Raw genomic sequence first — 57,671 nt, forward strand, 5'->3', positions numbered from 1 at the left:
GCAGGGGTTGCCCGTGGTTATCAGAACAGGCCAGATTTAACCGACGAGAAATTTGTCGCCGATCCGTTCAGCGAACAGCCGGATGCCCGCATGTATAAAACGGGCGATCTGGGGCGCTGGCTGCCAGATGGCGCCATTGAATATCTGGGACGCAACGATTTTCAGGTCAAAATACGCGGCTTCCGCATTGAGTTAGGAGAAATTGAGGCCAGATTGGTGCAATGCCACGGTGTGCATGAAGCGATTATCGTTGCCCGTGAAGTGCTTTCACATCATGAAGAAATAGCGAGTGAAAAACATCTTGTTGCTTATGTGATCCCCCAATTCGGTACTAAACTGATTCCGGCGACACTGCGCCAGCAGCTCACACAGCATCTTGCCGACTATATGATACCCAGCGCCTTTGTCACGCTCGACGCCTTCCCGCTGACACCCGGTGGTAAGATCGACCGTCAGGCACTGCCGGCACCAGATCAGGCAGCTGCCGTGACGCGCGGCTATGAAGCGCCAGCCAATGACATAGAAATAGCACTGGCTGAAATTTGGCAAGGGTTATTGAGGCTGGAACAGGTAGGGCGCTATGACCACTTCTTTGAACTCGGCGGACATTCCCTGCTCGCTGTCCAACTTGCCGCGAGTATACGTCAGAAGCTGGCGCTGGAACTGCCCTTACAGCAACTCTTTACTCACCCTGTTCTGGCCGATCTGGCTACCGAGCTCACCGGCGCGTCAGGGGTCGCTCAAACGGTCATTCCTGCCGCCAATCGCCATCAGCCTCTGCCGCTCTCTTTCGCCCAGCAGCGCCTGTGGTTCCTTTCCCAGCTCGATTCCGCTGCCAGTCTGGCCTACCATATTCCGGCGATTCTGCGTCTCAGTGGACAACTCAACCACTCCGCATTCACTGCCGCACTCGATCGGGTCGTCGCCCGACAAGAAAGCCTGCGCACCCATTTTGTCCTAGTGGATGAACAGCCTTGCCAGCAAATCGACGCTGCGGATATCGGTTTTCCCTTGACCAACCAAGATCTACGCTCAAAGGATGGCTCCGCTCAACAGTGCCAGATTGCCGAACTGGCTGAACGCGACATGCAAACCCCCTTTGATTTAGTGCACGGCCCATTGATCCGCGGTCAATTGCTGCAACTGGCTGACGAAGAGCATGTGTTGATCCTCACCCAGCATCACATTATTTCCGATGGTTGGTCGGTAGGGATATTGATCCGCGAATTTGGCGCACTCTACCGTGCAGCGCTTGAAGGGCAGGATGATCCTTTACCGTCCCTGCCCATTCAGTACGCTGACTATGCCGTATGGCAACGGGATTGGTTACTGGGAGACGTCTTGGATGCACAGCGTGATTTCTGGCGGGAGCAACTTCAAGGTGCGCCGGCGCTGCTGACACTGCCGACAGACCGACCACGTCCCTCGGTACAGCGTTACGCCGGCAGTGAAGTTCCCGTTCACTTTGATGCTGACTTATTGACTGCCCTCAAGGCGCTCGGACAGCACCAAGGCACAACTTTATTCATGACCCTGCTGGCCGCTTGGGGGATTGTGCTTGCCCGCCTGAGTGGACAGGACGATATCGTTATCGGCACCCCTGTCGCTAACCGTCCAAGAAATGAATTTGAGGGACTGATTGGCTTTTTCGTTAATACCCTGCCTTTACGTGTTGAACTGGGGCATGGCAATGCCATGACGGAAATTACCGTGGCAGACGTGCTCACCCAAGTCCGTGAACGGGCGCTGGCAGCCTATGTTCATCAAGATCTGCCTTTTGAACAGTTGGTGGAAACCCTGCAACCTGAGCGCAGCCTGAGCTACAGTCCAATCTTTCAGGTTATGCTGGCTTTGGATAATACGCCAACCCAGAACCTTGAATTACCCGATTTGTCCGTCTCTTTAGTGGAGCAGGAACACCGCAGCGCGCACTTTGACCTGACGCTGGCACTCTCCGAAACCGAGGATGGACTCAGTGGCTCTCTGGAATATGCCTCAGATCTGTTCGACCATGCGACGGTTGAACGCATGGTGGGTTATTTACGGAATGTGCTGGTGGCCATGGTCAGCGATGCCACCCAATCCATTGAGAATCTGCCGATGCTGCCAGCTTCGGAGCGCCAGCAACTGCTGATTGATTTCAACGCCACTCGAGCCGATTTTCCGCAGGATGCGTTGATTCATCAACTATTCGAAGCACAGGTACAACGCAATCCCGATGCCATCGCCTTGGTCTTCGAGGAACAATCGCTGAGTTATAACGAACTGAACCGCCGTGCCAATCGCTTGGCGCATCATCTGATTGCGCTGGGCGTGCGTCCGGATGATCGCGTGGCGATTTGTGCCGAACGCAGTCCGGACATGGTGGTGGGGTTACTCGCTATCCTCAAGGCCGGGGGTGCCTATGTGCCGCTTGACCCGACCTATCCGGGCGAACGTCTGACCTATATGCTCAATGACGCGGCACCGGTAGTTTTACTCACCCAAACCGCCCGGATCGATACGCTGGTCAGTGCCATACCCACCCTGCCTATTTTGGTACTGGATGCCTGCGAGCCAGAGACAGAGATCCAACCCACCCACAATCCAGACCCACAGACGCGGGGGCTGACGTCACGCCATCTGGCTTATGTGATCTACACCTCAGGGTCTACCGGGCAGCCCAAAGGCGTCATGGTTGAGCACCGGAATGTCCTTCGTCTTATCATCAATAATGGTTTCGCCGATATTGGCCCCGATGACTGTGTTGCCCATTGCTCCAATGTTTCATTCGACGCCGCCACGTGGGAAGTCTGGTCAGCGTTGGTTCATGGGGCCCGAATCCTGTTGTTGCCGGAAAAAGCCTTACTGGAAGCCACGGCGTTCGGTCAGCGTTTATTATCGGAAGGCGTCAGTGCGCTATTCCTCACCACCGCGCTGTTCAATCAATACGCGAGTCTGCTCGCCTCGTCATTATCGGGTTTACGCTATGTTCTCTTCGGCGGTGAACAAGCCGATACCCGCCCCGTGATTAAATTGAGGACAGAGAATCCGCCCAAACACTTGTTGCAGGTGTATGGCCCAACGGAAACAACGACATTTGCCACCGTCTATGAAGTTCCGTTAACTGATGGCCACAGTGGGAAAATTCCTATCGGTCATCCGATTGCCAACACCCAGATTTATATTCTGGATACTCAAGGCCAGCCCGTTCCCCTCGGCGTGACCGGTGAAATTTATATTGCCGGCGACGGCGTCGCCCGCGGCTACCTGAACCGCCCGGAACTCACCGCTGAACGTTTCCTCGCCGATCCTTTCGTCACCGATCCAGAAGCCCGCATGTACAAAACGGGTGACCTCGGTCGCTGGCTGCCGGACGGCAATATTGAATACCTCGGCCGCAACGATTTTCAGGTCAAGCTGCGCGGCTTCCGAATTGAACTCGGAGAAATCGAAACCCGCCTCAGCCAATGCCACGGTGTACGTGAGGCGCTGGTTCTGGCCCGCGAAGACGAACCCGGCCACAAGCGCTTGGTGGCTTACCTGCTGCCTCAGGAGGGGATTGAGCTGGTGCCGGCAGCCCTGCGTCAAGAGCTCGCTCAACACCTCACCGAATATATGCTGCCCAGCGCCTTTGTCACGCTCGACGCCTTCCCGCTCACCCCCAACGGCAAACTTAACCGTCAGGCATTGCCAGCGCCAGATCAAGCGTCGGTGGTCATGCGCGGCTATGAAGCGCCGTCCAATGAAAGGGAAATGGCGGTGGCCGAGATCTGGCAAGCGTTATTAGGGTTGGAAAAAGTAGGCCGTTATGACCATTTCTTTGAGCTAGGCGGACATTCACTGATGGTGGTCAGCCTGCTCGAACGGCTGCGCGGTCAAGGTTGGGTTCTTGATATCCGTACCGTATTCGCCGCCTCCGTGCTGGCCGATATGGCGAAAGCGATGCTGACAACTCAAGACAACACAAACGAGTTCATCGTGCCGCCCAATCGCATTCCTGACGACTGTACCGCCATTACGCCTGACATGCTGCCTCTGGTATCCCTGTCGCAAAGTGAGATTGATGCCATCACCACCGTCGTCTCCGGTGGCGCCGCCAATATTCAGGATATCTACCCGCTGGCACCGCTACAGGAAGGTATTCTGTTCCATTACCTGCTGCAAACACAGGGCGATACTTATCTGTTATGCAGCCTGTTCGCGTTCGACACCCGTGGGCATCTCAATGCCTTCTTGGCTGCCTTGCAACAGGTCATTGACCGCCACGATATTCTGCGCACCGCAGCCTACTGGCAGGGACTGGCCCAGCCAGTGCAAGTCGTCTATCGTCATGCACCGCTGCCGGTTATCGAACACACGCTGTCAGAAGACGAAAACGCCGAAGCACAATTACGCCATCTCACCGACCCTCACACGGTAAGAATGGATATTACCCAAGGGCCATTGCTGGCAGCGCATATTGCTCAGGATCCTGAATCAGGACAATGGGTGCTTTCCTTGCTGCACCACCATTTAGTTTGCGACCATATGTCTCTGGAGATGATATCCAATGAAGTGAAGGCGCTGCTCTTGGGAGAAGGTGACAGTCTGCCTGCTCCACTGCCTTACCGTAATTTCATCGCCCAAGCCCTCAGTGTACCGATAGAAGCTCACCAGGCCTATTTCCAGAAACTGTTAGGGGACGTGGAAGAACCAACCCTGCCGTTTGGATTACACGATGTACAGAGCCGCAGTCATGATGAAGATCAGCATAATGAAATAGCGGAAGATGTTCTCACCCTTGATAGCGATTTAGCCCGCAATCTGCGTGATTGTGCCCGTCAACAAGGCATGAGTGCGGCGGTATTGTTCCATGTCGCATGGGCACAAGTTCTGGCCCGATGCAGTGGACGGGACGATGTCGTGTTCGGTACGGTTCTGCTCGGACGTTTACAAGGTGGCGTCGGTGCTTCCGAAGTGCTCGGTATGTTTATCAATACCCTGCCTATCCGCGTTCAGCTGAAGGAACGTACCGTTCAGCAGGCAGTACAGGAAACCTATCAGCAACTTAGTGAATTATTGGATCACGAACAGGCCCCCCTCGCCGTTGCCCAGCGTTGCAGTGGCATTCAGGCACCGCTGCCGCTGTTTAGCAGCCTGCTCAACTTCCGCCATAGCTCAAGTAACGAAACGCAGTCTTCATTGCAGGCTTGGGAAGGCATGCGGATACTTAGTGGTGAAGAACGCAGTAACTATCCTCTGTCGCTGGATGTGGACGATCTTGAAGTCGGATTTTCCCTCACTGCCCAATGCAATCAGCAGATCGATCCGGCGCGTCTGAACGCCTATATGGAAATAGCGTTGAAAGAGATTGTGTCAGCGCTGCAACATGCGCCACAACAGCCGATTGCAGCGATCGATATCCTGCCACTGGCAGAGCGTAACCAACTATTGAGGGAATTTAACGATACTGAGCTGGACTATCCGCAGGATCAGCTGATTCATCAACTGTTCGAGCAGCAAGTGGCACGGACACCGGATGCCATCGCACTGGTGTTTGGCGAGAACCAATTGAGTTACGCAGAGCTGAACCGCCGCGCCAACCAACTGGCACACAGCCTGATTGCCTTTGGCGTGCGTCCCGATGATCACGTGGCCCTGTGTGTCGAACGCAGTCTGGATATGATCATTGCCATGTTGGGTATTCTCAAGGCAGGGACAAACTATGTTCCGCTTGATCCAGAATATCCCATTGATCGGCTGAACTATCAGTTATCGGACAGCAAGCCCGTGTTATTGCTGACCCAGCAGCATCTACAGGTGCGCTTGCCGCTACAGAACGTGTCCGTCTGGTTATTGGACGATGGCACTTATCTGGATAGCATGGCACAACAACCTGCGCATAATCCTGACCCCGAACAGTTAGGGCTTCTGCCTCACCACTTGGCCTATATCATTTACACCTCCGGTTCAACGGGACAGCCTAAAGGCGTCATGATTGAGCACCGCAATGTGGTGAGCTTTATCCATGCCCAACATCAGATCAGCCAGCCTCAGCCTGAGGATCGCGTTCTGCAATTTGCGACTATGGCATTTGATACCTCAGTGTCCGATATTTTCCCAACGCTGGCCGCGGGAGCAACGTTAGTCTTGCGCCCTGCCCATATTCGCGTACCGGATTCTGAATTTATCGATTTCCTGCATCAGCAGAAGATCACCATCATAGATGTGCCGACGGCCTTCTGGCATCACTGGGTACAGGAAATGAAAGCGGCTCGCACTGGTTTCAGCCCCAACCTGCATACGGTCATTGTCGGTGGAGAGAAAGCGGAATCCCATCATCTGGTGGATTGGCAATCTCTGCCAGAGACCCAATCCTGCCGCTGGATAAATTCCTATGGCCCAACTGAAACCACGGTTACAGCCACGAACTTGATTCTGGATGACCGTTCATACCCTATCACCGGCGCTATTCCGATTGGTTATCCGAACGCCAATGCCCAAATCTATATTCTGGACTCCCTGGGTCATCCGGCCCCTCTCGGTGTGAGTGGGGAAATCTACATTGCTGGCTCAGGTGTTGCACGAGGTTATCTGAATCAACCAGAACTGACGACAGAGCGCTTCATTCGCGATCCTTTCAGTGAAAATCCCAACACCCGCATGTACAAAACCGGTGATTTGGGACTCTGGCGGACAGACGGCACGATTGAATATCTGGGACGCAATGATTTTCAGGTCAAGATCCGCGGCTTCCGGATTGAACCGGGAGAAATCGAAACGCAATTGCTCGCCTGTTCTGATGTCAGGGAAGCGCTGGTCGTGGCTCGTGAAGAAGATAACGGTGACAAACGGCTGGTGGCATATGTCATACCACAGCCCGACACGACACCGGATACCGAGAATCTGCGTGAACAGCTCAATGCCCATCTGGCCAGCTACATGATACCCAACGCATTTGTCATGCTGGAATCTTTCCCACTAACCGCCAGCGGAAAAGTGGATCGCAAAGCGTTGCCAGCACCCGATCGTGCAGCCATCTCCAGCCGTCAATACGAGGCGCCCGAAGGAGAAATCGAACAGCAGATTGCTGTCATCCTACAGACTCTACTGAAACTAGAGCAGGTAGGCCGCCATGACAGCTTCTTTGATTTAGGTGGAAATTCTCTGTCAATCATCCAGTTAATGACCAGACTGCGTGATGAATTCCATCTTGAAGTCTCAATCACAGACATATTTGCTCATTCAACGCTTTCTGGACTCGCTGAACTTATCGGGTCAAGACAAATTGAAACCTTTTTCGCACAAGAAGATATCGAGTCGCTGCAAAAAGAATTGGAGAATTTGTCTGAAGATGAACTGCTTGCACTGCTAAACGGAGACAATTAATTAAATGAGTAACAACGAACAGACCCTGCTTAAATTAAGACAAGCAGTGCTCCAGAAAAAAATTAAAGAACGCATCCAGCATAGTCAGATTGGGGAAAAGATCCAGATTGTGCCGAGAAACGCTGATCAGCAAATGCTGCCCCTATCTTGGGCACAACAGCGCCTGTGGTTTTTGGCGCAGTTAGATGCAGCAGCACAGACGGCATACCATATTCCTGGCGGCCTGCGTCTGCAAGGCCATCTGAATCTGGACGCCCTGCAATCTGCGCTGGACAAAATTGTCGTTCGTCATGAAATTCTGCGTACCACCATCAAGATGGTCGGAGGCCAGGCCCAGCAATTCATTGGCGAACCAAATTCTGGTTTCTCTTTGGCTATGGAAGATATTAGCCACCTGCCTACGGCAGAGCAGCAAACGACTGTCGAAGAAATATCTCAACGTGAAACCAGCCAGCCTTTCGATTTTGCACAAGGCCCCCTGATCAGGGGCCGACTACTTCGGCTAGCGGAAAATGAGCATATTCTACTATTAACTCAGCATCACATTATTTCCGATGGCTGGTCGCTCAATATCCTGATGCATGAGCTTGCCACTCTTTATCACGCATTCAGCGAAGGACAGAATGATCCCCTGCCTGCCCTGACTCTCCAGTATGCCGACTACGCCCTTTGGCAGCGGCAGTGGTTACAGGGCGAAGTGCTGGAAAAACAAGTGAATTTCTGGCGTGATGCCTTGCAGGGCGCGCCAGCACTGTTGGAACTGCCCACTGATAGACCCCGTCCAGAAAAACAAAGTTACACTGGGGGACGTCTCGATATCGTCCTGTCACCAGAATTAAGTGCCGGATTAAAAGCCCTCAGCCAACGTCACGGGACAACGTTATTTATGACTCTGATGGCAGGATGGGCAACGTTGCTTTCCCGCCTCAGTGGACAGACAGATTTAGTGATAGGCACACCCGTAGCCAATCGGCAACACCGTGAATTGGAGCCGCTGATCGGTTTCTTTGTCAATACATTGGCTCTGCGGGTTCAGTTGGATGACAATCCCAGTGTCAGCAATTTGCTGGCACGGGTCAGAAGCCATGCCCTGAAAGCCTATACACACCAAGATCTGCCATTCGAACAACTGGTCGAAACACTGAAACCTCCGCGCAGTCTCAGCCATAGCCCTATTTTCCAAGTAATGATGTCAGTGGATAATACGCCGGGACAGCAGAATATCGAATTGCCGGATGCCACGATCAGTGAAATCAATCCCGCCGAAAACAGCTCGCATTTCGATCTGTCACTCTCCATGAATGATACCGAAGACGGCTTAGTGGGTGATTTGGAATATTCCAGCGACCTATTCGATCGTGCCAGCGTTGAGCGCATCGCCAGTTACCTACAAACCCTGCTGACTGCAATGGTTGAGGATGACTCGCAGCAAGTAGAAGATTTGCCGCTATTGCAACCGCAGCAACGCACTCAAGTCTTGATGGATTTCAATGATACCGCCTTCCCACATCCACAAACGTTGCTGATCCACCAGCTATTTGAGCAACAAGTGGAGCGGACACCGGATGCTACCGCGCTGGTATTTGGCGAGAGCCAACTAAGTTATGCCGGGCTGAACCACCATGCCAACCAACTGGCTCACCAACTGATAGCGTCCGGTGTGCGTCCTGATGATCGCATCGCGATCTGCGCCGACCGCAGTCTGGATATGATCATTGGCATGTACGCTATCCTCAAGGCGGGGGCGGGTTATATCCCGCTCGACCCAGAATACCCGACCGAACGGCTGGCCTATCAATTGTCGGACAGCAACCCCGTGTTATTGCTGACTCAACAGCATTTACAGGCCCGTTTGCCCATACAAGATGTGAACGTCTGGCTGCTGGATGATGAAAATAATCGGGAGAGCGTGGCGCAACAGCCGTCCCATAACCCTGACACCCACCAGTTAGGACTTGAGCCGCACCATCTGGCCTATATCATCTATACCTCCGGCTCGACCGGAATGCCCAAAGGCGTGATGCTGGAACACCGCAACGTAGTGAACTTTATTCATGCCCAACAGCAAACCAGCGAACCAAAGCCGGGTGATCGCATCCTGCAATTTGCCACCGTGGCGTTTGATACTTCGGTATCTGATATTTTCCCCACCCTTGCATCGGGCGCTACGCTGGTTCTGCGACCGCCCCATATCAGAATACCGGATATCACTTTTGTCGCTTTCTTGCGCGAACAGAAGATCACCATCATGGATATGCCGACCGCTTTCTGGCATCACTGGGTACAGGAGATGATGGCAGGTCGCAGCGGTTTCAGTCCTTACCTGCGCACCATTATCGTTGGCGGTGAGAAAGCGGAATATCGCCATTTAATCAATTGGCTGTCCAGCCCCGAAACACAATCCTGCCGTTGGATCAATTCCTATGGCCCGACCGAAACAACAGTTATTGCCACCACATTGACCTTGAATGGATTAAACGTGAATGGTCAGGAATCACCTGAGCTGGCGGGTTCGGTTCCGATTGGCTATCCACTGCCCAATACCCGTATTTATATTTTGGATACGCACGGTCAGCCAGTGCCTGTCGGCGTCAGTGGCGAAATCCACATTGCCGGTGCCGGGGTTGCCCGTGGTTATCTGAACCGACCCGATCTGACGGCAGAGAAATTTGTTTCTGATCCGTTCAGCGAACAGACTGATGCCCGTATGTATAAGACCGGCGACCTGGGACACTGGCTGCCAAACGGCATGATTGAGTATATGGGACGCAACGATTTTCAGGTCAAGATACGCGGATTCCGTATTGAACTGGGGGAAATTGAGACGCAATTGGTGGCCTGTGAGGGCGTCAGCGATGCCGTGGTTATCGCCCGCGAAGAAGGAACCGGTGACAAGCGCCTGATCGCCTACGTGATCCCACAAACCGGCATCACGCTCACACCGGCAAGTCTACACGAACAACTGAGCACCCGCCTGATGGAGTATATGCTCCCCAGCGCGTTTGTCATGCTGGACGCCTTCCCGCTCTCCGCCAACGGGAAGTTAGACCGCAAGGCATTGCCAGCCCCAGATCATACTGCCACCGTCAGCCGCGGGTACGAAGCCCCGCAAGGCGAAATCGAGCAAACATTGGCGGCAGTCTGGCAGTCCCTGTTGGACTTGGAGCAGGTCGGACGCCATGACAATTTCTTTGAACTGGGCGGGCATTCACTGCTGGTAGTCAGCCTGATAGAACAACTGCGTCAGCAAGGTCTGTCCATTGATGTCAGCGCGGTATTCTCTGCACCAACGCTGGTGGCGATGAGTGCCCTCATCCGTCAGAATACCGATCAAGCAGCCACCGCACAGGACATTTTGCCTAATTTGATCCATGAAGACAGCCTCGTTATTACGCCAGATATGCTGCCACTGGTGGAATTGACACAAGGCCAGATTGACCAAATTGTTGCACACGTTACGGACGGTATCTCCAATATTCAGGATATCTACCCATTGGGGCCATTGCAGGAAGGCATTCTGTTCCACCATTTGCTGGAAACGAAAGGTGATCTCTATCTGGATAACCATTTAATGGTTTTTGACAGCCGGACACGATTGGCGGGTTTCCTACAGGCACTCCAGCAAGTGATCGACCGACACGATATCTTACGCAGCGCCATGCACTGGAACGAACTCCTTAAACCTGTTCAGGTCGTCTATCGCCGTGCGCCGCTGCCGATTATTGAACTCACGCTGTCAGCGGAAGAAAGTGCTGAAACACAATTACGCCGTCTCACCGATACGCGTGCTGTACGGATGGATATCACCAAAGCACCACTGTTGGCGGCCCATATCGCCAAAGATCCCGCTTCTGACCAATGGCTACTCTCTTTGCTGTATCACCACTTAGTTTGCGACCACATTTCACTGGATATGATATTAGGTGAAATACAATCGCTGCTTTTGGGAGAAAGTGACAACCTGCCAACGCCGCTGCCTTACCGTAATTTCATCGCCCAGATCCGCAATGTGCCGCTGGAAGCTCACCAAACCTACTTCCGCGAACTATTGGGTGATGTGGAAGAACCGACCCTGCCCTTTGGCTTACTTGACGTACAGGGCGGCAACCTCAATGAGATAGTGGAAAATATCTTCACGCTGGATAACGAACTGTCCCACAATCTACGCGACTGTGCCCGCCAACGGGGAATGAGCGCAGCCGTACTGTTCCACGTGGCTTGGGCGCAAGTATTGGCCCGGTGCAGCGGGCGGGACGATGTGGTGTTCGGCACGGTTCTGCTGGGACGACTACAGGGCGGAGTCGGCGCTTCCGAAGTGCTCGGCATGTTTATCAATACCCTGCCTGTCCGCGTTCGGTTACAAGCACGTAGCGTTAAGCAGGCGGTACAGGAAACTTATCAACAGCTAAGCGCCCTGCTGGAACATGAACAGGCACCGCTGGCCGTAGCCCAACGTTGCAGTGGTATTCAGGCACCACTGCCGCTGTTTAATAGCTTGTTCAACTTCCGCCATAGTCCGCGTGAAGATGAACAATTAGCGTCACTGGCTTGGGAAGGTATTCAAGAGCTAGAAGGTGAAGAACGCAGTAACTATCCCCTGTCACTGGACATAGATGATTTCGACGACGGATTTTCGCTTACTGCACAATGCAGTCAGCAAATTAATCCGGCTCGTATCAATGCCTATATGAACGCCGCCCTGACAGGGATTGTGGCAGCACTGCAACACGCGCCTGAGCAAACAATTGAAGGGATCGATATTCTGTCACTGGCAGAGCGCAGCCAATTGCTGGAAACCTTCAACGATACTGCCATAGCCTATCCACAAGATGTCTTGATCCACCAACTGTTCGAACAACAGGCAGAGCAGACGCCTGAAGCCATTGCGCTGGTATTTGGCGAGAGCCAACTGAGTTATGCTGAACTGAATCGGCACGCCAACCAACTGGCACATCAACTGATTGAATCCGGCATACGTCCCGATGATCGAGTCGCCATTTGTGTCGATCGCAGTCTGGATATGATCATTGGCATGTACGGTATTCTTAAGGCCGGTGCGGGCTATGTTCCGCTCGATCCAGAATATCCTGCTGAACGTCTGGCCTATCAGTTGTCAGACAGCAAGCCCTTGTTATTGCTGACTCAACAGCATTTGCAGGCCCGTTTACCCATACAAGATGTGAACGTCTGGCTGCTGGATGATGAAAATAATCGGGTGAGCGTGGCACAACAGCCGACCCATAACCCTGACGCCCATCAGTTAGGGCTTGAACCGCACCATCTGGCCTATATCATCTATACCTCCGGCTCGACCGGAATGCCCAAAGGTGTGATGCTGGAACATCGCAATGTCATGAACTTTATCCATGTCCAGCGCCAGACCAGTGAACCCCAATTGGGTGATCGCATCCTGCAATTTGCGACTGTCGCGTTTGATACTTCGGTATCTGATATTTTCCCCACCCTTGCATCAGGTGCCACACTGGTTCTGCGTCCGCCCCATGTCCTGATACCGGATACGACATTTGTCGCTTTCTTGCGGGAACAGAAGATCACCATCATGGATATGCCGACCGCTTTCTGGCATCACTGGGTACAGGAGATGATGGCAGGTCGCAGTGGTTTCAGCCCCTATCTGCACACGATTATTGTTGGCGGCGAGAAAGCGGAACACCGCCATTTAATGGGCTGGCTGGCCAGCCCAGAGACACAATCCTGCCGCTGGATAAACTCCTATGGCCCCACTGAAACGACTGTCATTGCCACGACATTAACGATCAATGACAAACATTCTCCGCATATCACCGACAATATTCCGATTGGCCGCCCGCTGCCCAATACCCGTATCTATATTTTGGATACCTTTGATCAGCCTGTTCCTGTCGGCGTGAGTGGCGAAATTCATATCGGTGGTGCCGGTGTCGCCCGTGGTTACCTGAACCGACCCGATCTGACAGCAGAAAAATTTGTCACCGATCCGTTCAGCCCATTCAACGAAAAATCCGGCGCCCGTATGTATAAAACCGGTGATTTGGGACGCTGGTTGCCGGATGGCACCATTGAATATCTGGGACGCAATGACTTCCAGGTCAAGCTGCGTGGCTTCCGCATTGAACTGGGAGAAATTGAGGCACAACTGGCAGCTTGTGAAGGTGTCAGCGATGCGGTGGTTATCGCCCGCGAAGAAGGAACCGGTGACAAGCGCCTGATCGCCTACGTGATCCCACAAACCGGCATCACGCTCACACCGGCAAGTCTACGCGAACAACTGAGCACCCGCCTGATGGAATATATGCTCCCCAGCGCGTTTGTCATGCTGGACGCCTTTCCGCTCTCCGCCAACGGAAAGTTAGACCGCAAGGCTTTGCCAGCCCCAGATCATACTGCCACCGTCAGCCGCGGGTACGAAGCCCCGCAAGGCGAAATCGAGCAAACATTGGCGGCAGTCTGGCAGTCCCTGTTGGACTTGGAGCAGGTCGGACGCCATGACAATTTCTTTGAACTGGGTGGGCATTCACTGCTGGTAGTCAGCCTGATCGAACAACTGCGTCAGCAAGGTCTGTCCATTGATGTCAGCGCCGTATTCTCCGCACCGACTCTGGCCGCCATGGGCGCTCGTTTAAACCAGAATAGTGATCAGGATACCGAAGCGATGACCATTCCGCCTAATATGATCCGCGAAGATAGCCAGATCATTACCCCGGATATGCTGCCACTGGTGGAGTTGACACAGGTACAGATTGACCAAGTTATTGCCCGCGTACCGGGCGGCATCGCCAACGTTCAGGATATCTACCCGCTGGGGCCGTTGCAGGAAGGCATTCTGTTCCATCATTTACTGGAAGAAGAAGGCGACACCTACCTCGAAAACATTCTGATGAACTTTAACAGTCGGACACGACTGGACAGTTTCTTGCTGGCTCTCCAGCAAGTTATTGACAGGCACGATATTCAGCGCAGCGCCTTCCATTGGCAGGAACTGCCTACACCGGTGCAGGTCGTTTACCGCCATGCACCGTTGCCGATTACTGAGCTTACGCTGTCAGCGGGAGAAAGTACCGAATCCCAATTACAACGTCTTATTGACCCTGACACGATCCGGTTAAATATCTCCCAAGCCCCATTATTGGCAGCCCACATAGCCAAAGATCCCGATTCTGATCTGTGGTGGCTGAGTTTGCTGCATCATCATCTGGTCTGTGACCATCTGTCACTGGAAATCATTTTCAGTGAAATACAGGCTCTGCTCACAGGCGAGGCAGACAGTCTGTCCGCCCCCGTTCCTTACCGCAATTTTATTGCCCAGACTCGCAAAGTGCCGATTGAAGTACACAAGGCCTATTTCCAGCAGTTATTGGGCGATGTGGAAGAGCCGACCCTGCCCTTTGAGCTATTGGATGTACAGGGAAGCAACCGCGGTGAACACAATGAAATAGTGGAAGATATCTTCACACTGGATAGCGGGTTGGCACAGCAGATCCGTGATTGCGCCCGTCAACAGGGCATCAGTTCAGCGGTTCTGTTCCATGTTGCTTGGGCACAGGTTTTGGCGCAATGCTGCGGCCGTGATGATGTGGTATTCGGTACGGTTCTGATGGGGCGTTTACAGGGCGGAGCCGGTGCTTCCCAAGTGCTCGGCATGTTTATCAATACCCTGCCTGTCCGTATTCAATTACAGGGACGCACCGTTAAACAAGCAATACAGGAAACCTATCAGCACTTGAGCGAATTGTTGGATCATGAACAGACACCACTGGCGATCGCTCAACGTTGCAGTGGCATTCAGACATCATTGCCACTGTTTAACAGCCTGCTCAACTTCCGCCATAGCCCGCGTGATAATGAGCAATCCAGTTCACCCGCCTGGGAAGGCATTCAAGAACTGGAAAGTGAAGAACGCAGTAACTATCCCCTGTCACTGGACGTAGACGATTTTGATGATGGATTTGCACTCACGGCACAATGCAGCCAGCAAGTTAACCCTGTGCGCATCAATGCTTATGTCAACGCGGCACTGAAAGGCATTGTGGCGGCACTGCAAAATGCTCCTGAGCAATCAATCCAATCAATCGATATCCTGCCACTGACAGAACGTACTCAATTATTGGAAGTGTTTAACGACACCGCGCTGGACTATCCGCAGGATATGTTGATCCATCAACTGTTCGAACAACAGGCAGAACGTACACCGGATGCCACTGCACTGGTATTTGGTAATACACAATTGAGTTATGCGGAACTGAATCGCCACGCCAACCAACTGGCACACCAACTGATTGCGGCGGGCATACGCCCGGATGATCGTATCGCTGTCTGTGCTGATCGCAGTCTGGATATGATCATTGGCATGTACGGTATTCTCAAGGCCGGAGCGGGCTATGTTCCGCTTGACCCAGAATACCCCGTCGATCGATTGGCCTATCAGTTATCGGACAGCAAGCCTGTGTTACTGCTGACTCAACAGCATTTACAGGCCCGCTTGCCCATACAGGATATAAATGTCTGGCTGCTGGATGATGCAACTCATCGGGATAATGTGGCGAAGCAGCCTGAGCATAATCCTGACGCCCACCAAATGGGGCTTCTGCCACATCATCTGGCCTATATCATCTATACTTCTGGCTCAACGGGGCAGCCAAAAGGCGTCATGCTGGAACATCGCAATGTGGTGAACTTTATCCATGTGCAACACAAGACCAGTGAACCGCAGCCCGGGGATCGCATCCTGCAATTTGCCACCGTAGCGTTTGACACCTCGGTGTCTGATATTTTCCCAACCCTCGCCTCAGGCGCTACCTTAGTTCTGCGTCCTACTCATCTTCGCGTACCGGATTCAGAGTTTGTCGCCCTGTTGAATGATCAGCAAATCACCATCATGGATATGCCGACCGCCTTCTGGCATCAATGGGTGCAGGAGATGATGGCGGGACGCAGTGGTTTTGGCCAGCATCTGCGCACCGTGATTGTCGGCGGTGAGAAAGCAGAGCTACGCCATTTACTGAGTTGGCAGTCGATGCCGGAAACTCAATCTTGCCGTTGGATCAACTCCTATGGCCCGACCGAGACAACGGTTATTGCGACAACATTAAAACTGGATGGTAAACCATCGTCTGATATCACCGATAACATTCCGATTGGATATCCACTGCCCAATACCCGCATTTATATTCTGGATGCACTTGGTAAGCCTGTTCCTCTGGGTGTGGGCGGGGAAATCCATATTGGTGGCGCGGGTGTTGCCCGTGGTTATCTGAACCGACCCGATTTGACAGCAGAGAAATTTGTTTCTGATCCGTTCAGCGAACAGCCAGACGCAGGCATGTACAAAACCGGTGATCTGGGGCGCTGGCTGCCCAATGGCATGATTGAATATCTGGGACGCAATGACTTTCAGGTCAAACTGCGCGGTTTCCGCATTGAACTGGGTGAGATAGAGACGCGTCTGGTGCAATGTCAGGGAGTGCTTGAAGCTATCGTTCTGGTTCGCGAAACAACGCCAGATGATAAACGCCTGGTCGCCTATGTTCAGCCTCAGCCCGGCATCAAACTCGTCCCCAGCGAACTGCGCCAACAGCTTGCACAGCACCTCGCGGACTATATGCTGCCTAGCGCATTCGTGATACTTGATGCTTTTCCGCTCACTTCGAATGGCAAGATCGACCGTCAGGCATTCCCTGCTCCCGACCAGTCCGCCATCGTGGCACGTGGTTATGAAGCACCACAAGGCGAGGTAGAAACAACACTGGCACAGATTTGGCAAGATCTCTTGGGATTGGAGCGTGTCAGCCGTCATGACCATTTCTTCGAATTGGGGGGGCATTCGCTGCTCATTCTAAAAGCCTGCTCTTTGGCAGTAGAAAAGTTTGGGCTTGATCAAAAAATGATGTCAGGTTTGATGACGTTTACGACTATTAAAGAACAGGCCCGCATCATTGAAGGCCGTGATAATACCTATGTTGGCGCTATGGTCGGTTTGTCACAGAACACCAAGACAACGCCGCTGTTCTTTGCACCGGGAGCCGGAGGACATGTGCTCTATTTGCGAGAACTGGCGACAGAACTGGAGGGAATTTATTCAGTTTGGGGAATGCAGTCTCCAGAATTAAATGGGCATAACGCTCCCCTACAGAGCCTTGAAGCGATGGCCAGTGTGATGATCGATGATCTTAAAAAGGTTCAGCCAAACGGCCCTTACCGCTTGGGCGGGCACTCTTTCGGTGGTTGGCTCGCGTTTGAAATGACCCGCCAGCTTGTCCAGCAAGGAGAAGACATTGCTTTATTGGCTTTAGTCGATAGCGAATCTCCTCTTGAGAGCCTAACTGAAAAGGTCGAATCAGAATGGTCTGACAACCGCTGGCTCGCAGAGTTCGGCAATGTGCTTGCCGCGCTAGAGGGAGCAGAAGAGAACTTCACTGAAGAAGAGTTTCAATCCATGACAGAAGAAGAGCAAATCGATAACTTGCGCCTCCGCCTGATTGAAGAGGAACTCTTGCCACCTCAGCTTGAAGCTCAGGAAATCGCGACCTACGTCAGTGTCTTCAAGGCTCACTCTTTGGCGACTTATCAGCCGCAAGGGCACTATTCAGGCGCTATCCACTTGTTCTTGGCGAGCGATAACCAAGCGCAAGAGGAACAAGGTATTTCTGTCGAGAATGTTACCGATGGATGGGAAACCTTAGTGACCGGAGAAGTGGTACAAAAAAGTTTATCCGGTGACCATATCTCCATCATGCGTCCTCCTTTCGTTCAGGAGTTGGCATCTGCCATTGCCAGTGTGGATAAGTTGGCATAGATAAATATAGATATGAGTTAATTTCGCGGTAAATTGTAAACAAGGGAGCAGCCAATATGGCTGCCCTATCCGCTGACAAACCTCATTTTAAAGAGGCTGGGATTGATAATTCAACCGATACATAGACTATTCCCCCAGAGCACTCTTCAAACACGAACCATCGCCCATCATACAATTCTGATCTGTCCTTGATTTAGCGCCACCTTTTCAAATCTAGCTGCTTTATCAATATTACCTCTGATAGAAGTATATATCTGATTCGGTTTAGTCAGTTTTGACAATGTTTGAGTATCCAGCGTTTTCACACTTACCGCCAAATGCGTTGCTTCATCATAATAATCAAAAGTCCCAAAGTTCTTCGGCAACCGTGCATTAGCAGGAAGCGGTGGTTTTACGGTATTACTCAACTCTCCACTGCGTCTTTGATACTACCCAGTGATCTTAAACATTACGGTAAATAGACAAAACTTTTGCAACGTAAAAATGCCTCTCTTACCGCGTTACCCACTTCCTCATCAGTTGCACTGTCTGGGAGAACAATATCACAGTCATCTGGCATTCCTTTCTTTCCCCACGTTTCCAGCTTTTCATGCGCCCAGGGTGAAATAGTGAGCTTGCCATTCAATAACTTCACACCACATTTATGCATTTTTTTAAATAAAGCCCGTTTGGTTTTATAACCCCCTTTTTCCATCGCTTCCGCAATCCAGTTTTTGTAGCGTACATCAGCCCTATCACGGTGAAAAAAATCATTATCATCAGGGTCTACAAGACGACTTTGAGATAACGCTTGCCGAATAGAATGGCCTAGCTCTTTATCAGAGATACTTTTAGGCAGATAGATGGTCTCTGCTTCATCATCTGCTGTCAATAAACGATAACCGGACATTGTTTCTACATAATAACAATCTTCATTAAGGCTAACGAATGCATTTAATCCTTGACCGATATCATCAATCATGGTGTTTCTCCTCTAACGACTGTCACTTTTACGTCTATCTTTTTTTCAGCGGCATAACTGATGGATTGATTAATTTCGGCCCATACCACCAGGGCCTACGGACACACATAGCAGTCCTGCTGCTTGCCATAGGTAAATCGTCAAACACATTACGGTAAATAAACAAAACTTTTGCAACGGGTAAAGGCTTCTTTTATTGCTTGGCCCACTTCCTCATCAGTGGCATTGTCGGAGAGAACAACTTCAACATCACAATTATCGGGCATGCCTTTCCCTCCCCACGTCTCTAGTTTTTCATGAGCTAATGGTAAAACAGTAATTTTGCCATTTAATAAATTAACAAAACATCTATTCATTTTTTTAAATAAAGCCCGCTTGGTTTTATAGCCCCCTTTTTCCATCGCTTCCGCAATCCAGTTTTTGTAGCGTGCACCAATCATATCACGGTGAAAAAAATCATTATCATCAGGGTCTACAAGACGACTTTGAGATAACGCTTGCCGGACGCAATGACCTAATTCTTTATCAGAAACATCCTTAGGCAAATAAATGGTTTCTGTTTCACTGTCTGCTACCAACAAATGATAACCCGACATTGTTCTCACATAATAAAAATCTTCGTTAAGGCTAATGGAGGCATTTAATCCTAGACCGATATCATCAATCATGGCGTTTCTCCTCTAACGACGGTCACTTTTACGTCTATCTTTTTTTCAGCGGCATAACTGATGGATTGATTAATTTCGGCCCATTGAGACGGCGTGGTTTTCTCAGGCACGGCGAGATGCAATGTTTTTTGTTTGATCATATCAGGTGTTAGCACATCTTTCCCCTTCAAAGATCCAGAAAACCCATCTATATCATTGATATAACTGTTTAACTGGCTACTTATCTGCTTAGGATTCTGTATCCTCGCGTTTGTGGCTGTGTCTAACGTTTTGACACTAATTGCCTGACCAGTAGATTTAGTATAATAATCAAATACCTCAGTACCATACGGTAACCGGGAACTTTCTGGCAGCTTTAGCTCTTTCCCCACAAAATCCTCAAACGGATAGCCTTGTTTATAGTTCCCTTCTTTCCATGCCATTGGGGTTTTACTGCCATCTTTTTCAAGGCGATAGACATTTTTGATATTGACCATGCCTTCGGCATTCTTCAAACCAGAAAATTTACTGAGGGATTTGAATGTATTTGTTGTCGCACCCGCGCTCCCTTTTACCACGGCCAAATACCCAATCACCTTCGTGGTTAATTTTCCTGTTTCCAGACCGGCATTATAAGCGCCCCCTATCCCTGCACGGTCATAATCTCGTTGAATGGTATCCAGTCGTTTGACGATATCTGCCTTTTCTGCCTGATAAACTGTATTCAACATACTGTCACTATTAATCAGGTTTCTTAGTGCCTGTAGCGTCTCTTTATAATTGACGGCTGCCCCGACGATGCCTAGCACCGTATCATAAAGTTCAGCGGGCACCCCTGACACAAATCCCGCCAGTGCGACACCATCCTGATGTGTACTGGTCAGCCCCCATTTGATATGGATAAGCCCTCTCTTCAGTGAATTGGATTCAGCCGCCAGTTCTTTATCCCGCAGTTCCTTTTGATGATGGGCTAAATAATTATAGCGGAAAGTCGTCTCCGCTGCCGTGGCACCGCTATATACGCCGCCCGCTTCTCCCGTAAATACAGCACCGGTAAAACCACCTAAAACACGGGAAATTCGTGCCTGTGTCTCTGCCACCCGCCCCCATTCTTCAGCTTTAATCATATTGTCGCCGAGAGAAATCGCCGCCAGTTCTGCCGCCAGAGAACCCACCGCTGCACCTTTGGCATCCCCTCCGGCGATCTCCGCACTGATGCCTGCGACCACAGCATGGCTGAGTATTTTACCGGGGTGACCTAAAATTTTCCCATTTTCACCAATCAGGCTGGCCCCTTTCGCATGAACTTGGTTCCCAATATTGCTCAGTAACACCGCCCGTAGGTTGTCCGTAAAACTGCCGCCATTAATGGCCGTCCCCAGTGTTGAACTCACGACGGACTGCGCGGCAATACGCTGGGTCACCTGACCCCAGTCATTATTCAACAAAGGAAGTTGGGATTGTATGGGATTGACAACGCCTTCCGCTTCCACCAGTTTTCCCCATCCCATTGAGTGATCCAAGCCCGCCAATGCCCCCCCCACCACCATTTGTGTCACGAGGGATTTGACTGAATCGCGCTTCGCCAGGGCATCCAGTGTCTTGGTGAGATTCCCTTTGTTTTCAACCAAGGCAACCGCCGCCTGAGAAGCCAGCCCTATCATCCCCCCATAAGCCGCCCCATAAACCGCACTTCCCACAGCCCCGGTGGCACCGGTTGCTCCGACTGCCCCCTTTCCGGCCATAGCAGCAAGTCCGGAACCTGCGGTGACCGCCGCAACAGCAATCGCAATGACTGCCCCGACAACCGGGTTTAAACTTTGGTTTTTCTTGTCCCAGCTACTGTAAGCGTCCTTCACCACATGCCACTGTACATCATTGCGGTTTTGCAAATCTTTCAGCCATTCCGTACCGGGAGTACTCCCGAGTTTCGCCAATGCGTCTTCGAGTCGCTGTCCCTCTTTCGCTTTCACGTCCGCATGAATGCCTTTCGCGGCATCTACCGTCAACGTCCCCCCAATTTGCACCGACGGTATGACCCAGGTCTTTTCATCGTAGCCTTTATCGCGATGGGTAATATAAAAACCGGTTGACGTCGAAACAGTCTGCTCAAACGCCGTGTTTGGCATCGCTTTGAAGGTCACTTTCCCGGTCTGGCTAGTGATTTTCGCGTTTTGATGGGTTTCGATCCGGCTCGCCTCCAATGTCACGTCGTCTTTTGCCATCAGATTAATATCGCCACCGGCAACAAATTCGGTGACTTTATTTGTTGAGTTCTCTTTTCTTCGGGTTTCAGTCTTAGAACCGAACAAGCAAGATTTAATACCCAAAACTGTTTTGCAGACTTTACTTGTTTCATCCCACTTATAAGTTTCTTCCATCGCCTGTGCATAGAGGAGGCCACCTTTAGCGGCAATATCCATCCCCCCTTTGGCGATTAATGACGTGGCCTGAAACAAAATACTGCCCTGGGCGTGTAGGGTTAATGCACCGCCACTCTTAAGCTGGCTGGCGCGCGGGGTAAAACGTTCTCTATTACCCTCCTCGATATATTCTTGTAACGACTCGAAGCGGACATTCCCACCAGCAGAGAGCGTCATATCACGGCCGGATATCAGGCTTGCGCCGTAGGTTGACAGGTCACCTGCCGCAGACAGGGTGAGATTTTGGGCGGCATTGAGGGCGCTGGTTCCATAAGTATTTGACTTCTTGCTATCTGAATAATCATCAGACAGATATTCCTGAGCAAGGAAAACCACGTTCCGGCCAGCGTTAACGGAGACACTCCCCGCCGTCGATGTTAATCGGGCATATTTACCAACGATATCGCCACCCGCCCTGAGTTGCAGCTGATCCCCCGCCGTAATGCCGGTGCGACTCGCCATCATTTTAGGGTCATACATATCAATATTACGACCCGCGCTCAACGTGATTTGTTGTCCGGCATTGATCTCTGCGCTGAATAACTTGATATCATTTCCCGCGAACAGGTTAATACTGCCCGCAGTTCTCAATGAATTTCGAATACCCGAAGCATCAAGGTCATGACCGGCGCTTAACGTAAGGTTATATGATGAATCAAACTCAGTCTTGTAGAAATACAGATTTTTGCCCGCAGAAATCCGCACATTCCGCACATTTTTATCGGCTGAAATTGAAGGCCAAAACATGTCCGTCCGAATATCCCCTTTGCGCACGACAAGTTCAACATTTTCCCCTTTCAATCCCGCTTTGTCAGCATGGATTTTTTCGCCCGCAATGAATGTCAGGTCTTTATTTGCTTCCCATTTAGCATAGGAACCCAGAAAGACAGAACCCGCATTTAATGTAATGTTGTTTGCCTTAACGAACCGAAGACCGGAAGCATCCAAACTGTCACCTGCAAACATCCGCAAATTGTTGCCGGCCGAAATATCATTGTCTGCGCCAAAAATTTGAATACTTCCTTGACGTGCGAGCAGTTCAACATTTTCCCCTTTCAGCTTCAGGTAATGGCCTCCGTCCCTGTTTCTGCCCCCGATCATTCCATCCGCCACCATCCGCAAATCGTTGGCAGCCAAAACACTCATCCCGCCATGTTCTATCGTGATGTCACCTTTAGGCGCAAGAAACTCAATATTCCCCCCTTTCAGGTGAGTGTCACTGACCCCGATATGCCTGTTCGCCAATACCCGCAAATTGTTGTCAGCCGCAATATCGGGAAACGCTCCCTTCCCGTTGTAACCTTTCATCTTAATGTCACCTGTGCGGGCAATAAGCTCAACATCCTGCCCCTTCAACGTGACGCGGGCAATGCTGGCATTTTCGCCCGCAATGAATGTCAGATTTTTCCCCGCCTCCACCCTGCCGGCGTAGACATCAAGGACACCGTCAGCAATCATTGACAGGTCATTTTTCGCTTTCAGACCAAAGTGATCTTTGGCACCAATTTTACCGGCACGAAGAAGAATATTGTGGGCGGATATGCCCGGACGTCCAGATTGTCCACGTAATAGCTCGAATGTGTTTTTGAAGTCGGCGGTCACATTGAGACCGGATTGGATTACACTTCCTACCCCGTTAAAATCGTGGCCGGCTAAAATAAGATTTTTTCCTGTCCGTAACCAGCCGTTCTTGTCATCAAGTTTTGTAGCATTGATATAAGCGTTCGCACCTGATAAGATATCGGAGGTATTACTTAAGTTTTTTGTGCGAATGACCATATCGCCATGCTTGGTCACCAGCCGGGATGATAAAGTGTTATCAACCCACGTCGTTGGGTTACCCGCCGCATCTTTTTGCAACCACAGGCTGTTATATGACTCAAAAACCCCCTTCTGATTATCTAAACGGTCAACAAACAAACGCATATCGCCGTATGCGATATTATAAGCGGTATTGAACAACCGGTTCGTGGCAAGCGTGATATCTTTCTTGGCCTCCAGAGCGACTTTGCCGCTTCCTTTAGTGTCTATGTCGATATCCCGACTGCTGACGTTAATATCAGTTTCGGCATTCACCTTCCCCAAAGTGACTTTACCGTCAACCGTCAAACGGATATCGCCCTGAGTTGTGGTCAGGTTAGTGAGATTAACACCCACCCCCGCTTCTGTTCCCACTAAACGGATTTTATTGGCGTACATGCCGCCTACAGATCGGGTATCAACGGCCAGGGGGGGTATTTCTCCTTCCCCGGCAATGGGGACAATAGTTCCCTGCTTGAAATCAATCCAGTTAGCCCCTTGTGTCAGCGTCAGGTTTTTGGCATGTACTTTTCCGTTAAGGATCGTAGCACGGCTGATAATATCGATATAATCCGGAGACCCTTTCCCCCCCCACCCCACTCCCTCCACCCCAGACAACCCTTGTTCACCTATGGTTACGGTGCCTTTTTGCACGATTAAGGCGGCCAACGCCCCGTTGTTATCAAGCACCGGTCGCCCCGTCGTTAATGTGACCGCAGGAGCATTAATAAAGCTACAGCCGTTACAGGTAATGCCATTGGGATTGGCAATGATGAGGTTAGCTTTTTGCCCGGCCACTTCCACCGCGCCCGTCAATTCTGAATGATTAGGTCCTTTCACCTCACCAATAATCAGGTCTGCTGCCTTGCCGTTAAAGTTAGGGTTCGCCCAGATTTGCTTCGCCAGGGTGGTTTGCGTCTCACTGAGAGCGTTATTTAACACGAGGTCATTTCCCCCGTACACATTAAAGTCCCCGAAGCGCAGATGGATAACCCCCGCCTCATTTGGGGCTGCCATATTCACGACAGGAATGTATTTGTTAGGCACCTTGCCATCCTTGTAGTGCGGAGAGAATAATTGGTGATTCACAACAGTCGTTTCCCCCGGCTGGGGAGACGGGGGTTGCTCATTGGCCGCCGCAATTGCCGGGTGCAGGGGATACACCGCCGTCAGGTAAATGAGCAGGTAACTCAGAGCCTTCAGTCTAGGAACGTGTTGTTTGGACATAATGCGACACCTTTTCTTATAATAATTCACTTAAAATTCGAGTGAGATGGCCGCATAAAGCGACCACGCATCGGGTTTCAGGGTCCGTGGATAATAGAGAGGCTTACCAATCATGAAGCGGGATGACAGCGCCTGATGTGTCAATGTGATCCCAAAAGCCCCGCCCAATAAATGGGCTTCTTCTATCCCGTAACGGGGTTGCCCAATCAAATAGCCATAATCCAATGCCCCCGTGAATGTCAGCGCACCGGCACTGAGGTGATGGGTGACTTCCTGACGCCAGAAAAATCCTTGGTTGCCACTCAGGGATTGCGCTTTGTATCCACGCACCGAGTACAATCCCCCCAGTGACAGGCGTTCGGAAGAAGGCAAATCGTCAGGACTCAGTTGCCCGTACAATGAGGTCAGATAGGCGGTATTGGGGGTAAGCGGATAATAATAACTGCTGCTCAAATTGAATTTACGGAACGCGTTTCGGGTGGCGACGGGAGGCAAAGTCACCGTATCCCCAAATTCAAAGGTGGGGCTAAACGTGAAATAACCGCCGCCAAGCAGGGTGCTGTACTGGGGGCTAATATAGGCCGTTTTTACCACCGGACTCTGGATTGAGATTTTTTGGTCCGCAATCACATTTTTCACTGTTTTATGGCGGCCGCCGACCTGTAAACCCAGTTTTTGTTTTCCATCCCGGAATAAAGTACGACTGACATCAATCTGGTGAGTCTGGTTTTCACTGTCATAGGGACGGGTATTACCTATGACTGCCAGTGCCTGCCGTGAGGTATTGTGAAAATAGTGATAACGCGCAGTCCAATAGCCGTAAGGGACACTCACCGACAAGGCCAGATGGCGATTGTGGTGTGCCGGTCTGAAATCCGTATCCTGTGTCCAGGAAAGCGACCATTGTTCCCCAAGCCCTAAAGGGGCATCCCATACCAGTCCGGCACCCGCCTGATATTCCCCCGTTCCTTTTTGGCCACTGTTCTCCACACTTAAGTGTACCTTGCCCGGAAAACGGCTGGCTTGTTGCCGAATGTGCACAGTGGAATAACCCGGTTGTATACCGGGTTGGATATCAATCGTAAATCGGGAAGAAGTGAGACGGTTGAGCTGCTCCAGCCCCTGCTCAACATCCCGTAGATTTAAAACCTTTCCCTCCATACCCGGAAACAGCATCTTTGTCATGCGTGGGGGCTTGCCATCCATTTCAACCGCATCAACCCGGCCTTCTATCACCGCAATACGCAGTTTGCCATCGGCCAAATCCTGCTCGGGCAGTTGCGCTTGCGAGGTGATATAGCCATCAGTGAGATAGGTATTGGTCACAGCCCGTACCAGTTGCTTCAACTCAGCAAGCGTGACGCAACGATGTAAATAAGGCTGAGTCAGCGTGTTCCGGGCAGACGCGGATAAAGACTCAGCGCCCTGCAACGTGATTTCGTTAATGGCGACACATTGGGCATCAGTGGCTGGAGTACTATCGGCTGCCTGTGTGGGTAATGACAGGGATTTTTGCAAATCCTCCCGTTGTTGCCGGGCATCCTCAAGCAGTGTTTTTTGCTGCTGATGCTGGCTGTCCAATATCGCTGAAGGCGCCTCCAGACGCGGCACCTGTTTTTGTTGAAAGGGAGGCTCATCTGCTTGCACGGGGTATATGACGAATATCGCCCATCCCAATAACCCTGCTCTTATTTTGTTGAGTATTATCGTTGCCATAGTTTAACCAAAAAATAGTTAATTTTTATTAAACATTTTTTGAGGGGAGTTTTAGATAGGCCATTATGATTCAACCTGTATTATTTTCAAACAGATCAGGGCAAGAAAAATACAAAAGGGATATTTTTAGTTATTTAAACCACAAAATATGATTTTATAGAAATCAAATAATGAAAATAAAACTTATTAGGTATAAGATAAATACATTCATCTAAGTTTTACATTCACAAAAACAGAAACAAAACAAATATGATGAAAAAAAATAATAGTTAATATTAATAACGTCATTAGTCGGCGGACATAGTCCTTAACGCGAGTTTTATAGATAAATTTTTTCATCTGGCGTCGTTCATTTCGGGGTATCAATGCTATGATGGGCATAACTCAGTCCATTTGGTGGTTTGGGATTTTTAGCAATAGATCAGATCGAAAAAATCGGACTGAGTTTCCTTCAAGGAATCTACTATTTCGAATAGCTTATTTATTCATATCAAAACGCAGGGTCGGATCTCACATTTTTAATATGGTTAATTGGGTTAAAAAATAATACATTTTAAGTTCAAAAATAACACTGAACAGTTATCAGTATCTATTAATAAAAGAGTATAGAATGGATATAATTATCAATATCTATCAGATTGACTGATATTTAATCAAAGTGGAATCTCGTCCTGTATCAAAACGGAGATACATCAAGTTATTATAGATACCAAATGATAATGTATATTATAAATAAAAACGGCCTTATTTATTAATCGCAAATAGACTAAATTTAAATCAATCTTTTTTTAAAGTCAGACTTCAATATAAAAGCCCCTCATTACCTTGACATATAATTCAGCCTCCTTATTCTAGTTGGTCATTGTCATAATAAACATAAGGAGAAAACATATCATGTCTAAAGATAACTTAACCAATGGCGCTATATTTTATACTAAAGAGAATTATGCTGGAGCCTCCTATGAATATCCAGAAAATAGTACAATGGTAGATTTAAGTGGTACTCCATTAAATGATAAGTTTATTTCCGTTGAAATTGGTACGGATTCAATTGTGTTCGCTTGGCGGCATCACAGTGATAGCGAGTCTGGGCAAATTTATCGTGAATGGGATACAAGCCAAACCGATATCAATGATATTAAAGGGTTAACAAAATTTATTGTTTCACCTTCAAACCGTGATCTGTTAGCCGTAAAGTTAATTAACGAATCAGATGCAGATCAAATATTCAGGGCACATATCCAAACTTATACAATCTCCGAAGCAGTGGATTGTTATTCAGATGGGGACTATGAAGTCGTTGGTCTAATACCGAAAGATCATCAGCAATATGTTACATCCGTCGTGATATTTAATCAGAGCAATATTCCTGTCACTCAAGGTGCGGTCTATTTTAAATATAATGGCACCGACCTTGATATCATTACTTATGGTGAGACAGAACCTCCCCACATGCGGTTTGAAAAAGCAGGTGGTTATCATTTTAATTTCTACTTGGAGAGTTTACCTACCAATCAGTAAAATAAAGGTAAATTAAAAATTAATTATTCTTTTTGTCAAAATTTATAAAATAGAAAAAATAACAATAAAAAAGAGGCGTGTACTATAAATGCACACGCCTCTTTTTGAATTAATTATTTAATACCACCGGAAGATCTTCATTCCCGTAATAAATGTTATCACTCCCACCAAGCTCAGGATAATGGCTGCGGGGAGAGCCTGCATAATATCACCGCCTTCGATAAATATTTTGCGCATATTATCAGCCAGAATCGTCAACGGCAGGTATTCAATAATATTTGCCATCCACTGCGGGAAGTTTTTGTAACTGAAAAAAATCCCTGACAACAAAATCTGTATCAGAATGGAGACTTCCAACAGGCCATTGGCCGTTTGCGCCTTGCGAGCACGAGATGCCACCAGTACCGCGACGCCGGAAAAACAGATATTCCCCGCAAGCATCAAAAGTAAGAAGGCATAAAACGATCCCTGCATTTCCACATCAAAGTAGATTTGCGCAAACCAATAGATGATCAGTATCTCGGTAATGCTTATTAAGAGACAAGAGAGGATATGCGCTATCAGGAAGGTAGATTTACGCATCGGAGTAATACACATCTGGCGTGTCACCCTGCTGACGCGCTTTTCTGCCAATGCCCAACCCACGGCAATCAGACAAGTTTCCATAATTGCCATCGCCAGCAATCCCGGAACCAGAAAATCAACATAGCGCAAACCCGGTGTTTCCAGAATAAATAGGTTCTTTTCGGCCTGTACTTCACCCTGCTGGTTGAGCAGGTAATACGTCAGCAAGGCATCACTGTTCTGTGGATCAAGATAGTGAACGCGTTTCCCCTCTTTATCCTGTTCAATGAACATCTGGATATCGCCCCGTTTTAGTCCTCGTACCACCGCATCATGATCGGGATAATACGTCACCTTGTATCTGACCTTTACCAGCCGATCACGCTTGATCTCATCTTTATTGACGATGCCTGCAATCATGTGCTGCTGCGCTACAAGCTGATCTCCCCATTGTTTGACTTGCTGCTGCTGCACAACTTCAGTGGGCAGTACAATGCCAATATTTCTTTCGGGGATATCCTGAGAGGAAAACGAAACCCCCAGCAACCAAACCAGCAATAGAGGAAAACCAAATGACCAGAATAGAATTTCCGGCTCACGGATATATTGCCGGAATTGGGTATTCATCAGGTTGATCAATGCACTATTCATGTAAGCGCCTCCCTGCCAAAGTCATGAACAGGTCATCCAATGTTTTCTTTCTGACCATCAGTTCAAGGATGTCAGCCTCCACCTGTTTGGCAAATTCGAAAAGATGGGCAACGAAACTCGTGGAATCTTCAATCAGCATACAGATTTTATCTTTCCTTTCGTCGTACTCATAAGTTAAGACTTGAGCATGTTGACTCAGCGCTTGCAGGCGGTCAGGAAAATGGGTGCGGAATTCAATGAGATCGCCATTGCAATGTTTTTTCAACAGCTCGTCCAGACTGCCCTGTGTGATAATTTCTCCCTTGTTCATGATACAAATGCGGTCACAGAGATATTCAGCCTCCTCCATATAGTGAGTGGTTAAGATCATGGTTGAATGTTTTTCACGGTTGAGTTTACGCAGGATATCCCAAGTATCGTGGCGAATGCGGGGATCCAGCCCTGTGGTGGGTTCATCCAAAATCAGGATTTCCGGCTCGTTAATGATAGCCACCCCAAGAGCCAGACGCTGGCGCTGCCCCCCCGACAATCCCTCAACGTAGGTTTTGCGTTTTTCTTCCAGCTCGACCAGTTCCATAACCTCATGTGCGCGTTTGCGGGAACAACCGTAAAAACTGCCAAACAGGTTCAATGTCTCTTCGACAGTGAGCTTATCGATAAACAGAGTTTGCTGTAAGACACCACTGAGACGCCGACGCAAATCAGGTGCATCCTGTAACCATGTTTTGCCAAATACCCGAACAGTACCTGAATCCGGTGTTTTAAGTCCTTCCAGTATCTCGACCAGTGTCGTTTTTCCTGCACCATTTGGGCCAAGCAACCCTAGAAATTCTCCGCGATAAACATCCAAAGTAATTCCTTTAAGCGCTTGATAATCCTTGTAGTGCTTTTTGACCTGCTCAAACTCAATCACTTTTTCCGTGTGTTGAATACCGTGTTGAATACCGTGTTGAATATCCATAATTCTCTGTATCTCACTGGGTGATATACCCTTTATCTTTCAAATTGCAGCTTTATTGGCTGCAACTTGAAATCTATTGGATATAAGGTTGTGCGCTCACTAAAAAGTGTGACATATAAATTGATTAAGTCATTTCCCTATTGTGTGGATGACTATTTATCTAAAATAAACGCGTCAGCATCTTTCAGGAAGGGGAAACGCTCCCGCACATCCTGTACATGAGAAAGGGAAATCTGCACCGTTTTCACCACTTCATCATTCATTTCGTGCAGCAGGATTTCACCCAACGGATCAATCAGCATAGTATGGCCGTCATAGTCCAGTTGGTTACCATCCTGTCCAACACGGTTCACCCCTATCACATAGCTTTGGTTTTCGATGGCACGGGCCTGAAGCAAACTGCACCAATGCGTTGAGCGTCTGGCAGGCCAGCTAGCAATATAGATCGCCGCATCATAGTGACCGTTGAAATTACGTGACCAAACGGGGAAACGTAGGTCATAACAGATGAAAGTGGCGATTTTCCATCCTTTGAAATCGACTACCAGCGGAGCGTTGCCCGCCGAGTATTCGTTATCTTCCTGAGCGAAAGAAAAGAGGTGTTTTTTGTCGTAATGCGCAACGGAACCATCGGCATTAACCCATAGCAAGCGGTTATAAAAACGTTGGTTTTCCATGATGATCATGCTGCCGACAAGGGCACACTCTTTCTTGGCGGCCATCATTTTCATCCACTGAATACTTGGCCCATCCATTGTTTCCGCAATGGCCTGTGGCTTCATACTGAACCCCGTGGTAAACATCTCCGGCAAGATAATCAGATCACTACCCATGATCTGTTCGATGTGCCGTTCAATATGTTCACGGTTTTGTGCTGCGTTTTCCCAAAACAAATCGGTTTGAACTAATGTTACTTTGAGATCTTGTCCAATCATTGCAAACTCCAATTACACACATGGTTCTGTCATGGTTTGTTTTTTCTACTTTCATCAAAAATCAGCATCGCAATTCAGCATCACAAATCAGCATCAAACAGTTGCTCCAGATAGCTGCTCCGTGGCGCGGATTCCCGTATTTCAGCCTCTTGATCCTGCTGTTGAGGAGCCGGAATAAACCCACTCTCAACCAGATAATTAAAATAAAGGAAAAGCAGCTCGTGATTGGACTCAGCGCACTGAATGCCACTTTCGCTGAGTAATTCAGTTGTCAATTGTGTGGCATATTTCGCTTTTTCGCTGATGACACTTTCGCTATAAAACATGCCCAATATATCCGTAAAGACTGAGCGATAAGGTTCTCCATTGCGGTATATGCGGTTTTGTGACAATGCTTCCATGTATTCGGTGTTATCAACAGTTCGGATGCGATAGCCAAATTCACGCAGGTAAAAGACGATTTGGTTAAAGGTGATGGGATTCGGGGCTGTCAGATTCAACGTTTTCCGGTCAAACTTTTGGATATTCAAAATCGCATACAGGGATGCTTTCGTCACGTAATCCACCGGAGTGATGTCAAAGTCTTCCTGTGAATCGAGAGTAAGACCCGTTTCCACCAGTGATTTGATCATTTCGTAATAAAGGCCTTTAACCTTGGTTTGATACAAGGGATAACGTCCATTGCAGCTATCTCCCCAAATATTGCCTGGGCGCACGATGACCCATTTCAATCCTTTTCCACCTGCACTATTTTCACCTGCACGGTGAACGGCTTTTTCGGATTCGAACTTGGTGCGTTCGTAATCCATGTCTCTAAAGCTCTGCCCTACATCCAGATCCGTTTCATGCAGGACAAAACCGTCCTGAAACAAACGGTCTCCAATCATGCTGAAACTGGAGGTATAGAGTAACGGTACGTCACCCTGCAGGCAGAATTCGATGATGTTATGTGTGCCCTGTACGTTAACTGGAGCGAGCTTACTGTAAGAAGAGAGAAGCCGGACATTGGCAGCACAATGAACTACTCTGTCAATGATGCCTGTCAGTTCATGATAAAACCCTTTTGTCAGCCCAAGACGCTTTTTTGAAACATCACCTAAAACCGGAATAATCCGATGGGTGAAAAGTTCGCTCTGTTTTTCCTTATCATAAACGAACAGGATATCTTTTATACGCGATAGTGCCTGTTGTTCATTTTCTTCTTCCCGCATCAGGCAATATACATTGGCATCCGTTGTAGTCAGTATTTCAAGGAGGATACGCCCTCCCATCACACCCGTGGCTCCGGTCAGCAATATGTTCCTGATGTCCTTATTGCTAGGGTTAAGCATATTTATCTCCTGTGTCACATCATCAAATCAGCCGGAAAACAACGTGGTACTTTTAATTTCTCCAGCTTTCCGGTTCTCTTATATCGTTCCAACACGCATTCCCCCATCCAGTGGGATCACGGTGGAATTCAGGTAATTGGTTTTACAACTCGCCAGAAATCCCACCACTTCCGCAACATCTTCCGGTGTTCCCCAGCGCCCGACTGGAACGATGGAGCGAACCATTTTTTCCTCGTGTTCTGTCCCCAGCGGATGGCTGTCCACAAACTGTTCCAGCATCTCGGTTTTGCAGATCCCCGGAGCAATGGCTGTGACACTGATATTCATTGGCCCCAACTCACGCCCCCAAGATTCCGTCGCTGAGATCAATCCCGCTTTTGAGGCTGCATATGCAGATCCTCCCGCCGCTCCCCAGATACCCGCTATCGAAGCGATATTAATGATGCGTCCGTATTTCAGACGCGCCATATAGCGAGCAAAAACCGGAGTGCAATTGAACGCACCGAGCAGATTGATATCTATAATTTTCGCAGCCTGATTCATCCCGTTTTCGGACAGGCAATAACCCCGACCAATGATGCCCGCGTTATTCACCAGCACTGTGATGGATTGTCCCAGCGTTTCACTGATCTGCTGGGCTGCTCGTCCCACAGAAGCGATGTCAGTGACATCCAGCTCAAAAGTCGCGAGGGATTCCGGCTGTCCGAGGCGCTCCTTAAGGAGCGCCAATTTTTGACTACTGACATCAGTTGCTGCCACCAGATAACCAATATCCAGCAGAACCCTGACAATCGCCGTGCCGAACCCTCCCGCTGCCCCCGTTATGACAGCGATTTGTCGGCTCATGAATCAATTCCTTCTTTGAATGTGATATCAATGACTTTGCGCGCATTTTCCATCGCATCGAAGATCCGCTCTTCGAAGAAACGTACGTCATCCTGTGACATCAATAAGTTGGAGTACATGCGCGACAGAGGCGAGAACTGAATCCCATAGCGTTTGGATATTTCACGAATGATGATGTCGCATAATTTAACTTTATCACTGTAACCTTCAGTACAATCGACCGGTGTACTCTGGGAGTGATATACCAACGCCGTCGGCATTCCTTGCACCACCAGCGGCAGTTCAACCGCTTCAGCCGCTTTCACAAAGGTGTTGGAAATCTGGCGCATGATATTACCCATGCGGTCATAACAGCCGGAATCTTGCTCAATCAGTGAGAAAGTGCTTTTGATGGCAGCCAAGCCCAATGGATAGCCATTGAACGTACCTGCATGAATGACTTTTCCGCGAGTATACAGGTTCATGATGTCATGACGACCGGTAATGGCGGAGATTGGCATAGAACCGCCACCCAAGGCTTTACCGAAAGTCGCCAAATGTGGCGTCACGCCCAACAGTTTTTGCGCTCCCCCCAGCCCCAAACGAACACCGGTGATGATTTCGTCAAAAATCAGCACGACGTTGTATTTTTCACACAGCGCTTTAGCTTTTTCCAGATAGCCTGCAACGGGGAAAATCCCGCCGCCATTGATGCAAATAGGTTCCATCAATACGGCTGCAATTTCATCGTGATAACGTTCGATGGTTGCCGTCAGGATATCAATGTCATTCCACGGCAATATGAAGGATTGGTCTGTCATGATCTTGGGATCGCGCCCCAATGTATCCAGCAAATCCCCTTTGAACTGCTCTGGTACGGGGTAAGTGAGATCCTGCTTCTTGCGCCAGCCCATGATATTGTCGGCGTTGCCATGATAGTGACCGTGGAAACGGATGAAACGGCTTTTGCCAGTAAAACCACGGGCAAGGCGTAAGGCATTTTGCACCGCTTCGGTTCCGCTCAAGCAAAAACGCACCATCTCAGCACAAGGAATGTGCTTGATCAGGGTTTCACAAACTTCGACTTCCAGATCGCAGGTATCAACGGAGGTCACTTTGCCCATATATTCAATCAGGGATTCGTTATAGGCTTCATTGTTATGCCCCACAAACAACGCACCAAATTTACAGAACAGATCCAGATGTTCGTTGCCATCCAAATCCCACACACGAGAGTTGCGTCCACGGTTAAAAGGGATTACCAATGGTCGCTCAGGATCACCAAAGTTATAGTGTGTGCCACCCGGCAACACTTCCCAGCATTTTTTGTAAAAATCTTTTGAGTTATCCAATAATAATTTTGTTGAAGCATCCATAGGTTCTTTACTCCTCGCCTGTGATTTTTGAGCTGACATTTGGTTAATTGGGTCATGATTAAGCGCATTTGGCAGGGGCATTTCCATACCAGCGGACGTCCCCACACCAGTGGATAAGCTAAACGGCACACTGCGTTTAACTTGTTCTGGAACAACAACATTGAGTAATTCGAGTTGGGCAACGCGGGTGAGATACGCCGCCCCCGTCATCAACAATTTGGCGATGTCGCTGACGTGCCGGTTTTCTACCGCTTCAAAGGGAGTGCCCTTGAGCCATTCATTCATGGCCCCCATCGAAGCACCGCACCAAATCTGGTAGTCCATGTGGCGGACGGGATCACCATTAATGGCCCAGCGGGATGATTGACCGAGATACCATTGGAATAACCGCGCCATCTTTTTCTTTGGCTGCTTTTCCGCTTTGGCAATAATGCCTGGCTGGTTGATACCGTGGAAATAGGCAATGGTTTCCTGCCAAATTTCCGTCAGGGGTTTATGAAATATCTGTTTTTCCAGTGAGGCGACTTCCTGTGCCGGCAAGTCGTCCAGACTGTCATACTGTTTATACAAGTTGTACAGTTTTTGGGCTCGAACGGCATACATACTGCCCTGCTTCAATACCTGAACTTTAGCGCCCAGCTCAAACATATCCGCTGAAGGTGCAGTGGCAACATCGTTGATTTGCGCCTGACCCAGCATCTTTTTCACGGCACTGGATGTGCCCGCTTCCACGCAGGACTGGTTAATCGAGCCGGTGACCACGTAAGCCGCGCCCAGCGCAAAGGCGGATAATATGGCATGGGGCGATCCCAAGCCTCCGGCAGCCCCGATGCGAACCCTAACCTGGAGATTTGTTTCCGCTTCGATTTCATCCCGCAGTTGCACCATTGAGCGGAAGATGCAGGACAATACGCCTTGATCCGTATGACCACCGGAATCCCCTTCCACCGTGATATCATCTGCCATCGGTACTAGACGAGCCAACTCTAGCTGTTCAGCCGTGATTAACCCCTCTGCCAACAGCTTTTGCAGCATTTTTTCAGGCGCCGGACGCAAGAAATTCTGCGCTACTTCACGACGGGAGACTTTGGCAATCATGCGGTGATGACGCAAGATAGTGCCATCGGGCTGCCGTGCCAGCCCGGAAACACGGTAATAAACCAAGGCAGAACTCAGGTTGATATAAGCCGATGCTTCGATCACCCGCACTTGATGTTCCAAGCACAAACGCACGCAGTCCATTTCCCATTCGGGATTGCCGGGATTGTGCAGCAAATTGACCCCAAACGACCCATCTGGCAATGCCTGCCGAATACGGCCAATCGCTTCGGCAATACGGGGAATACGCAAGCCACCAGAGCCAAAAATCCCCAGAATACGCTGTTTACCCAACGCAATGACCATGCCTTCCGAGTGAATGCCATTTGCCATTGCACCTGCGTAATAGGCAAGATCCACGCCATAATCGGCCATGAAACGGCTATCCCCCAAACTGCCTGCCGTAACCGCGGGCAGGCTACCAAGAAGAGTTGCCTGTTCTGGAAGCCTATCTTCAGAGGATATCTCTTCTGGGAATAACAGTGACGCGGAGTCCCCCATTTTCACGACTCGCAGTTCAGTCGCAAGCTCATTTAGACGGGATGCACCATTCATGAGTGGTAGCGCCGTGGGTCGTGGCTGATGACCGGATTGATGAACAGATAAGCGCTGACTCATTTTGAGGATCCCTGTATCAATTCTGCTGTAGTGTCTGGCCGCTGGCGACGGGTGTATTTCGCGCCCATGTTATCGCTCACGCCAATCACATTGCCGAGATAGATCGTTTCCGCCACGAAAACTAACGTGATAGATTCCAGCCTGTTTTGGAGAAGCTCAGCAGAAGCATGACCGGAAACAGCACCGGAATAACCGTCGGAATAACTGTCGGAATAATTGTCGGAATAAGTGGCATCGATGGATTTACAGGTCAGACGGAACTGCAACACGGCGGGTTCACATTTCACTTCACCACGAAATTTGGCACTGTAATTGTGCTCGGTGAGGATATGGGATTCCAAATCAGTCTGAGAATTCAAACCAAGATAGAACAGATAGAACTTCATTAACTGTTCACTCCCTTCCACCAGCAATGTGCCCGGCATAACCGGATCGTTCTTGAAGTGTGCCTTGAATGCCCAGTGAGCGGGGTCAATGTCCACCTCTCCCACGATCTGACCAAGGCCGAACGCACCGCCAACAGGATCAATGCTCACAACCCGGTTCAACATGCGGGAATCCGGCGCGCACAGTTTACTTTGTCCCACGCGACCATATTGCTGACCGAAACAGGCTGCAACATCGCCATTCATCAAGTGAGTAATATCCTGTTCCGTGAAAGTGGTGCGATCACAGTGCAGTAGTGGCGTAAAGGGTTTGGCTGGTACGACATTGGCAAAGTAAGGACGGGTATCAAAATTTCCCGCTTTTTCGATATCCTTACGGGAAAAGAAACCGGAGTTCGCTACCAGACGAAATACCAGACGTTCACCAACGTAGCAGAGGTATTCATATCCCACCAATGCCATGCTGCCCACCCGCACGACAGAGTTGATATTGACTCGGCCACGCAGCACTTCCCCGGCTCTGGGCATCTCACTGTAGATAGTGGTATTGCTGTCTACCGCTCGGTAGCTGAGCTGTCCCTTGAACATCATGTCACAGCCAATCACCGTAAATGCAACGATCATGGCATGGGACGATTCCAGCGCGACGAAAGCGGGCATGCGCCCATCCACGACATACCAGGCATCCTCAGGCACGTCGTATTCCCATTCGATATAACAGGGTTCAAATTTTCCCTTAACCGCTGACAGCGCTGTAATACGGGACACAAACAGGTATGGTGGTGATGGCATTCGGGTACGTATCGGATATTGATCGACTTCGGCATAGTCAGCACCCAGCACATTTTCCACACTGCCGTCGGTGAGTTCCAACACTTGCTGTTCATCGAAAACTACCGGTGTTCGCGGTGCCACCGATGGTGTAGATGATGTAGAAAGCTTCAATTGCTCTTTGATCAATTGATAGAACGTCTGTTCCGCACGCAGGTAATGTAATTGCGTCTGAGCACTGCGGATAAAATGGTTGAGTTCAATCGGCAACTGCCCTGTCTGAACAGGTTTAACAGCTTCATTGATACTTTGTTCCATAACTATCATGGGAGCCACATCTGCTATCTGCTGTGCTTGTGCGATTTGCCGTGCCTGCATGATTTTCTGGCCTTGCGCCGCCAACGGAGCAAAACGTGCCAATGTCTGCTCATTGAGGATAAACTCCTCCACGGTTTTTTCCCTTGCGGTGTACACCGTGACTTTCAGACCTGACTGATCACTCTCTGGGCGGCGGGTTGGACGAGCACGTTTGCCTTCCTGTGGTTCACTGAGGATCACATGGCTATATGCCCTATCGATGCCCAAGTGACTGACTGCGGCACGACGTGGCCCTTTTGTGGGTGCTGGCCACGCTTGCGTATTCGCTGGCAGGAGGAATTTGCCCTCGGCACACTGTGCCAATTCTTGACGTTGTGGATAGTCAGGCAATGCCGGCAGATATCGCTGGGCAAGCTGTAATGCCACCTTGATAATTCCAAACAACCCCGTGGCAGATAATAGATGACCATAGTTGGCTTTTACTGTCCCAATGGTGACAGTAGGTTTTCCGGCTGGCGCGGCATAAACCTGACTCAAGGCAGACAATTCCGTGGCGATCTCTTCCGGCCGCCCACCTGCATACACTTCGACATAATCAATGTTATCAGGCGTACAACCGGCGGTTTCCAATGCAGCTCTTGAGGCCATTTCAATGGCTATCTCACTCGCGCTGAAATCAATAGAATGATCGGGAACATGGGTGATCCCAACCCCATCCAGCACGGCATAAGTGGGCGTATTGTCATGGATGGCATTCTGTTCACATTTAAGGACAATAACTCCACCCGCATCTCCCACCATTTGATTGCCATGATTGGATTGATAATCCCACAGCACATTTTCCAGGCTGCCACCCAGACTGAAACTGGCAATCATGACCGCATCTACATGCTGTCTGGTCAGCATAAATTGCGCCAATTCCAACGCCTTGAACGGAGCACTCTCTTCACCATAGAGGGTAAATGTAGGGCCGTTCAATTTCAGGTGTGCCGCCAGCCGACTGGCAACGACGTTACCAATACCGCCAGTAATGCCTTCAGGGTAAGGTTTGGGGAACAGACTATCTTTGACAATCCCCTGCAAAGCACCAGTATCCGCCTCTGATAAATGAATACCGCTGCTGGCCAAACTCTGTTTAAGCTGCCAGCTAATTTCATTGCGTGCTTGATAGCGCAAACAGCCGTAATCCACGCCCCCCGCTACAATCACGGCAATATTGCGCTTACTGCCATCCAGTTTATAACCCGCATCAATAAAGGCTTGTTCCGCCACAGGGAGTAAAAACAGATGGGAGATCAAATGTGGCCCGATTACATTGGGTGGCAATTTGAAATGTTTGCAGTCAAACTCGAATTTTTCAATGTAAGAGCCAAGCGGCGGCTGGTTAATGCCTCGCATAGCCAAAACATCGCGGCGCTTCTCCATGCCTCCCCAACGGGTTTTCGGCAACGGATAAACAGGTTGTTCACCTTGCTGGAAAGTCTGATCCAGTGCATTGCTATCTTCGGTTTTCGCCATATGCAAGCCAATCCCGACGATAGCCAACCGTGCAAGTTCTTGATGTTTCTCACGGGGGCTTTTGCTCTCTTGAATACATTTGGCGCGCCGTTCTGGGGTATCTTCCCCAATCACCATATGAGCATTAACGCCACCAAACCCAAAAGCATTGATCCCCGCACGCTTCGGTCTGGTAGTCGCAGGCCACGGCTTCGGCGCACGCACGATATGGTCAAGGTTCAACACGCCATTGGGTGTCGAAACCAGTTGATTGACCCCAGGTGTCGCAGGGATCAGGTTATGCTCCATCGCCAGTATCACTTTCAGCAAACTGCCCATACCTGACGCCGTGAGCATGTGACCATTAATCGCTTTATTTGCCCCAATCAGAGGGATTTTGTCATGCGCCCCAAAGAATCTTTCAACGGTAGCCAGTTCAATCTGATCGCCTACCGGAGTGCCCGTTGCATGGCATTCGAGATAATCGATATCCGGTGCGTTGTTGGAATAAGCCCGTTCCAAGGCAATGTGTTGTCCCTGCACATCCGGTACTAGCATGTGCTTCGCGCCAGCATCGTTGGATAAACCAACGGATTCAATGACACCGTAGATTTTGTCATTATCACGCACTGCATCAGCGTAACGCTTGATAGCAATGATCCCTGCCCCCTCACCGGCTTTCAGCCCTTCGGATGTTCTGTCGAAGGGAATGGAAGCCCCTTTGTCTGGAAAAGCCTGCAATATGTTGAAACCATGGTCGATATAAATATGGTCAGCATGGCAGACCGCCCCCACCAGCATCATGTCCGCTTTATGGTTAAACAGATAATCCGATGCCAGTTTGATGGCATACAATGCTGATGCACACGCCGCATCAAGGGCATAATGCGGGCCTGACAACCCCAATGCTAATGCCGCAATGGTAGCGTTGTGCCCACCGGTAATTAAATTCTGATCAGAGTAATTTTCTGTTGGCCAGACTGAATCAAAATGAAAATCAGGACGGCCAATTAATTGCTGAATATAAGGCTGTAATATTTTTTGATAAAGCGGACTCATTAATCGTTTACCGAAATGAGTCGGCATACCAATATTTCCGATAATTAAACCCGTTTTTTGCAAGATATTTTTTTGATGGCGATAACCACTGTCATTCAATGCCTGCTCTGAGGCATAAAGGGTCCATTTGAATAAGGCATCCAGTGATTTTAATTCATGCTCTGGCAAAGCATATCCCGAACCATCAAAATTAAAGTCCCTCACATGTCCATTACGGATATACGTAATTTTATCCGCTGTTCCTGATACCGGAGAGTAATAATGTTCAGGTTCAACTCCCAGTTCCAAGGCGGACAATGGCGTCGCGCAGTCCTTTTCCTGCAACAGATTATTCCAATATTTATCCAGCGTATCTGCACCGGGAAATAAACAACCCATCCCGACAATTGCAATATTTTCCATAGAAGGAAAGACTCCTGAAGATGACAGAGTTCTCCTGAGCGAACATTATCGCTCAGGAATATTATCAATTTACTTTTTATACCCTTCATTTTCCAAATTGCTGCTTTGTTGGCTATTCTGCGATTTGAAATATATTGGGTATAGTTATAGCCATTTATTATTTTTCGTTATTTTCCATGACTACCGGTTCACTCGGAGAAAATAATTTCCTTAACTCCTTGAAAACGGTAAATCGTGCATTATGAATCCAGCTATAAATACCGCCTTGCTCATCATGAAAAATAATGTCGGCTATAATTTCAGTTGACATCTGATGCTTAATTTCTATTGACGCATAAAATTCCTGCCCAAATTTCAACTCAGCATATTGTTCTATTCTTTCAATTGCACTGGGTAAACCAGCTTGATCTTGCTGCAATAACCATAATACCGGCAACTGAAGTGCGACATCGTTAATGAACAGATTAAACAGGTTGGTCGAGAACTGTCCCTGCATTTCAGGCGTAACTGGCGCAACACAGCACTTCAATGTCATGTGATCATTGTCTACATGGACAACTTTCCGAATGCCATGGAATACTTCCCCGTGGAACAGCATGTTTTCCCCATTCACACAGCCATAGAATGGCATCGTCTGTAGAACATCCGCCTTTAAATCGATCTGTACAGGTTTATATTCTGCTTCACGGCGTTGCAGATTCAGGATCAAAGTGGCCTGATAATGCTTTCTTTGTGCGCTGGCAATGATGAAATCCAATGCCAGACGCCCATCTTCCGAATGATGCCGTGTGCTTGGCATCCATGTCACACGGTAAGATCCCACTTGTTTTGCATCAATTTGGAGGCTATCAAAAATAATGCCTTTCAAGACGCTAAAATCAGCAATCGTCTCCAATTGATATCCGGGGAAGCGATCTTCACAAACCCTTGCCATCCAAGCAATCGCTGCCGTCGCTGGCAATACGGGCTTACCATCAATGGCATGGTGATACAAGAACGGGTTATGGTTGAGGTTTAATTGACGATCAACTTGTTCTCCCGTGCCCAGTGCCTTGATTTTCTTCGCTGCCTTGTAACTACTTCCCCCAATCGTGACCTGAAGTGAGCGGTTATCACTAAATTCACGCACGAAACGCTGGGTTCCTTCCTCAAGTGGAATAATCACCATGTTCTGGGCATCATACGCCCGCTTGAGAACGTCGCTAACCATACCGCCATCCCACGGCCCCCAGTTCACTGAACGAATGATCCGGCTGTTTCTTCCTTTAATGGGCAAATGAATAAACTTATTCAGCGTTTCATTGGCAAGCGAGTAGTCAGTCTGTCCGGCGTTGCCAAAGAAACCAGAAACCGATGAGAACAGCATGACGTGGCGCAGGGACGTACAGTCCAACTCACGACACAAGTTCTCCAGTCCTTTGACTTTGGCATTAAAGACCGAATGCAAGTCTTCCCGCGTTTTCTTTTCAATCCGTTTATCCGCAAGATTACCCGCGCCATGAATCAAACCCGTCACTGCTCCCATCTGCTGTTGAGCTTGGGTCAACGCGAGCTTCATCTGGTCAGGCGCAGTGATATCGCAATCCAGATAAATGGCTCGCCCTCCCGCTTGATGAATGGCCTGCAATGTCTGTTTGATTTCTTCAACGTGAGCTAATTGCCCCAACATGTTATTAATCTTGACCGGTGTCGGCTGTTCTCCTCGCGTTTGCAGGTAAGCAATTGCCGCTGCCTTACGCTCCGACAGCGTGCTTTTGCCTTCTGCCCATTCCGGCAATGGAACAGTGATATCCGTGCGGCCAAGCAGAATAAAAGACGCCTGACTCTGTTTGGCCAATTCAATGACACATTGTGCAGTAATGCCACGGGCACCCCCAGTGACCACCAGAACATCCTGCGAAGTCGCCTGATTAGCCGATGATGCCCCTGAAAGCCCTTTTTCCTCTGACAGAGCCAGTGTCATGCGTTCGCCATTCATGCCACGCCCAACTTCTGCCAAATCTGTCCGGCTATCTTGAAGTTCTTCCAGCACGATCTTTGCCACTTCACCATCTTTAACACGAGCATCAATATCCACGGTTCGGCAGAAGACATTTTTCCATTCGATATTCAGCGATTTAGTCAGCCCCGTCACTCCCGCAGACACAATCGGCAGATATTCACGCCCAGAAGTAAACAGTTCCCCGTCTCCCCGCATGACAATCATGAAATAACCCGCCTGCTGTTCATCATGGTTAAGGCTGCCTTGCAGACGTTTAGCCAGCATGAATGTTGTTTCAACCGAGAGGTAATCCCGTGCGTTGAAGACATCAGCCAAACCTTTGACCCCCTGCTTCGGTGACTGCAAGTAGATCATCCCTTCAATCGTGCCATGCTCACGTTCAATTGCGGTCACGGCAACATCCAGAGCATTTTCATCACCCAGAGCAATCTGAGATTGCGCGAGTGTCAGGACAGCAACCTGCTGCCCTTGCTGCCTGAGTGCTTGGGCTATGTCATTAGCCACAATGTCATTAGCCACGCTGCCATTCACCGCCATTTCGCCCTCGTCCACCACTAACCAGCGTCTGGGGAATGAGAACACCCCCTGTAGACAATCCGGTATGGGCAGGGTGTTTTTCACCACGGCAAAACGCGAAACAGGTGAATCAGCAAAAGTGTCTTCTTCATTATCCTGTGCAAGTTGAACCACAGACGGTGTTAGCAGTTGTGGTTCTGTTACTTTTTTGCGCCAGCCACCTCAAATGTGTCGGTGGTTGAGGCCACGAACCCAAATGACCGCAATGTCGCTTCTGATCCTGTTTTAACAGATTCATGGGATTCGTTCTTTTCCTGCTCTCTGTCTCCGAGGAAAAACTCGACTGTTGAGGTATTTTTTTCCGGCTCAACGGTCTCTTCCTCCTGATTAAGCAGGGTCTTAATAGCTTCATCTATCATCTGTTTGAAGAACACCGACATTTTGCTGATATTGCTTAAAGAATCGATATCAAGATCGTCCAGATCCCGGTTCTTAGAAGCGTCATGATAGATACCCGCATTTGCCGAGAACGCATCGAACATGGCTCCAAAGATTTCTAGTCGCTTAATGGAATCGATACCCAAATCAGCTTCCAGATCCATCTCAGCCGTGATCATATCCTGCGGATAACCAGTTCTTTCACTAACGATAGCGATCAGTTGGCTGATAATTTTTTCTTCAGTAATTTGTTTAAAGTTCTGGAGCTGTTTTTCTACTTCAGGATCAAGTGGCTTGACTTGGGTTTCAGTCGATACAGCGATGGGTTTAACCGGTTCCGCTACCTCTGTCGGTGTGGATATAGATGTGGATGACATTACTGGCATTTCTGGCATCGGTGGAACGATTGGACGTACTGATGCAATTTCTGTGATCGTGTCAACTGACGGGCTAGCGTCAACTGGCTTGGTTTTTTGTACAGGCGCAGTGTCCACTCTCATTTCTGGTGTAGATGTTACTGGAGTAGATGGTACTGGTGTAGATGGTACTGGCGTAGATGATACTGATGACACGGGTGCAGACGCCACTTTAACCGGAGCTGAGTGTTCCATCACAGGCTGTGCTGAACGCTTGGTGGATACCATTACTGGTGCCATTTTTCCTGATTGGAACAAGCCTTGCTGGGCCATGAAATAATGTTCATGGTTGGAGTGGTACAATTCAAGATTCTTGTCCAGTAATTGAATACTCTGGTTCAGACTCGATAGCATGGTTGGCAGATTCTGGTTATCCTTACAGGTTTCCAGCAAGGTATATTGTTTATCCAACAACATCCCCAGCAGTTGAATATAATCTTTTTGATTAGTCTGGAATTGTTCATGAAGCTGGCTCATGACTTGCTGTGCCTGTAACAGCCCATTTAACATATTTACATCTGAAACTTCGCTCAACTGGGTATTCTGTTCCATCTTGTTATCTCGTCTTTGAATAGTTGTCGGCATGTTTTGTGGAATCGTGTTTTGTGAAATCATGTTTTGTGAAATCATGTTTTGTGAAATAAAGTAGGTAGAAGTTGTTTTACTTTCGACGTTCTGTTCGATTTCCTCTTCGATGTTGCTTGTCACTTTTTCTGCCACGACTGCTTGTTGATGTTGTACTGCTTTTTTAACGGGTACTTCTTGTTTCAGTAGTGCTTCTTGTTTCAGTGGGGCTTCTTGTTTCGGTAATACCTCTTGTTTGAATTGCACTTCTTTTGAAGATTGTTCTTCTTTTTGGGATTGCTCTTCTTTTTTAGGTTGTGACGGCATAACTGGAGCCATCAGTTTTGATGCAGACTCAGTAATAAATTCATTAACTATGGTGCAGTCGCCATCCCGTAACGCGTTTTGACGTCGCGCCCAACTTTTCTGGGAAAAGAAAAAGCCGCCAGTTAGTTTGAACGTCAGACGTTTACTCTTGTCTTCTTCCATCGGTTGGAGACGCATGTGCTGATTGATTTCTTTGAGCCTCACCCCTTCTGCCAACAATCGGGCCTGAGCGCGGGCAAACTGTAACCGCTCTTCACCCTTGTCATTGAGGTTAACGGAAATCACTTCGTGCGCTTTGTCTTTCAGAATATCGGCCACTAACTTACCCAGTATCCCTTTGGGCCCCACTTCAACAAACAGCCGGCCGCCCTGCTGATAAATGGCTTCAATGGTTTGACGGAATCTCACTGGCTTGATCAATTGTTCAGCCAATAATTCCCGAATCTCTTGCGGAGAATTCCCATAACGTTCCGCTGTTGCACTGGAAAACAGTTTGCATTGCGGTGATTTGAAATTAATGTCGGCCAACCGTTCACGGTAAGGCTGATAGGCCGGCTGGATAAATTCAGTATGGAAGGCCGCAGACACGGGCAAAATACGGCAATGTATCCCTGTTTTTTTCAACTCATCATGAAGTTGGTGAATCAGGGAGGTCGCCCCTCCAAATACCACCTGCTGATCCGAATTATCATTGGCAATAATAATGCCGATGTAACGCTTCAATATTTCAGCACGTTGTGCTTGGGGGAGTGATGCCGCCAGCATTGCCCCTGCATCACGCCTTTCGCTATTCTCTGTTCCACGATGATCACTGGCGGAGGCCGCTGCCCATCCCCTTGCAAGGGAAACACGATGGAAATCTTTCTCAGAAATGACACCTGCCGCCCAAAGTGCCGTGACTTCACCATAACTGTGCCCTGCAACAAAATCAGGGGTGAATCCCATGTTTTTCAATACATTGAAATAGCCCGCGCTAATCGCGCCCAATGCTGGCTGGGCATTGGCAGTATCCGTCAGCCGTTGTTGCTGTGCCTGATTCTCTTCTTCTGAAAATGCGGGTATCGGATAGATAACTGACGACAGTTCATGCCCTAATTCATTGATGGCAATATCATCCAGTGCTTCCAGTGATTGACGCATTTCGGGGTAATCATTGGCGATATCACGCGCCATATTGACATACTGCGATCCCTGACCAGGGAACAAGGCAACTATCTTGCCATCCAGCATTTTCCCCTGTGGCTGGAAATAGATCCCGCGCGGATGTTCCCAACCACGGGTGCTGTTTTGCCGTAGCTGTTTAATCGCAATGGATAGTAGTTCAACTACCTGTTCTGCGGACTGGGATACAAACAGTAATCTGGCCTGCTGTGGCAGTAAACCGTCGATATCTTGCTGTTCAAGATGCTGGGAAATAGCGATATCAGGTAATTTGCCACTGAAACGGGACAGGGATTCTTCACATTGAGAAAGCAATTCTACTGGATTATCGCCTTTGAACAGCACGACCCACGGTGATGCATTCAGCCGATAACGCCCATGTGTATGCTTTTCATACTCTTCCAAAATGGCATGGAAGTTGGTGCCACCAAAGCCAAAGGCACTCAAGGCTGCCCGACGCGGGGCACTGCTGAATGGGCGCAACCAGGGTCTGGCCTCACTGTTGACATAAAAAGGGCTGTCTTCTGCCTTCAGCAAGCCGGTGGGCGTCCCTACATTGATGGTCGGAGGCAAAACCTTATGGTGCAGTGCCAGTGCCACCTTCATCATAGATGCGGCCCCCGCCGCACAACGGGTATGACCAATCTGAGACTTGATACTCCCAATCGCTACTGATTTCGAGGGAACTTGGTATTCACCAAACATCGCATGCAGGCTTTTCAGTTCTGTATCATCACCCGATGCCGTGCCTGTACCGTGCGCCTCCACCAATTGAATATCATTGGGTTGGATCCCGGCACTGATATAAGCGCGTTTTAACGCCTTAACCTGCCCTTCCTTACGTGGAGCAAAGATACTCTTGGCCCGGCCATCACTGGAGGCTTCAATCGATTTGATAACAGCATAAATCCTGTCCCCATCCAACTCGGCATCTTCAAGGCGTTTCAGTACCAACATCCCTATACCATCCCCCAACATCATACCGTCGGCGTTTTGATCGAAAGGACGGGATAAGTGACTTTTTGACAATGCCGGGGTCTTGCTAAAGCACAAGAATGAAAAGATGGAGTTCTCTAAATTGATGCCGCCCGTTAGCACGGCATCACAACTGCCGGAATGCAGTTCGCCAATCGCCGCTTTGATTGCCGCAAGGCTGCTGGCACAGGCCGCATCGACCATATAAGATGTACCACCGAGATCGAAATAACTGGCAATTCGACCACAGGCGACATTTCCCAAAAATCCCGGGAAACTGTCTTCACTCCATTCAAGGTACATGCCATGTGCCCGTTCGATAATCTCATTTGCCACTTTTTCTGACAGGCCAGAATTAATCATGATGCGACGCAAATAAGGAGACTGCTGGCGGGCAGCCAGTGAAAATGATGTATTACCATTTCCCGCGCCCCCTAAAATGACGCCAACTCGATCAAGATCGACTTTGCTATTTCCCTGCCCAATCAGACCTGCATCCCGCATGACTTGTTTGGCAACATAAAGTGCAAATAACTGTGCCGTACTTATCGAATCGATAATCGCTGGCGGGATCTTGAATTCCACGGGATCGAAATCAATTTCAGGTACAAAACCAGCGCGATGACTATACGTTTTATCAGCTACGGTTGGATCTGGATCGTAAAAATCTTCTTTTTTCCAATATTCATCTTCTGACTTGGTTTTGATATCGGTCAATGAATCTTTTTTATTTATGATATTTTCCCAGAATTTATATAGATTCGGTGCATCTGGGAAATGACTCGCCATACCAACGATCGCAATATCCCCACGATTTTTCCTATCATGTAAAAAATATGTCTCAGACATACATTCCTCGTGTGTTGAATAAAACAACCCCTGCATCCAGCATATATTTACTGGATTGAGTGTTTTTACTGTCATCCTCAGCCAGAAAAAACAATTCTCCATCTACTTAATACATTCTTGTTATATGAACGGGCCTTTTATTAGCCAAAGTAGATTACCGAAATATTCTGACAATATTATTACTTATATTTTATTGATAATTATTTTGCTTTTCCTTTTCATAAAGCACAGGGGGAAAATAATCAACAGATAAAAATACGGCACAATACGTACAAGACCATCATAATTCAAGCAACAATCATATTTATTTTGAAAACACATTTAATCTTTACCAATGGATTTATCACCTTCCAAAAATGATAAACTAGCAACCAACTCTGACCAGTGACTGATTTGGAATAATAAGGAAAAATGTGGTAACAAAAAATAAAAAGGTAGGATTGATAAAACATTAAACATCAATGTATAGAAGATAATCAGCCCCCATTTCCGGAAAATATTTCGATAACTCTTCTTAAAGTCTATTAATGCTATAACATTATTTAATAGGATCCGACCAATATATTTAGAAGAGAGAATATTAATGACAGAATAAATCATTTCCAAAGAAAACCTTATGAAAAACACAAATAAAAACAATGCCAGGAAAACACTAACAGACGAGGAAAACCGCCATATTTTCATCAGGAAAAGAGAAATTCCACTAATGATAGCCATATCAAAAAAGATACGGGCAATAGCACTATTGGAATTAATCATAATTAGACCTCTTTTGAGGTTAAATGCAATCATAACGATTTTACCTTGTTATAATTTTAGCAATAGTGATTATCTTATATTTATTATTTTCCATGTTACAAAATTGATTATGAATGTCAGACAAACATAACTCTTTGACGTTTTTCCTTAACGCTATATTTATATACCCTCATTTGATTTTTCTTTCAATTTTTTTAAAAAAATCAGCAAAATAATGGCTTTTATTTTATTCCATTTAAAAACAATAAGTTAATGTAAATTCATTACCCACTAAAAGCGTAATTACTTAAAACTAGTTAAAAAAAAGAATATAAAACCAGAATAATAACGACAGTTAGATAATTATTATTGATAATCTATTTTAATAGACCTATAAGCAAATATTGTTTCGATTATATGATTTATAAATCATTTCACTACAGCATTACCCTTTTATTCTCGGGCTTTTAATCCCGTGAATAATTTTTCTTGGTTTAATTTTTTTGAAGTTTAATTCAAGTCACGTTTCATCATACTGATGCAATTGAGATAAAAGCCCCTCAAAAGAGGGGCTTACATCTTAAATACATAAGAAGAATGATTACATTATCAATATTTAGGCAATTCCACCTGATTGTTGCGTGCTAACCACAGAGAGAGGGCTTTCAGTGAATCCGGTGTGAACTCATCACAACGGGCAGTAATTTCTTCTGGCGTTAACCAATAAACAGCCATCACTTCTTCTTCCTGTAGTGCAAACGGCCCGTGACTGACACAACTAAACAAGCCTCCCCACATACGGCAGGTATCCTCTTGATAGTAAAAAATACCATGCTCGGCAAAAGGAACACCTGCGATCCCCAACTCTTCTTCCGCTTCCCTGCGGGCAGCACCAAGCAAATTTTCTCCCGTCATCACGACACCACCTGCCGTTGCATCCAATTTTCCCGGATAAAAGTCTTTCGTCTCTGTACGATGCTGAACCAGAATTTTGCCCATACCATCATGCACTACAATATAAGTAGCACGATGCCTCAAGTTTTGCGCCCTCATCTGCTGACGAGTTGCCTGCGCAATCACTTCATTGTCTTCATTGACGATATCAATCCATTCAATACTTACCAATTTTTCTTGCACCATCCTGAAAACCTTTAAATAATTTGCATGCCAGTTTTGACTGTGACGCCCCAGTTAAGGGGGGCTAAAAATGGGTAAGCATTACTATAACTGGCTAAAATAAGTCCACTCACACTGACATAAGAAATTTGTAACATTTTACAGACAAATAATGGTAATGTAATTCCGCTATATTTATCAAAGAGTTATTATTACTGGAGGTTATATGATAGATCTATATTATGCTCCAACCCCTAATGGCTATAAAATCACCCTATTTCTTGAAGAAGTTGGCCTACCATACACCATCCATCCCATCAATATCAGCACTGGCGAACAATTCACACCTGAATTTCTTGCCATTGCACCCAATAATAAGATCCCAGCCATCATCGATCATCAACCTGCCGATGGGGGAGAACCTATCTCCATCTTCGAATCAGGGGCCATTTTGCTTTATCTGGCAAATAAAACAGGTCAGCTATTAAGTAAAGATGTACGTGAACGCACCGAACAATTGCAGTGGCTATTCTGGCAAGTCGCTGGTTTTGGCCCAATGCTCGGTCAAAATCACCATTTCAATCAATATGCCTCTGAAGTCGTACCTTATGCCATTAAACGCTACGTGGAAGAGTCAAAACGTTTATATAAGGTACTGAATACCCAACTGGAAAAAACGGCCTATCTGGGAGGGAACGAATACAGTATCGCGGATATTGCCACTTATCCATGGGCTAAATGTTATGAGCATCAAAAAATCGATTTGCAGGATTATCCTGCGGTTGAAAAATGGCTTGAGAAGATCAGACAACGTCCTGCAACACAGGTTACTTACAATGATGCCTAACTGTAATCCGTACAAATAATTCAGTTAATGGCGAAATTTTTCACCAAAAAACTTGAAGTTGATAACAGATAATAGCATATTTCGCTGTCAAATAAGCCATCCCTTGTTATAGTCAACAAACGATTATTTATTTTCGTCACAGGGGGTGGCTATGCGTATCTTAATTACGGGGGGAACGGGGTTGATTGGTCATAACTTGACCTGCCAACTACTTTCGCTCTCCCATTCCATCACCATTTTGAGTCGTTCACCGCAAAAGGTGTACTCGCTATTTTCTGATTGCGTTGAATGTTGGACAACGCTAAATGACCAACACGATCTCAACGACTTTGATGCCGTCATTAATCTTGCTGGTGAACCCATTATAAATAAGCGCTGGACGCCAAAACAAAAAGAGAAACTCTGCCAAAGCCGCTGGCAACTCACTGAACAATTGAGCAAGTTGATCAACGCCAGTGAATCGCCTCCGTCTGTGTTTATTTCCGGTTCAGCCGTTGGTTATTATGGCGATCAGGGGCAATCAGTTGTTACCGAAAATGATCCTCCTTGCGATGAGTTTGTCCATCAGCTTTGTGATCGTTGGGAGCAGCTGGCCTTACAGGCAAAAAGTGATAAAACCCGTGTATGCCTGCTACGCACCGGTATTGTGCTGGCAAAAAAAGGGGGAGCATTGCAAAAAATGCTGCCGCTGTTTCGGTTAGGCTTAGGTGGAGCAATCGGCAATGGCAAGCAGTATATGCCGTGGATACACCTTGAGGATATGGTTAATGGCATCTATTACCTGCTGGTATCGCCTGAGTTACATGGCCCCTTTAATATGACATCACCCTATCCTGTCCATAATGACCAATTCAGTGCCATATTGGCGAAGGCATTGCATCGTCCATCTTTTGTTCGCCTTCCTGCATTTGTGTTAAAAGCGATGATGGGGGAATCGGCAGCGTTAATTTTAGGTGGGCAACAAGCCATACCCAATAAACTGGAAGAAGCCGGATTTGGCTTCCGCTATTTTCAGCTAGAGGAAGCCTTACAAGATGTATTAAGGGTATCAGATAAATAAAGAATATGCTGTTGCGAGTAAATCACAACAGCATTCTTGCTCATCATTATTATAAGTAAGTTGATTAAACTAGAAAAAAACCGATAGAAGCACAAAAAATAGGTTGCGTATTCAAGGCGTTGTTATTCAGGTATAATAGCCATTTTTTATGGGGAGAATGTGAGTGGCAATGGTTGAAGTTAGAAGTTAAATGTCGATTTTGTGATCAGACAAAAGAGGTTAAAAAACAGGGTAAAGGTAAAGGAGGCTATCAGCGTTATCGTTGTTTGTCTTGTAATCGGACTTTCCAACTCGACTATTCCTATCGCGCCTGTCAGGCCGGAATCAAAGAACAAGCTGTTGATCTGGCAATGAATAACTCAGGTATTAGTGATACCGCCCGGGCATTACATATCAGCATTAATGCGGTTGTTCGCACACTAAAAAACTCTGCCCACGATGTGTAACAACGTTTCCTCTCGATAATTCGGATATACAGCTTATCTGCGAAGTTGACGAGATGGGATCTTTTGTGGGTAATAAAAAGCAACAACGCTGGTTATGGTATGCTTGGGAACCCCGTCTGAAACGTATCATTGCTCATATTTTCGGAAGGCGGAGCAAGAAAACACTCAAGAAGTTATTAAAAAACTCGCTCGATTCAACGTAGCTTTCTGGTGTACAGATAATTTAAATTTTTACAATATGTTACCGACGAATAAGCACCTCATCGGAAAAAGTTTCACACAACGTATCGAACGTAAAAATCTCACTCTACGTAATCGGATTAAGCGATTGAACCGTAAAACACTCGGTTATTCAAAATCGCCAGAAATGCATGATAAAGTCATCGGTACTTTTATTGAAAGAGAATATTATATTTAGAGTTAATCAACGTATTGAATACGTGACCCATTTCTTATTCCTTTTTTCTATTCCCTTTAATTCCTGGAGGCGATGATGTTGCAGACAGAAAGACTTTTTGATGATGTACCTTATGACAATACGTTTAATGCTCGAGTCATCGATGTTGGTGAAATTATATTGTTCTAGACAAAACGCTATTTTATCCATTATCAGGAAATCAAAATTACGATACAGGTAAGATCGATGGAATGGTTGTTACTGCCGTCAGTGTTGAAGATGAACAAAATGAAAATAACAAACTATCTTTTACCTCTCCGATAAAGCACTATGCAGACACTTCAACATTCGAAGTAGGGCAACAAGTTACTGCCTCCATTAATGCTGAAAATCGATTAAGAACAATGCGATTACACTCTGTAAGCCATATCGTTTAATATTTTGTAAGACAAATGCATAGTTTTCTCTCAGTAGAAGGTTCTTTTGTTAACGTGGAGAAAGATAGAACTGACTATAAAATGTCAGAAAGTATCACTCCTGAATCTCTTGCTTCTCTCGAAACACAAATTAATAATTTCATTTTCCAAGAAAATGAAATCACATTCACTAAAGAAGATGGGCTAAGATATTGGCATTGCTGCAACATAAAGATGTTATGTTGTGGTACTCATGTCTCTAATACTAAAGAAATAGGAAAGATAAAACTTTCGAGAAAAAATAAAGGAAAAGGGATTAATAGAATAGAAACCATTTTAATAGATTGAAAGTTATAAATATCTAAAATAGTGCCTTTTCTAAAATCTATTGGGGCTAGCCCCAATAGATTTTAGAAACCAGCTCAAGTCTGCTAAATTTGAGAACTACCCCTCAATTGGTTTAGCTCCCTGCCAGCGGTTGAATAGATCTTCTGGCAGGTCGATATCAAACTGATCAAGCACCCGATTGACAGTCTGGTCGATAATATCCTGAATATGATCAGGACGATGATAAAATGCGGGAACAGGTGGCATAATCACTGCTCCGATTTCAGCCGCCTGTGTCATTAATCTCAAGTGACCTAAATGCAGGGGCGTTTCCCTCACCCCCAGCACCAACTTGCGACCTTCTTTCAAGACAACATCTGCGGCACGGGTAATTAAACCATCGGTATAGCTATGCACAATACCCGATAAGGTTTTTATGGAACAAGGCAAGATCACCATGCCCAATGTTTTAAATGACCCTGAGGAAATGGACGCAGCAATATCACGATTATCATGCACCACATCAGCCAAAGCCTGCACATCCCGCAAATTATAGTCCGTCTCCAATGCCAGTGTCTGCCGGGCTGATTGGCTGATCACCAAATGCGTTTCAATGCCTTCTACTGGCTGCAAAACTTGCAGTAACCTGACACCATAAATCGCACCACTTGCTCCTGTCAGCCCGACAATCAATTTTTTCATGTTTTCCTCTGAGATTCTGGCTATAATTCAATGATAATAACAATATTACCCTTCATTATATATTTCCAGATCCTCTATTTCGCTCTGTCCACGCACTTTCATGGCATCATCTTTACGCAGGTTTTCCAAATAATCCAGATAAGTCTGGTCAATGTCTTTCGTCACATAGATGCCATCGAATACGGAGCATTCGAATTTTTCAATATCGGGGTTTTCTTCCCGTACAGCCTGAACAAGATCATGGAGATCTTGGTATATCAGTGCATCAGCACCAATGATCTGGCGAATTTCATCCACTTCCCGACCATGGGCAATCAGCTCATTGGCATTCGGCATATCAATACCATAGACATTCGGGAAACGAACTTCCGGTGCTGCTGAGGCAAAGTAGACTTTCTTGGCTCCTGCTTCACGCGCCAGCTCTACAATCTGCTCTGAGGTTGTCCCACGCACGATCGAGTCATCCACTAGCAAGACATTTTTACCCCGGAATTCAGCACGGTTAGCATTCAGTTTACGACGAACCGATTTACGCCGCTCCTGCTGGCCGGGCATGATGAAGGTGCGTCCGACATAACGATTTTTAACAAATCCCTGACGGTAGGGTTTATCCAGAATGTGGGCGATTTCCAGCGCAATGTCACAAGACGTTTCCGGTACGGGAATAACAACGTCAATGTGCAAATCTTCCCACTCATAGGCAATCTTTTCGCCCAACTTCTTACCCATCCGCAACCGTGCGTTATATACCGAGATCTTGTCAATAAAGGAATCAGGGCGGGCAAGATAGACGAACTCGAACAGACAAGGTGTCAATGACGGATTTTCTGCACACTGGCGGGTGAACAACTGCCCGTTTTCGGTGATGTAAATCGCTTCACCAGAAGCCACATCACGTAGGAATTCAAAGCCCAATGTATCCAGTGCCACACTTTCCGATGCCACCATGTATTCATTGCGACCATCTTCCAGTGTGCGTTTTCCCAACACCAAAGGCCGGATACCATGCGGATCACGAAAAGCCACCAATCCATGCCCAATAATCATGGCAATACAGGCATAAGCACCACGGACTTTCCTGTGCATTTTCGCGACTGCCGCAAAAATATCGTCAGGCTCCAACGGAAAATGTGAGAATTGGGTTAATTCATTAGCAAAAATATTCAGGAGAATTTCAGAATCAGAGGTGGTGTTGACATGACGACGGGCCTTTTCAAACAGCATTTTTTTCAATTCATGTGCGTTTGTCAGATTGCCGTTATGCGCTAACGTGATACCGAAAGGAGAATTCACATAAAAAGGTTGCGCTTCAGATGCACTGGAACTGCCCGCCGTTGGATAACGGACATGCCCGATACCGATTGTTCCCTGTAAACGTAACATGTGCCGTGTTTCAAACACATCCTTGACCAAACCATTGGCCTTACGTAAACGGAATTCATTGTTACTATCAATAGTTGCAATGCCTGCTGCATCTTGCCCACGGTGCTGAAGCACCGTCAAAGCATCATAAATCGACTGGTTAACCGGTGTCAAACCGACGATACCGACAATACCGCACATGTAGTCTTTCCTCATCAGCCAGGCGGAGAGGGTTATCTCTCCGGCAGGAAACTCGACGCACTTTGCAGGTAGTCAAAAAACCACCTGATGATTTGACTGAACTGTGGGATCAGTTGTGACTGTTGCCAATCCTGACTTTTGGGAAGTGGCGTGAAAGAATCCGCAAAAAACAGAATAGCAGACACAATCAATACGCCGCGCAATGCCCCAAAACAGATCCCTAGAACCCGATCAGTACCTGATAGGCCAGTTCGCTGAACAAGTGAACTAATTACATAGTTCACTACTGCGCCAACAATCAGTGTTGCAATGAATAAGATAGCAATCGCTACCCCATTACGCACCATTTCATCTTCAAGACGGGTCAAATACACCGCCAGATAAGTATAGAAGTGGCTTGCGACAAAGAAAGCACAACCCCAAGTTATCAGGGAAAGCGCTTCGCGAACAAAACCACGAATCAAGCTAACCAGTGCCGAGAAACCAACGATGGCAATAATCGTATAATCAATCCAGACCATATTTTAATCCAAAAAATAGGCCCCCGACATTCAAGTCGGGCGCATTCTAACAGAAAACGAAAACGTTTGCGTAGTAGATTTATCACTCTACTGAAAATAATTTGTTATCCCCTCACGGAAAGCTTTTGGCTTCCCGTGAAATGCCAATTCGATTATGGCTTATAGTTTTTAATTTGCCCCTGTAATCCCGTGATTTCTCTCAATTCGGACAAAATGGTTTCAAGTGTCTGCCTTGATGCATTAGGGCCTACATAAATCCGGGTCAATTGCCCCTGTACCGGAGAGGAAGGAATTGTGTATACCTGATGCCCCGAAAGACGCAACCTCGCCACTATCTCGTTCACTTTATCCGCATTTTTTAATGCACCAAGCTGCACAACATATGCCATTGCTTGTGGAGCCGGCTCTGCTGGCTTCGATTTAGTTTCTGGCTTGTTTTCAGAACGAGTTTCAGATTTAGCTTGTGGTTTAGTATCTACTTTCTGCTGAGGGGGTGATTCAGGTTTCACCGTTGCCTTAGGCTCTTTCGGCATAGTTATAGGAGGCGCAATGGTTGGTGCCAGCTCCGAGGATAACGAGCGGGACAGCATGTCTGCATCTGACTGTTGCTGCTCCTGTGCTTGTGTTTGCATCGCTTCCGCTGCACCTTCCGGTGGTGTAGACGGCATGTTCTGCACCAATGGAGAAATGGAGTCAATATTTTCTTCATCCCCAGGCTTTGGTACCAATGGAATAGAAGCAAACTGGTCTTCGTTATATTTCTTATCGCCGTCAAACATTATGGGCAGCACAATCACCCCCAATGCTACAAGGACGATGGTTCCAACTAAGCGATTTTGAAATTTACTTGCCACGTTCCTTGCCCTCTTCCAGCGCCTCCATGACACGAGCGACAGTATGGAAAGAACCACAAACTACAATGATATCTTGCGCTGATGCGTCTTCCATTGCCTGCTGCCATGCCGGTTCCACTTCTGAAAATGTTCGGGCGTACGCAAGATGCCCGGCCAATACCTCAGCTTCCGCTCCCCGAAATTCATGCAAGGATGCGCAGTACCATT

29 protein-coding genes and 2 pseudogenes (1 of these 31 running past the window's edge) are annotated in these 57,671 nt (G+C 47.9%); 9 read left to right on the forward strand and 22 right to left on the reverse strand.

The genetic code is table 11. The annotated features are described in order from the left end of the window. The coding region (locus H8A87_RS07890; protein ID WP_198689433.1) for a non-ribosomal peptide synthetase at window positions 1–7,350 on the forward strand (7,350 nt) is incomplete at its 5' end. 4 nt (window positions 7,351–7,354) lie between these two features. Continuing rightward, window positions 7,355–18,142: a non-ribosomal peptide synthetase gene (locus H8A87_RS07895; RefSeq protein WP_198689434.1), complete on the forward strand. Its 10,788-nt coding sequence runs from the start codon at window positions 7,355–7,357 to the stop codon at window positions 18,140–18,142. Window positions 18,143–18,309: 167 nt separating this feature from the next. On the opposite strand, the gene H8A87_RS07900 is transcribed toward H8A87_RS07895, so the two are convergent. The 6 genes and pseudogenes from H8A87_RS07900 to H8A87_RS07925 form a co-directional block, all read right to left on the reverse strand. Next, the gene (locus H8A87_RS07900) at window positions 18,310–18,549 is read right to left on the reverse strand and encodes an endonuclease toxin domain-containing protein (RefSeq protein ID WP_198689435.1); all 240 of its coding nucleotides are present in this window, start codon (window positions 18,547–18,549) and stop codon (window positions 18,310–18,312) included. Window positions 18,550–18,590: 41 nt separating this feature from the next. Continuing rightward, the gene (locus H8A87_RS07905; protein ID WP_198689436.1) at window positions 18,591–19,103 is read right to left on the reverse strand and encodes a contact-dependent growth inhibition system immunity protein; all 513 of its coding nucleotides are present in this window, start codon (window positions 19,101–19,103) and stop codon (window positions 18,591–18,593) included. 149 nt (window positions 19,104–19,252) lie between these two features. Further along, window positions 19,253–19,771 carry a contact-dependent growth inhibition system immunity protein gene (locus H8A87_RS07910; protein ID WP_198689437.1) on the reverse strand — a complete coding sequence of 173 codons (519 nt, stop codon included), beginning with the start codon at window positions 19,769–19,771 and terminating at the stop codon, window positions 19,253–19,255. Further along, complete coding sequence (locus tag H8A87_RS07915) at window positions 19,768–25,200, reverse strand: DUF637 domain-containing protein (protein ID WP_198689438.1); 5,433 nt, start codon at window positions 25,198–25,200, stop codon at window positions 19,768–19,770. Before H8A87_RS07915 ends, H8A87_RS07910 begins: the two co-directional genes overlap by 4 nt. A gap of 30 nt (window positions 25,201–25,230) precedes the next feature. Further along, window positions 25,231–26,916, reverse strand: coding sequence for a ShlB/FhaC/HecB family hemolysin secretion/activation protein (locus tag H8A87_RS07920; RefSeq protein WP_198689439.1), 1,686 nt, complete (start codon window positions 26,914–26,916; stop codon window positions 25,231–25,233). A 270-nt stretch (window positions 26,917–27,186) separates the two neighbouring features. Further along, window positions 27,187–27,297, reverse strand: a pseudogene (locus H8A87_RS07925) (IS630 family transposase); the annotation flags it as partial. Between the two features lie 513 nt (window positions 27,298–27,810). On the opposite strand from H8A87_RS07925, the gene H8A87_RS07930 reads away from it, so the two are divergent. After that, on the forward strand, window positions 27,811–28,437 hold the full coding sequence (locus H8A87_RS07930) for a beta/gamma crystallin domain-containing protein (protein ID WP_198689440.1): 627 nt from the start codon (window positions 27,811–27,813) through the stop codon (window positions 28,435–28,437). 117 nt (window positions 28,438–28,554) lie between these two features. On the opposite strand, the gene H8A87_RS07935 is transcribed toward H8A87_RS07930, so the two are convergent. The 11 genes from H8A87_RS07935 to yfcD all read right to left on the reverse strand — a co-directional run bounded on the left by H8A87_RS07935 (window position 28,555) and on the right by yfcD (window position 50,355). Further along, window positions 28,555–29,652: an ABC transporter permease gene (locus tag H8A87_RS07935; protein ID WP_198689441.1), complete on the reverse strand. Its 1,098-nt coding sequence runs from the start codon at window positions 29,650–29,652 to the stop codon at window positions 28,555–28,557. Beyond that, a complete protein-coding gene (locus tag H8A87_RS07940; RefSeq protein WP_198689442.1) occupies window positions 29,645–30,613 on the reverse strand; it encodes an ABC transporter ATP-binding protein in 969 nt (322 codons plus the stop codon). The genes H8A87_RS07935 and H8A87_RS07940 overlap by 8 nt, the downstream gene beginning before the upstream one ends. 152 nt (window positions 30,614–30,765) lie before the next feature. Continuing rightward, window positions 30,766–31,548 (reverse strand): amidohydrolase, encoded by a 783-nt coding sequence (locus tag H8A87_RS07945; protein ID WP_198689443.1) that lies wholly within the window; start codon window positions 31,546–31,548, stop codon window positions 30,766–30,768. An 80-nt stretch (window positions 31,549–31,628) separates the two neighbouring features. Continuing rightward, entirely contained in the window at window positions 31,629–32,879 is a 1,251-nt protein-coding gene (locus tag H8A87_RS07950; protein WP_198689444.1) for a thioester reductase domain-containing protein, read from the reverse strand. A 78-nt stretch (window positions 32,880–32,957) separates the two neighbouring features. Beyond that, window positions 32,958–33,725 carry an SDR family NAD(P)-dependent oxidoreductase gene (locus tag H8A87_RS07955; RefSeq protein ID WP_198689445.1) on the reverse strand — a complete coding sequence of 256 codons (768 nt, stop codon included), beginning with the start codon at window positions 33,723–33,725 and terminating at the stop codon, window positions 32,958–32,960. Next, window positions 33,722–36,796, reverse strand: coding sequence for a PfaD family polyunsaturated fatty acid/polyketide biosynthesis protein (locus H8A87_RS07960; RefSeq protein WP_198689446.1), 3,075 nt, complete (start codon window positions 36,794–36,796; stop codon window positions 33,722–33,724). The genes H8A87_RS07955 and H8A87_RS07960 overlap by 4 nt, the downstream gene beginning before the upstream one ends. Continuing rightward, window positions 36,793–41,229 (reverse strand): polyketide synthase family protein, encoded by a 4,437-nt coding sequence (locus H8A87_RS07965; RefSeq protein WP_198689447.1) that lies wholly within the window; start codon window positions 41,227–41,229, stop codon window positions 36,793–36,795. Before H8A87_RS07965 ends, H8A87_RS07960 begins: the two co-directional genes overlap by 4 nt. A 157-nt stretch (window positions 41,230–41,386) precedes the next feature. Beyond that, entirely contained in the window at window positions 41,387–43,921 is a 2,535-nt protein-coding gene (locus H8A87_RS07970) for an SDR family NAD(P)-dependent oxidoreductase (RefSeq protein ID WP_198689448.1), read from the reverse strand. Window positions 43,922–43,947: 26 nt separating this feature from the next. Next, window positions 43,948–48,477 carry a type I polyketide synthase gene (locus H8A87_RS07975; RefSeq protein WP_198689449.1) on the reverse strand — a complete coding sequence of 1,510 codons (4,530 nt, stop codon included), beginning with the start codon at window positions 48,475–48,477 and terminating at the stop codon, window positions 43,948–43,950. 321 nt (window positions 48,478–48,798) lie between these two features. After that, window positions 48,799–49,269 carry a DUF6347 domain-containing protein gene (locus tag H8A87_RS20425; RefSeq protein WP_408646880.1) on the reverse strand — a complete coding sequence of 157 codons (471 nt, stop codon included), beginning with the start codon at window positions 49,267–49,269 and terminating at the stop codon, window positions 48,799–48,801. A gap of 555 nt (window positions 49,270–49,824) precedes the next feature. Then, entirely contained in the window at window positions 49,825–50,355 is a 531-nt protein-coding gene (gene yfcD, locus H8A87_RS07980; protein WP_198689450.1) for an NUDIX hydrolase YfcD, read from the reverse strand. A 202-nt stretch (window positions 50,356–50,557) separates the two neighbouring features. Here yfcD and H8A87_RS07985 point away from each other — a divergent pair, with 202 nt between their 5' ends. From H8A87_RS07985 to H8A87_RS20320, 6 genes and pseudogenes are all read left to right on the forward strand, one after another. Continuing rightward, window positions 50,558–51,178, forward strand: coding sequence for a glutathione binding-like protein (locus H8A87_RS07985; protein WP_198689451.1), 621 nt, complete (start codon window positions 50,558–50,560; stop codon window positions 51,176–51,178). Window positions 51,179–51,329: 151 nt separating this feature from the next. Then, a complete protein-coding gene (locus H8A87_RS07990) occupies window positions 51,330–52,238 on the forward strand; it encodes a TIGR01777 family oxidoreductase (protein ID WP_198689452.1) in 909 nt (302 codons plus the stop codon). 173 nt (window positions 52,239–52,411) lie between these two features. Beyond that, entirely contained in the window at window positions 52,412–52,684 is a 273-nt protein-coding gene (locus H8A87_RS20430) for an IS1-like element transposase (protein WP_408646881.1), read from the forward strand. Between the two features lie 53 nt (window positions 52,685–52,737). After that, a pseudogene (locus tag H8A87_RS20435) lies at window positions 52,738–53,102 on the forward strand (IS1 family transposase). Window positions 53,103–53,260: 158 nt separating this feature from the next. Further along, window positions 53,261–53,518, forward strand: a complete 258-nt coding sequence (locus tag H8A87_RS20440; RefSeq protein ID WP_198689494.1) for an alanine--tRNA ligase-related protein — start codon at window positions 53,261–53,263, stop codon at window positions 53,516–53,518. 54 nt (window positions 53,519–53,572) lie between these two features. Continuing rightward, the gene (locus H8A87_RS20320; protein ID WP_198689453.1) at window positions 53,573–53,845 is read left to right on the forward strand and encodes a hypothetical protein; all 273 of its coding nucleotides are present in this window, start codon (window positions 53,573–53,575) and stop codon (window positions 53,843–53,845) included. 96 nt (window positions 53,846–53,941) lie between these two features. On the opposite strand, the gene H8A87_RS08010 is transcribed toward H8A87_RS20320, so the two are convergent. From H8A87_RS08010 to folC, 5 genes are all read right to left on the reverse strand, one after another. Beyond that, the gene (locus H8A87_RS08010) at window positions 53,942–54,526 is read right to left on the reverse strand and encodes a UbiX family flavin prenyltransferase (RefSeq protein ID WP_198689454.1); all 585 of its coding nucleotides are present in this window, start codon (window positions 54,524–54,526) and stop codon (window positions 53,942–53,944) included. Between the two features lie 45 nt (window positions 54,527–54,571). Then, window positions 54,572–56,089: an amidophosphoribosyltransferase gene (gene purF, locus H8A87_RS08015; RefSeq protein WP_198689455.1), complete on the reverse strand. Its 1,518-nt coding sequence runs from the start codon at window positions 56,087–56,089 to the stop codon at window positions 54,572–54,574. Between the two features lie 32 nt (window positions 56,090–56,121). Further along, the gene (cvpA, locus tag H8A87_RS08020) at window positions 56,122–56,610 is read right to left on the reverse strand and encodes a colicin V production protein (protein ID WP_198689456.1); all 489 of its coding nucleotides are present in this window, start codon (window positions 56,608–56,610) and stop codon (window positions 56,122–56,124) included. Window positions 56,611–56,762: 152 nt separating this feature from the next. After that, window positions 56,763–57,464: a cell division protein DedD gene (gene dedD / locus H8A87_RS08025; RefSeq protein ID WP_198689457.1), complete on the reverse strand. Its 702-nt coding sequence runs from the start codon at window positions 57,462–57,464 to the stop codon at window positions 56,763–56,765. Further along, window positions 57,454–57,671, reverse strand: partial view of a bifunctional tetrahydrofolate synthase/dihydrofolate synthase gene (gene folC, locus H8A87_RS08030; RefSeq protein ID WP_198689458.1) — the end only. The gene runs 1,081 nt beyond the window's last position; 218 of the gene's 1,299 nt are visible here — the last part of the coding sequence; its start codon lies beyond the right edge, outside the window; the stop codon is at window positions 57,454–57,456. Before folC ends, dedD begins: the two co-directional genes overlap by 11 nt.

It is taken from the genome of Xenorhabdus lircayensis, from assembly GCF_016306625.1.
Classification (GTDB): domain Bacteria; phylum Pseudomonadota; class Gammaproteobacteria; order Enterobacterales; family Enterobacteriaceae; genus Xenorhabdus; species Xenorhabdus lircayensis.

Coding starts and splice junctions, on each gene's coding strand:
- H8A87_RS07965 (WP_198689447.1), bottom strand. CDS start 41,229: ATGGAAAATATTGCAATTGTCGGGATGGGTTGTTTATTTCCCGGTGCA.
- H8A87_RS20425 (WP_408646880.1), bottom strand. CDS start 49,269: ATGATTGCATTTAACCTCAAAAGAGGTCTAATTATGATTAATTCCAAT.
- H8A87_RS07960 (WP_198689446.1), bottom strand. CDS start 36,796: ATGAGTCAGCGCTTATCTGTTCATCAATCCGGTCATCAGCCACGACCC.
- H8A87_RS07930 (WP_198689440.1), top strand. CDS start 27,811: ATGTCTAAAGATAACTTAACCAATGGCGCTATATTTTATACTAAAGAG.
- yfcD (WP_198689450.1), bottom strand. CDS start 50,355: ATGGTGCAAGAAAAATTGGTAAGTATTGAATGGATTGATATCGTCAAT.
- H8A87_RS07895 (WP_198689434.1), top strand. CDS start 7,355: ATGAGTAACAACGAACAGACCCTGCTTAAATTAAGACAAGCAGTGCTC.
- H8A87_RS07985 (WP_198689451.1), top strand. CDS start 50,558: ATGATAGATCTATATTATGCTCCAACCCCTAATGGCTATAAAATCACC.
- H8A87_RS08010 (WP_198689454.1), bottom strand. CDS start 54,526: ATGAAAAAATTGATTGTCGGGCTGACAGGAGCAAGTGGTGCGATTTAT.
- H8A87_RS07915 (WP_198689438.1), bottom strand. CDS start 25,200: ATGTCCAAACAACACGTTCCTAGACTGAAGGCTCTGAGTTACCTGCTC.
- H8A87_RS07950 (WP_198689444.1), bottom strand. CDS start 32,879: ATGCTTAACCCTAGCAATAAGGACATCAGGAACATATTGCTGACCGGA.
- H8A87_RS07945 (WP_198689443.1), bottom strand. CDS start 31,548: ATGATTGGACAAGATCTCAAAGTAACATTAGTTCAAACCGATTTGTTT.
- H8A87_RS07955 (WP_198689445.1), bottom strand. CDS start 33,725: ATGAGCCGACAAATCGCTGTCATAACGGGGGCAGCGGGAGGGTTCGGC.
- H8A87_RS07920 (WP_198689439.1), bottom strand. CDS start 26,916: ATGGCAACGATAATACTCAACAAAATAAGAGCAGGGTTATTGGGATGG.
- cvpA (WP_198689456.1), bottom strand. CDS start 56,610: ATGGTCTGGATTGATTATACGATTATTGCCATCGTTGGTTTCTCGGCA.
- H8A87_RS07940 (WP_198689442.1), bottom strand. CDS start 30,613: ATGGATATTCAACACGGTATTCAACACGGTATTCAACACACGGAAAAA.
- H8A87_RS07935 (WP_198689441.1), bottom strand. CDS start 29,652: ATGAATAGTGCATTGATCAACCTGATGAATACCCAATTCCGGCAATAT.
- purF (WP_198689455.1), bottom strand. CDS start 56,089: ATGTGCGGTATTGTCGGTATCGTCGGTTTGACACCGGTTAACCAGTCG.
- H8A87_RS07910 (WP_198689437.1), bottom strand. CDS start 19,771: ATGATTGATGATATCGGTCTAGGATTAAATGCCTCCATTAGCCTTAAC.
- H8A87_RS07905 (WP_198689436.1), bottom strand. CDS start 19,103: ATGATTGATGATATCGGTCAAGGATTAAATGCATTCGTTAGCCTTAAT.
- H8A87_RS07990 (WP_198689452.1), top strand. CDS start 51,330: ATGCGTATCTTAATTACGGGGGGAACGGGGTTGATTGGTCATAACTTG.
- H8A87_RS07975 (WP_198689449.1), bottom strand. CDS start 48,477: ATGTCTGAGACATATTTTTTACATGATAGGAAAAATCGTGGGGATATT.